The sequence below is a fragment of the Salmonella sp. 2020_1395 genome (assembly GCF_043848115.1).
In the GTDB taxonomy this organism is placed as follows: Bacteria; Pseudomonadota; Gammaproteobacteria; order Enterobacterales; family Enterobacteriaceae; genus Salmonella; species Salmonella enterica.
Genome location: NZ_JBCMFH010000013.1, coordinates 1 through 57,671 on the forward strand (window position 1 = coordinate 1; position 57,671 = coordinate 57,671).

The window sequence follows — 57,671 nt, forward strand, 5'->3', positions numbered from 1 at the left end:
AAGCTACATCGGAAGCTCAGAGTCTTCAGGCCGGATACAAGCTTCTCCCGTTTCAGATAGCTGACAGCTAATCAGCTATCTGTTCAGGATACAAGGCCGGATAAGACGCTCGCGTCGCCATCCGGCAATCCGTTATTGGGCGGTCTTATCAAATTTGCCCAGCACGTCGCGCTCGTAGGCCAGCGCTTTTTTGCGGTCAAACTTGTGTTCCCACTTGGCGATCACCAGCACCGCCAGCGCATTCCCCACCACATTTAGCGCAGTACGCGCCATGTCGAGGATACGGTCGACACCGGCGATAAACGCCAGCCCTTCCAGCGGAATGCCCACGCTGCCCAGCGTCGCCAGTAACACCACGAAGGAAACGCCAGGCACGCCGGCAATCCCTTTCGACGTCACCATCAGCGTCAGCACCAGTACAATTTCCTGCCACAACGACAGGTCGATACCGTATAGCTGCGCGATAAAAATGGCGGCGATGCTCTGGTATAACGTGGAGCCGTCGAGGTTAAATGAGTAACCGGTCGGTACCACGAAACTGGTGATAGAGGCTGGTGCGCCGTAAGCTTCCATCTTCTCGATAATGCGCGGCAGTACGCTCTCGGAGCTGGCGGTCGAGTACGCCAGAATCAATTCATCTTTCAGAATGCGAATCAGAATCCAGATACTTAACCCGCACAGGCGCGCCACGATGCCCAGCACTACAAGCGCAAAGAAGATAATGGCAAAGTGTACCAGCAGCACCAGTTTCGCCAGCGGCCACAGCGACGCGAAACCAAAATTCGCTACCGTGACGGCGATCAGCGCAAAAACGCCCACTGGCGCATAGCGCATCACCATATGGGTGACTTTAAACATGGTTTCAGAGATGGAACGAAATACCGTCACCAGCGGTTCGCGGTGCGTTGCCGGCAGGGACGACAACCCCAGCCCAAACAGGACCGAGAAAAAGATAATTGGCAGCATATCCCCTTTGGCCATCGATGCGATGATATTGGTCGGCACCAGCGACAGTATCGTCCCCATCAGCCCATGCGCATGACTTTGTACTTCCGCCGTGGTGTTCTGGTATTTCGAAATATCGACGGTCGCCAGTTGCGACATATCAATGCCTGAGCCTGGCTGAAAGACATTCGCCAGCGTAATGCCGAGGATAATCGCCACCGTAGTGATCAGTTCAAAATAGAGAATGGTTTTGGCGCCGATACGGCCTAGCTGTTTTGCATCGCCAACGCCGGCGATGCCGACAATCAGAGTCGAGATCACGATCGGCACGACGATCATTTTAATCAGATGGATAAAGATATCGCCAGCAGGCGACAGCAGGTTGGCAATCAGCCATTCACGACTGTCACTGTGATAATGCAGATAGCTGCCCAACAGAATGCCCAGCACCATAGCCAGCAAAATTTGCCAGGCCAGGCTGACTTTCAAATTTTTCATAACAACAGACTTCCTCGATGAAGCGTTGCTCTCCGCCGAAAGCATGAGAGCAATACATACTGAAAGGGTATGATTTGTGTTGCGTTGGTTTGTAGAGTTTTTTAACGCGCATAATCAGTATCATTTGCATAGCGTCTTGCGCAACCCTTTCATAACAGGGCTTTTGGCTGTTTTTATGCATAATAACGCGAGTTTATGGCGTTAATGATGAATAACTATTTGTTATGGAAAGTTTTTTACTTCGTCAAAAACGAATAATACACTGAGGTAATTAATTTTTACTTGTGTCTCATTCGCCGTTTTTTTAAACAGCACACATGACAAAAGTCACAAAAAAGAAAAAATTATTTCTGCCGATTTTGTAACAATTTAGCCAAATTAATGGCCTCTACCAGCTGCGCGCGGTTCACTCGCGGCGAGTTGGCATCCAGTAAGGTTTGCCACAGCGACACGGCTTGCGCATAATCCGCCTGCATAAACGCATCCGCCGCCAGCAGCATCTGCGCGGTCACTTCTGTCGCATCCAGCGCTAACGCTTTATTAATCATTTCACGCGTCGCAGGCGTCATATGTTGTCCGGCCTGGTAATACAGCACCGTTGCCAGCGCGGCGAAAAGCTGCGCGTTATCGCCTCGCAGACGCAACGCCTGACGATATGCCAGCAGCGCATTGTCATACGCATTGCGATAGAGATAATACTCGCCCAGCCGCGCCCATTGCTCGCTATCCTGCGGATTGGCGCGGATTTTTTCTTGCAGCCTGGAAAGCTGCGCCTCTGGCGTTTGCGGGTTCATAAAGTCACGTAGCGGATCGGCCAGACGCTGTTGCTCGCTACGCACAGCCTGCCATTTCGGCGTCAACAGATAGCCGCCGACACAGGCAGCCACCATCAACACCGCCGCAGCCGCCAGACGCTTTACGGGCATGGGACGTAACGGCACAGTGGAGTGTTCAGACTGGCTCATTGTTCCCCCTCTCCTGCGTGCTGACGCTTTCTCACCCGCCAGGCCACCACGCCCACCAGCAATAACAGCAGGTACGGCAGCGCCCACAACAGCAGCGTTTGCTCATTCAACGGCGGGTTGTAGCGTACGAAATCACCATAACGGTCGGTCATCCAGGCGGTGATTTCCGCTTCGCTTTTACCTTCGGCCACCATGCTGTAAACCTGATGGCGCATACTGACCGCCACGGGCGCATTGGATTCCAGCAAATTCTGGTTCTGACACTGCGGACAGCGCAGTTGACTGGCAATAGATAGCGCTTTTTCCTGCTGTTGCGGATTGTCAAAGCGCCAGGTATCCACCACCTGGGCGTGGGTGCTAAAAGGCAGAAAAATCAGAAAAGCCACAAGTAACATCGTCTTGCCGGATGGCGGCGTAAACGCCTTATCCGGCCTACCATCCTTTTCACTCGTAGGCCTGATAAGCGCAGCGCCATCAGGCAATAACTCAGGATGCTTCCTCCCCCGCCATCCGCTCAGCAGCGCGCCACACACCATCAACAATCCCCCACCCCAGATCCAGCGCACGCCGGTCTGCACGTATAAGCGCATGGCGTAACGATCCGGTCCGGTTTTTTCGCCCATCACCGCGTACCAGTCATGTAGCAGGTTCCAGTGAATCCCCGGCTCCATCATCTGTTGGCGCCGCGCGACATAAAAGCGCCTTTCAGGCTGCAGGCTGCCAATGCGTTTTTCATTCCGCCACAACGTGATCAGCGCTTTTTCACTGGTGTAGTTGCCTTTGGCTTCCAGATCCAGACGCTCGAAACAAAAGGTATAGCCCGCCAGTACCACCTGCTGCCCCGGGCTGAGGTTAAGACTGATTTCATGCCGACTGCCGCTGGAAACCATGATCCCGGCGGCGAAGATAAATACGCCCGTATGCGCCAGCAATGCCGGAAGCTGACGATGCACAGAGACTTTGCGGCTTCTGATTGTCGCCAGTACGATAACCACCAGCATCAGCAGGCCAAACGGCAGCGTGACGCGATTAAAATAGGGCGCGCCCACCGAAAGCCTTCCCCAGCCCATCAAACCATAAATCATGGGGTAGAGCGTCCCGACCAGCACGATCAACAAGACGGCGCTAAAGAGCAGCAGCGTCGTCAGAATGAGCGTTTCGCACTTTCCGCCGCCCAAACGCGTCGCCGGATACGGCTCCCGCGCCCGCCAGCCGTACAGAGCAAGCGATGCCAGACTTAACGCGGCAAAAAGGGTAAACAGCGGCACCGCGCGCACGTTATCTAACGCAAAAGCATGTACCGAAACAAGAATGCCGGAACGCACAATCAGCGTTCCCAGCAACGAGAGGATCAGCGTCAGTATCGCCAGCAGCAACGACCAGTGACGGAAGCTCCCGCGCTGGCGGCTGACATACAGACTGTGCAGCAACGCGCTGGCGGCAAGCCACGGCAACAACGAGGCATTTTCCACCGGGTCCCAGAACCACCAGCCGCCCCAGCCCAGTTCGCAATACGCCCACCACGATCCGAGAATAATCCCCAGCGTCAGAGCGCACCAGCCGGGTAACGCCCAGCGCCAGCACACCCAGGCGGTTGCCGCGTTAAAGCCGCCGCACAGTAGCGAGGCCAGCGCTACGCTCGCCGCGGTCATCAGGCCGCCATAACCCAGATAGAGCAGCGGCGGATGTAAGATCAGCCCCAGATGTTGCAGCATGGGATTAAGGTCGCGCCCTTCCATGGCGGGAGGGAAAATACGCAGGAACGGATCGGACCACAGCACAATAAATAGCAGCAGCGAAGCCATAATGAGGGACAAGATGCTCAGGGTCAGCGGAAAAAGCGCGTCAGATTCATGCCGGGAGCGCCAGGCGAATAGCGCCGTCCACCCCGAAAGAAGCAGCGCCCACAGCAGGAGCGAGCCTTCATGACCGCCCCATACCGCCGCCAGTTTCAGTCCCCATGACAACTGACTATGGCTATGCTGCGCAACATAAACGACCGAAAAATCGCTGGTCAGAAAACAGCTAACCAGAATCGCAAACGCCAGTAGCAGCAGCGTGAACGCCGTCCACGCGCCGCAGGTCGTCAGGCGCATGACGCCGCGCCAGTGCAGCCCCATCCCGCACCACGTCGCCAGCGGGGTCAACACGTTGACCCCGAGACTCAACAACAGCGCCAGAAATCCGGCTTCAGGAAGGAAGATGTCCAGATTATGCAACCGTTAGCTGTCCCGCATAAAGAATGAAAAAGCGCAGCAGCAGCACGCCGGTCAAACTGGCGCCGCAAACGGCCAGCACGCCGTGAAACGTGACGCTACGGTTTGCCCAGGGTTTCAGCAGCATCGGGATAATCAATCCCAGCCCTACGACGCCAAGCCAGAACCACCAGCTCCAGAATCCGCCGCCCAGCGCCGCCGCCAGCGCGCGCATTTTGCCGTCATCGCCCAGCGCCAGACCGACGAAGAACGCCGCCAGCAGGAAAATTTCCAGCCATACCACCGGAACCTCCATGCGATGCACAAAGCGCGCTTCAGTGCTGTGCGGGTTGCTACGATGGCGTAACGCCATGGCGATCAGCGCCACCGCCGCGCCGGAGGAAATCCCGGAGAACAGAAACAGCGCCGGCAGGATCGGGTTATTCAGGAACGGATAGGATTTCAGCGCCGACAGCAGAAAGCCGGTGTACGCTCCGAGCAGAACCGCCAGTACCAGCATTAACGTCTCCAGCGCGCGATGAAACGGCGTTATTAGCGCCAACACTTTTTGCACGATCCCTAACCGCGGCAGCCAACGCTGTTGCAGGGCAATCACCTCTTTTTCAAAGATTTTCGCCAGCCACAGCACCAGCACTACCATGTACAACTGGAACAGCATCACCCCCATCGACATCACCGAGGTAAAGCTGTAGTGGAACATCAGCTTCCAGAAGGTCCACGGGCGCGTCAGGTGGAAGACCAGAATCAGCAGACCGAAGATAATCGCCCCCGGCCCTAACACCAGCGTAGTGCGCAGCAGCGTGCTGTCCGAACCGCCCGCCTCCGGATGGAAGCGACGCAGCAGAATCGCCAACGTAACCAGTCCGGCGGAGATGCCAATCAGAAACAGATAGATGGCGATGGGCCAGTCCCACACCAGTGATGCAAAATGAAATGGAGAAGCGGATGTCATTGGCTCACCTCCCCATAGTTAAAGGGAACGCGGTAGACCTTCGGTTTTGTGCCCAGCGCCAGCTTGTAACGATAGGTGGTTTTCTGCCGCAACAAACGGGAAATATCGCTGTTGGGATCGTCCAGATTACCAAACGTCAGCGCCTTCGTCGGGCATGACTCAACGCAGGCGGGCTGTTTGCCCGCTTTCAGGTTGGTTTTCCGGCAGAAATCGCATTTATCCGCCGTCTTACTGACCGGATGGATAAAGCGCACGCGGTAGGGACACGCGGCAATGCAGTACTGGCAGCCGACGCAAAGGTCCGGGTTCACGTCGACAATACCGCTGGCGGCATCGCGGAATGATGCGCCGGTCGGGCAGACGTCAACGCAGGGGGCATGGTCGCAATGCTGGCACGAGTGGCGGAAGAAGCGATATTTCACATCAGGAAACGTCCCCTGCGGCTCGCTGCGAATAATCGTCAGGCGCGATACGCTGTCCGGCACGTTGTTGACTTCCCGACAGGCATCCATGCAGGCCGTGCAGCCGATGCATAATGACTCATCGTGTACCATGCCATAACGCACGCCATTAATATTCAACGTGTTCGCTACAACGCGTCCTGCCATCCCACTGACCGCCGCCAGCGCGCCGACGCGGGTAATAAATTGACGTCGGGTGCAACTCATGGCTGCTCCTTAAGCAACGGAACGGACGCCGGATTAAAGTGCGGGTTAGTACGCTGATCGCTGTGGCAATCCACGCATATTTTGATCCGCCCTTTCTCGCTTAGCGTCTGCATCGTGTCTTGCTGCGGATGCAGGGAATGGCAACTGGCGCAGGTCACTTTAGTAACATGAACATCGTGCGGCCAGAACGCTTTTTGCAGTTGTTCAGGCAAGTGGCAGGACATACAGACGCTGTTCTGCTGCTCTACCGTATACATCGGGTCGTTAAAACGCATCACATCTTTCACCCCTTCACGGTGGTGAAGCGACGGTTGACCGTGGCAGTTGGTACAGGTTATCGGCAATTTATTGTTCGGGTTGATAGCGCCCGTATGTTTACCGTGCATACCTTCGGTGTCCGGCTTGTGACAGTCCAGACAGGCAGCATCCGGATTACGCTGCTGGGTGACCGTCCAGCGTTGATCCGACTCCTGCGGCGTTGGCGTGGCAGTGATTCCACTCAGGCTCCAGAACAGGCCTGACGCCAGCACCCCAGCAGTTAATAACGAACGTAATACGCTCATATTCACTCCGTTGAGTTATCCGCCCCTTATGGGGCGGAATGGGGTTATTGGCTTAACAGACCGTTTTTACGCGCCTGATCTTCCCACTGCGGTACGACCGTTTTCAGGAAGTCCTGCTTCTCCGCGTTGATTTGTTGCATATTCAAACCAATCGCTTTCTGCGCCTTCTCTTTCGTTGAAATATCCGGCAGCGGAATTTCATGGGTAATACCTTTGGTCGCCAGCAGTCGCGCCAGTTTAGTACGGGCATCCGCGGCTTTATCCATCGCGCTACCTAACATCCGTAGACCTTCTTCCGGGGCATGCATATGAATACCGTGTGACGCAATCGCCAGATCCCAACGCCACTGCGCGTGGCGAATATCGTTCAGAATCGGTTTCATTTCCGCGTCTGTCGCCCCCGCATCCCATGCGGCTTTCGCTTCGAAGTGCGCATGTACCAGCTGATCTTCAACCTTGATTTTCAGGTCATGAATCGCCTGTTTACGCTCGGCGACCACTTTTTGCAGGGACGCTTTGTCCTGGGTGTGGCAGTTGGCGCAGGTTTGCGCGAAATTGTCGAACGGGTTGCCGATTTTATGGTCGGTGTAGAGCTTGCCTTCGGCGTTCTGTACTTTCGGCATGTGGCAGTCGATACAGGTCACGTTGTTCCTACCGTGAATGCCCGCGCTCCAGGTTTCATATTCCGGGTGCTGCGCTTTGAGCATCGGGGTTTTCGACAGAGAGTTAGTCCAGTCAGAGAAGGCGATAGTGTCGTAGTATTGCTCCATATTTTCGACCTTCATGCCCTCATCCCACGGGAACTTAACGGCTTTGTTTTTACCGTCAAAGTAGTACTCCACGTGGCACTGACCGCAGACCATCGATTGCTGATCAAATCGTCCCGCTTTATCAAACGGTTTGCCGATAGCCTCCATCGCCCGTTCGGCATAGGGGCGCGACAACGTTAACGCTGGCTTCCCCTGGGCGAAATCGTCCGACGCGGTGTTATGACAGTCGGCACAGCCCAAATCGTTGACAATTTCCGGGCCGCCGCGCGCCCATTTGCCATGGAAGTAGCCGTCTTCGCCTTCTTGTTGGATAAGGCGCGCGACATCGGGGCTTTTACAGCTCCAGCAGGCCATCGGCAGCGGGCCGTCTTCCGCCGTTTTTGGCGCGCCGGTACGCAGCGTTTCGCGCACGTCGGTTACCGCATACGCGTGGCCGCGTGGTTTGTTGTAATCACGGGAGAAGGGATAGCCCGCCCACAGGATCACCAGACGAGGGTCTTCCGCCAGCGCATCTTCACGGGCAGACTGTTCTGACGTCGCTTTCCATGACTGATATTGGTCGGGGTGTTGAGGCGCGAACGTTTCATTTTTCGCTTCAACAGTAACGGTTTTTGCGGATTCAGGCGTTTGCTCAGCGTAAACAGAGGTAATGAAGAAAAAAGGAAATATAAGGCTGAAGAAACGGCGTGCGCGTAGTGTTTTCCTTGCCATAGAGGTCTCATCCAGATTGCGCCATTATCTTTAATGGCGATTTTTTATCGTTTTCCATAACAGCAACCGCACAAATACTGTTATTACATTGATCTCCTCTATGTGTAACAAATAACCACACTTAAAATGTTGTCTTTAATCAATTGTAAGTGTATGTAAAATACCACTTTAGAGTTAGTAACCTGGACAAAACTCCCTCTCTTTTCTGATTTCCGGACACGGATCACTTTTTTAAAAAATTTCATATAACGTCATGTTATCCCGAAAATTTATCTAATTTTGCGGGACACAATCAAAAAATAGATTGCTGCTTATTTGCACAGTTCCCTTTTTGCGTGATCTGTCGCCCAAATACTAAACAAAACTTATTAAGACCCTACATTTAACGTTTATGCGACATATTATTAACATCCTACAAGGAGAACAACAGCATGAGCCAAACACATAAACACGCCATTCCCGCCAACATTGCGGATCGTTGCCTGATAAATCCAGAGCAGTATGAGACTAAATATAAACAGTCTATTAACGACCCCGATACGTTTTGGGGCGAACAGGGAAAAATTCTCGATTGGATCACGCCGTACCAAAAAGTGAAAAACACCTCCTTTGCGCCAGGCAATGTGTCGATTAAATGGTACGAGGACGGCACGCTGAATCTGGCGGCGAACTGTCTTGACCGCCATTTGCAGGAAAATGGCGATCGCACCGCCATTATCTGGGAAGGCGATGACGCGTCGCAGAGTAAACATATCTCTTATCGCGAACTGCATCGCGATGTCTGCCGTTTCGCGAATACGCTGCTGGATCTGGGCATTAAAAAAGGCGATGTGGTAGCGATTTATATGCCGATGGTGCCGGAAGCGGCGGTGGCAATGTTGGCCTGCGCCCGCATCGGTGCGGTGCATTCGGTGATCTTCGGGGGCTTCTCGCCGGAAGCCGTCGCCGGACGCATTATCGACTCCAGTTCGCGGCTGGTGATCACCGCTGACGAAGGTGTACGTGCCGGACGCAGTATCCCGCTGAAAAAGAATGTCGATGACGCGCTGAAAAACCCGAATGTCACTAGCGTTGAGCATGTGATCGTCCTGAAGCGCACCGGCAGCGACATTGACTGGCAAGAAGGCCGCGACCTGTGGTGGCGCGATTTGATTGAAAAAGCCAGCCCTGAGCACCAGCCTGAAGCGATGAATGCCGAAGATCCGCTGTTTATCCTTTATACCTCCGGCTCCACCGGCAAGCCGAAAGGCGTGCTGCACACCACCGGCGGTTATCTGGTCTACGCCGCGACCACCTTTAAGTATGTCTTTGATTATCACCCTGGCGATATTTACTGGTGTACCGCCGATGTGGGTTGGGTGACGGGGCACAGCTATCTGTTGTATGGCCCGCTGGCCTGCGGCGCGACCACCTTAATGTTTGAAGGCGTGCCGAATTGGCCAACGCCCGCTCGCATGTGCCAGGTGGTCGACAAACACCAGGTCAACATTCTCTATACCGCCCCGACGGCCATCCGCGCGCTGATGGCGGAAGGCGATAAAGCCATTGAAGGCACCGACCGTTCTTCACTACGCATTCTGGGTTCCGTCGGCGAGCCGATCAATCCCGAAGCGTGGGAATGGTACTGGAAGAAGATCGGCAAGGAAAAATGTCCGGTCGTCGACACCTGGTGGCAGACTGAAACAGGCGGTTTTATGATCACGCCGCTACCGGGCGCTATCGAACTGAAAGCCGGTTCCGCCACCCGTCCTTTCTTTGGCGTACAGCCTGCGCTGGTGGATAACGAAGGCCATCCGCAAGAAGGCGCGACGGAAGGCAATCTGGTCATCACCGATTCCTGGCCGGGCCAGGCGCGCACTCTGTTCGGCGATCATGAACGTTTTGAGCAGACCTATTTCTCTACCTTTAAGAATATGTATTTCAGCGGCGACGGCGCGCGTCGCGATGAAGACGGCTATTACTGGATCACCGGTCGCGTGGATGACGTGTTAAACGTCTCCGGCCACCGTCTGGGTACGGCGGAAATCGAGTCAGCGCTGGTGGCGCATCCGAAGATCGCCGAAGCGGCGGTGGTGGGTATTCCACACGCTATCAAAGGCCAGGCGATTTACGCTTATGTGACGCTCAACCACGGCGAGGAGCCGTCGCCAGAACTGTACGCGGAGGTGCGCAACTGGGTACGTAAAGAGATTGGCCCACTGGCGACGCCGGACGTTCTGCACTGGACCGACTCACTGCCAAAAACCCGTTCCGGCAAAATTATGCGCCGCATTTTGCGCAAAATCGCGGCGGGCGATACCAGCAATCTGGGCGATACCTCGACTCTCGCCGATCCTGGCGTGGTGGAGAAACTGCTCGAAGAGAAGCAGGCCATCGCGATGCCGTCATAACCATAAATGCCGGATGGCAACGCGAACGCGTTTTATCCGGCCTACGACCCTACCCCTGCCCTCTCTCAAACCGGGAGAGGGAAATATAAAAAACCCTCCCCCAAAGGATTTCGTGTTACAGGAAGGCGGCAAGCGAGCACACCCTCAGCAGCATAGTTCACTATGTGGCTGGGGCGCGCGAGTGCGGCCAGCGCGCCTGTAGCGCGAAAGACGCAGGGGGACCTCTGGAGAGCTCTGTGATGAATGACCAAATTTATCAGCGGATAGAAGACAGTGCGCGTTTCAGGGAATTAGTTGAAAAACGGCAACGGTTTGCCACCATTCTGTCGGTTATCATGCTGGCGGTTTATATCAGCTTTATTTTACTGATCGCCTTCGCGCCTGGCTGGCTGGGCACGCCTCTACATGCGGGAACCAGCGTCACCCGAGGAATTCCCATTGGCGTCGGGGTGATTGTGATTTCTTTTGTGTTGACCGGAATTTATATCTGGCGGGCGAACGGCGAATTCGATCGTCTTAATAACGCCGTACTGCATGAGGTGAAAGCATTATGAAGAGAGTTCTGACGGCGCTCGCCGCCGCACTCCCCTTCGCCGCTCATGCGGCGGATGCCATTAGCGGCGCGGTTGAACGCCAGCCCACCAACTGGCAGGCGATTATCATGTTTTTGATTTTCGTCGTGTTTACGCTCGGTATTACCTACTGGGCCTCTAAACGCGTACGTTCCCGTAGCGACTACTACACGGCTGGCGGCAATATCACCGGATTCCAGAACGGGCTGGCGATTGCCGGCGACTATATGTCCGCCGCGTCATTTCTCGGCATTTCCGCGCTGGTGTTTACCTCCGGTTATGACGGGCTGATCTATTCGCTGGGCTTTCTTGTCGGCTGGCCAATCATCCTGTTTTTGATTGCCGAGCGCCTGCGTAATCTGGGACGTTATACTTTTGCTGACGTTGCCTCTTATCGCCTGAAACAGGGGCCAATCCGTATTCTTTCGGCCTGTGGCTCCCTGGTAGTGGTGGCGCTTTATCTCATCGCCCAAATGGTCGGCGCCGGTAAACTGATTGAACTGCTGTTCGGCCTCAACTATCACATCGCCGTAGTGCTGGTCGGCGTGCTGATGATGATGTACGTGCTGTTCGGCGGGATGCTGGCGACAACGTGGGTGCAAATTATCAAAGCCGTCCTGTTGCTGTTTGGCGCCAGTTTTATGGCCTTTATGGTGATGAAACACGTCGGCTTTAGCTTCAATAATCTGTTTACCGAAGCGATGGCGGTACACCCGAAAGGCACAGCGATTATGAGCCCAGGAGGGTTGGTGCAAGATCCGATTTCGGCGTTGTCGTTGGGTCTGGGACTGATGTTCGGCACCGCCGGCTTGCCGCATATTCTGATGCGTTTCTTTACGGTCAGCGATGCCCGCGAAGCGCGCAAGAGCGTGTTCTACGCCACCGGTTTTATGGGCTATTTCTACATTCTGACCTTTATTATCGGCTTCGGCGCTATCATGCTGGTGGGGGCGAATCCCGCCTATAAAGATGCGGCGGGCGCGCTGATTGGCGGCAATAACATGGCGGCGGTGCATCTGGCCAACGCGGTAGGCGGTAACCTGTTCCTCGGCTTTATTTCGGCAGTGGCGTTTGCCACCATTCTGGCGGTGGTCGCCGGTCTGACGCTGGCGGGCGCATCGGCGGTGTCGCATGATTTGTACGCTAACGTGTTCCGCAAAGGCGCAACCGAACGTGAAGAGCTGAAGGTGTCGAAAATCACCGTCCTGGTGCTGGGCGTGATCGCCATTATCCTCGGCGTCCTGTTTGAAAATCAGAACATCGCCTTTATGGTGGGCCTGGCGTTTGCTATCGCCGCGAGCTGCAACTTCCCCATCATTCTGCTTTCCATGTACTGGTCAAAACTGACCACGCGCGGCGCTATGCTGGGCGGCTGGTTAGGTTTACTGACAGCGGTGGTGCTGATGATTCTTGGCCCTACCATTTGGGTGCAGATCCTCGGTCACGAAAAAGCGATCTTCCCGTATGAGTATCCGGCGCTGTTCTCTATCAGCGTGGCGTTCCTGGGGATCTGGTTCTTCTCGGCCACCGATAACTCGGCAGAAGGCAACCGTGAACGTGAGCAGTTCCGCGCTCAGTTTATCCGCTCCCAAACGGGATTCGGCGTACAACAAGGGCGTGCGCATTAATCTTACCGTTTCCTCCGGCCCCGTGGGTCGGAGGAAAATCAGAACATCACCCTCGCCACCAGCGGGGCAGCCAGTACCATCACCACGCCGGACAGCATCATGACCAGACTGGCGACGACGCCCTCCTGCTGACCAAGTTCATAGGAACGCGCCGTGCCTGCCCCATGTGACGCCGCGCCGAATCCTGCCCCTTTTGCCATGCCTTCCCGGATAGAGAGACGCAAAAATAGCGCGTCGCCGACCGCCATGCCAAACACGCCAGTGACGACCACGAACAGCGCCACCAGATCCGGCTGCCCGCCCAGGGGTTCTGCCGCCGCCAGCGCAAATGGCGTGGTAACGGAACGTACCGCCAGACTACGCTGAATCTCATCCGATAACGTGAACAGACGCGCCAGCCAAACGGAACTGGTGACCGCCACCACCGTCGCCGTCACTACGCCCGCGGTGAGCGACATCCAGTGACGTTTGATAATAGCGAGGTTATCGTACACCGGCACCGCAAAGGCAATAGTCGCCGGGCCGAGCAGCCACAATAGCCAGTGCGATTCACCAATGTAGTTTTGCCAGGAGATATGACCGAACACCAGCATTAACACCAGCAGTGCCGGCGTCAACACTAATGGCATCAACGGCAATTTGCGAAAACGGCGATACAGACGCTTATTGGCGAAGTAAATCCCCAGTGTAATCACCAGACACAGTACGCTTAACTGAACGTTATTCACGGTTTAGCCTGCTCATCTCATAGCGATACACTTTATCCACCACCCACGCCGTCGCGCCGAGTACCATTAAGGTACTGATCGCTATCACCGAGAAAATGCGCCAGCCGTCCACCAGTAACAGATGGGCATAGTTCACTACCGCCACGACGGCGGGAACAAAGAATAACAGCATCTCCGCCAGCAGCCAGCGTGCGCCTGCGCGTACCCAGCTAAGCGGAATAATCCGGCAAACGATCAGCGCCAACATAAGCACCATGCCGACCAGATTCGCGGGCAACGGCAGGTGCAGCCAGGAGACAAGATATTGGGAAAAAATGAATAAACCTGCATAGAGCAGTACCTGAACCGGTACCTGGAGTCGTTGCACAACGGCAGGCGTAACGCGGCTTATCGCCACAGCCATGAGGGAATGTCCTGAAAAATAATACGGAGCGCCAGTATAGAGAACCTCCGCCACGGGCAGAAATGAATTAAAATCATTGCAGGCATAGTCGGAAGGAATAATCATGGATATCAGAACGCTGCGTTATTTTGTCGAGGTGGTGCGCCAGCAAAGTTTCACCCGCGCAGCGGAGAAGTTATTTGTCACCCAGCCCACCATTAGCAAGATGCTGAAAAATCTTGAAGATGAGCTTAACTGTACGCTACTGATCCGCGACGGACGTAAGTTATTGCTGACCGATACCGGACGCGTGGTGTTTGAACGCGGTCTGGCGATCCTCGCTGAGTTTCGCCAGTTAGAGGCCGAGTTGAGCGATATTAACCATCTCAATAAGGGCGTGCTGCGGCTGGGTATCCCCCCGATGGTCGGCATGTTGATGGCCGGGCCAATCAGTTTGTTTCGACAACGCTACCCTGGCGTTGAACTCAAAATTTCGGAGTTTGGCGGCCTGACGGTACAGCAGGCGGTAATGAATGGCGAGCTGGATGTTGCGATGACCGCGCTCCCGGTGGAAGAAGCGAGCGGGCTGACGACGTTATCGCTGTTCAGTCATCCGCTGTGCGTACTGGTTCCCCGTTCCGGTCAGTGGACAACCTGCGACTCCATCGCGCCTGAAGCTCTGGCGGAGCATCCTCTTCTTATCTATAACGAAGACTTTGCCCTGAGCCGCCAGTTGATGACCTTATTTAGCCAGCATGACGTAAAACCACGGATTGCCGTGCGCAGCGGGCAATGGGATTTTCTCGCCGCCATGGTGCAAGCGGGCGTCGGTATCGCCATTTTGCCGGAGCCGATTTGTCAGCGTCTGGATAAGGCCACGCTGCGCTGGCTACCGCTGGAAAGCGATCTCCGCTGGCAGTTGGGCATGATTTGGCGCGAGGGCGTGTATCTGTCTCACAGCGCCCGGGCATGGTTAACCTGTTGCGAAGGGTTTTGGCTGAAACAACCGTAAGCCATGGGTTAAAACCCTTGCCGGATGGCGGCGCAAGCACCTTATCCGGCCTACTTGTAGGCCCGGTAAGCATGGCGCCACCGGGCCACAAGGGCTACTGATTTTCTATCAGTAGCGCTTCCATCAAATCCAGGTCGTGCAGCAGCTTTTGCAATGTTTCATTGCTGATTTCTCGCGTGGCGCGCAGATGATACAACTCGGCGCGTTCGGAACGCAGCGCCGCCAGACGGAAACGTCGCTCCAGGTTTTCTTCCTGTATGGAGCTTTCGACATCGTTTCGCCCATCGGCACGGCGACGCAAGTTACCAATGACACGCGAGCTTACTTCAGTAAGCAACTGATTATCGATGTTCTCTTCGGTATCCGCCGCCAGACGCTCTTCCATTTTCTGAATGGCGACAATCGCCACTTCCGCCGTCGCCGCGCGGGCGATACGCTCCTCTTTCAACTGTTGCGCATGATCGGCGACTTCCAGATGTTGCAACAGCAGCGGCAGCATGATCACGCCGACAAATAACGAGAACAGAATGACGCCAGCCGCCAGGAATACCAGTTCATAACGCGCCGGAAATCCGCTGCCATCCGGCAAAAGTAACGGTATAGAGAGCACACCAGCCAGGGTGATCGCCCCACGAACGCCAGCGAAGGAAGCAATCAGAATTTCACGCGACGTCCAGCTGGCGAACTCCATCGGTTTCTTCTTCAAAAAGCGCAGGCTGAACTTTTTCATGGTCCACAGCCAGCCGAAGCGAACCAGCATCAATGCCGCATAAATCAGCACGATATCGGTAAAGAGCATCCAGGTTTCGACATTCGGGTCAGCTTCCGCCGCCGCCAGCGAAGATTCCAGAATACCCGGCAATTGCAGTCCCAACAGCAGAAAGACCATACCGTTAAAGACAAATTCCAGCATCGCCCAGGTACTGTTCGCGCGCAAACGCATTGCCAGCGGCGCGCGGCGCATTACGCCAGAACGGGTGATGGTCATCCCGGCAGCAACCGCGGCCAGGATGCCTGAGACGCCAATATGCTCGGCAATCAGGTAAGACGCGAAGGGCAGCAGAAACAGCAAGACAATTTGCGTCGCGGGCTCATCGCCGCCCCAGCGGCTCAAAAAACGCAGCGAGCGGCCATACAGCCAACTGACCACAAAACCCGCCAGAATACCGCCGATAGCGACCTTAAAAAATTCCAGCGTCGCGCCGCCGACGGTAAAGACCATCGTCCCCATCGCCACCGCGACGGCGAATTTCAGCGATACCAGACCGGAGGCGTCGTTCATTAACGCCTCTCCCTGCAGAATGCCCATGATTTTTTTCGGGATGCGCCCCTCGCCCACAATTCCGGAGAGCGCTACCGCATCGGTCGGCGACAACACGGCGGCCAGTGCAAAGGCGGGGATCAGCGGAATGCCGGGCACCAGCCAATAAATCAGGAAGCCGATTCCCACGACCGTTACCAGGACCAGCGCCAGCGCCAGCCCGAAAATCTCTCGTCCATGCTCAAGAAATTCACGGGTCGGCGTCTTCCAGCCATCCGCAAACAGCAGCGGCGGAATAAACAGCACCAGGAAGAGTTCCGGGTCGAATTCCACATGCAAACCAAACGTCGGCCACGCCAACAGCGCGCCAATGGCGATCTGCATAAGGGGTAAAGGAAGCTGGAAGGGTAATACACGCGTAAATACCCCCGACAGCGAGACCACAAGGGTCATGATGAGTATTGTGAAGAAAATTTCCATGCGTTCCCTGTTTGCGATGTTTTTTATGATGGAGAGAGGCATCATGCCTCGGTTTCACCTTCTTCAGATTAACGCAAAAGGTAACGTGATGTGTCCTGAAAATGAAAACGGGCGACCAACGCCGCCCGTTTTTCAGAATGAAGGCAGAGCTAGATAGCCCAACCGCCGGCATAAAAAGCGACCAGCGCGACCGCAATGACGACAGTTCCGATATTCAGCTTACGCCATTCGCCGGAAACCAGACGCCCGACGACCAGCGTGGCAAAGCCGATCATAATCCCGGTGACAATGTTACAGGTCAGTACAATAAATACAGCCGTTACCAGCCCCGCCATCGCATCGACGAAATCAGCAAAATCGATTTTCGCCACGTTACTCAGCATCAGCAGACCGACATACATGAGCGCCGGGGCAGTTGCGTAGACGGGAACGAGATAAGAGAGCGGCGAAAGAAACAGGATCAGCAAAAACAGCACGCCCACGGTAATCGCCGTCAGGCCCGTTTTACCGCCCGCCGCCGTACCGGCCGCAGACTCGATATACACTGCGGCTGGCGCCGCCCCGACCAGGCCGGAGAAAACGCTACTCAGGGAGTCGGTGGTTAGCGCTTTGCCGCCATCGATAATTTGTCCGTCTTTGTCCAGCAGATTAGCCTGCCCTGCGACCGCACGGATCGTGCCGGTCGCATCAAACACCGCCGTCATCACCAGCGCCAGTACGCTTGGCAGAACGACAGGGTTTAACGCGCCCATAATATCCAGGCTGCCGATCAGTGAGTTGCCGTTTTCATCGCTCAACGAAGGCATGGCGAAAATGCCGGAAAAATGGACGTTAGGATCGAAGAGCAAACCCACAATAGAAATGCCAATAATGGTCAACAGAATGCCGCCGGGGACTTTCAGCTTTTCCAGACCGAGAATAACAGCCAGCCCTACAAGCGACATAATCACCGGGAAGGTGTCGAAATCGCCCAGCGCGACCGGCAGGCCATCCAGCGGGTTTTTAATGACCAGGCCGACGCCGTTGGCGGCAATCAGCAACAAAAACAGGCCAATACCGATACCGGTTCCGTGGGCCACGCCCTGTGGCAAGTTACGCAAAATCCAGCTACGAATGCCGGTGGCGGAGATAACGGTAAACAGTACGCCCATCAGGAATACGGCGCCAAGCGCGACCGGGACGCTAATATGCTGCCCCAGGACCAGGCTAAACGCGGTAAACGCCGTCAACGAGATAGCGCAACCGATAGCCAGCGGCAGATTCGCCCAAAGCCCCATAACGATAGAGCCGACGCCTGCGACCAGGCAGGTCGCTACAAAGACGGCAGCAGGCGGGAACCCGGCTTTACCCAGCATCCCTGGCACCACGATGACGGAGTAAACCATCGCAAGAAACGTGGTTAAGCCAGCAACGACTTCCTGGCGAACGGTGCTCCCGCGTTGTGAAATTTTAAACCAGGCGTCGAGTGAACCGCCGGTACGCGCTGAAGGCGTAGACATAGAAAACATCCCCTGAGAATTTATTATTCGTCGGTATACGTGGGAGGTAATCCACTAACAGCGCAACGTTATCTCCTTGTGCTACATTTACGACAGCCGGGGCGCCGCAAAAAAGCAAACGTTTAGCTCCACGTATACAAAACGGGTGGCAAAAAAAAGCAAACGATTATCCAGCGATCATAAACGCTTTTTCAACTGAACTTTGCCGCTTTTTATGCTTTTCTGCTTAGTATGCTCAATAAATCGCCAGACGATGCGCAAACGTTATCGTCCCTGCGCAATCCAGCAACAATTTTTCGCATCGCTGTTAGCAAATACGTTGCGCAATCTGCTCACAAAAACGCCATTATCCGCCGGGAATGGTAAACGGACCGCCCTGCTGAATCGCTCGCTGCCAGGCTGGACGCATTTCTACCCGCGCTTTCCATGCGTTGATATGGTCGAGATGAGCGATCCCGCCTCGGGCAAGCAGCGCAAATAGCGGGAAGCTCATCTGGATATCCGCCATACTTAACTGCTCTCCGGCAAACCAGGGGTGATTTGCCAGATGCCCGTCAATAAAGCGCGCATGGGTTTCCAGTTGCGGATTGAGGTACGCTTTTTGCGCGCCCTTACCGATAACGCCGCCCAACGTTCGCAGGCCCAATGGTACCGGCGGTTTACCCAGAGAGGTAAAGAGCAGCCTCATCAATAGCAAGGGCATGAGCGAACCTTCAGCGTAATGTAGCCAGAATCGATAGTGTTGTTTCCCCTGCGCATCCGCAGGTTTAAAGCGTCCGATACTGTCGTAAGTGTCCTGCAAATATTCCAGGATGGCGCCCGATTCCGCAATAACCATACCGTAATCTTCGATAACCGGAGACTTGCCCAGCGGATGCACTTTTTTCAATGCCGGCGGCGCCAGCATGGTCTTTTCACGCTGGTAACGCACAATCTGGTAAGGCAACGCCAGCTCTTCCAGCGCCCAGAGGATGCGCTGCGAACGAGACTGATTTAAATGGTGCACCGTCAGCATGGCTGTCTCCTGTAAGGTATGCCAACTAACTATAGAAAATTATGGCAGTTGCCGTAAAAATTTCGGCTAAAAAATCAGCATTTCGCTGGCGAACAGGGCGTCGTCGCTTACACTTACAGTATCAACACAAACCGGAACCTCCACCACGTGCTCGATATGAGGGGTGTTGACGTCGGGGGAAACCCTCCTGTAATCAGCGGGATAGAGCGAAAGACAAAGACCGGAAACAAACTAAAGCGCCCTTAGCGGCGCTTTAGTTTTAGGTGAACTCAGCCCGATGGCCGAGTGCATGTTAATCATCTTCAAGCAGCCGGGCGCCCGTCCCGTGTTCGCCAAGCCTGTCGCCTGGATTTCGCAGCGGACAGTCGCTACGCGATAAACAGCCGCAGCCGATACAACCGTCCAGCTCATCGCGCAACGCCACCAGCGTATGAATACGTCGGTCTAACTCTTCGCGCCACTGCGATGAGAGCTGCTTCCACTCTTTCGCGCTTAACGTATGTCCTTCCGGCAAGATACCAAACGCGTCGCCGATAGTTGCCAGCGGGATGCCAATACGTTGGGCGATCTTGATAATCGCGACATAACGCAACACGTCACGCTTGTATCGCCGTTGGTTACCGCTATTACGGATACTGGTAATTAGCCCTTTGCTTTCATAGAAGTGCAGGGCGGACACAGCAACACCGCTACGTTTCGCAACTTCCCCCGGCGTCAGTAAGGCTTTTAAACGGGGAGATTTTTTTTCCATAAATCGCTTTACCTCAAGTTAACTTGAGGAATTATACTCGCCCGCAGACAAAACGACGAATCGAATACTGTTTAAGAGGCAACAATATGTCGCATCAGCAGATAATTCAGACCCTTATCGAATGGATTGATGAACATATCGACCAACCGCTAAACATTGATGTGGTGGCAAAAAAATCGGGCTACTCCAAGTGGTATTTGCAGCGGATGTTTCGTACGGTAACGCATCAAACATTAGGCGAGTATATTCGCCAGCGCCGTCTCCTGTTGGCGGCCGTTGAGCTACGAACGACCGAGCGCCCGATTTTTGATATCGCGATGGACCTGGGCTATGTATCGCAGCAAACCTTCTCGCGTGTATTCCGCCGCGAGTTCGATCGCACTCCCAGCGATTACCGTCACCGCCTGTAGGGCGTCTGCCCGCGTATCGTCAGAGGCGCGGGCGTTTGTTGTAACCAGGCGATGAATTCCTGCGGTGGCAACGCCTTCGCAAAGTGCCATCCCTGACAATACTGAACGCCGCGTTTTAGCAACCAGCTAACCTGTTCAGCCGTTTCAACCCCCTCAGCAATGATTTTTAGCCGCAAACTTTGCGCCATTTCAATAATATGTTCCACAATCAAATGGCTGGCGCTATTAGTGGTTAGCGTGTCGACAAAAGATTTATCAATTTTTAAAAGGTCGACATTTAATGAGTACAGGTTATGCAAGTTCGAATAGCCGGTACCAAAGTCATCAATTGCCACCTCGTATCCCGCCTGGCGAAACGCCTGAATAATCGGCGTCATTTTAGGCACATCAATAAATCCGCGCTCAGTCACTTCAACCTTTATCTGTTGCGCAAGCACTGAATGCTGACGCGTTTTTTCATGAATCATCACAATTAGTCGGGAAGAGAGAAAATCGGCGGCAGAGAGATTGATAGAGACATAAAGATGCGGGTGCGCGGCCAGAAAACCACCTAAATCATTAAATACCTCTTCGACGACATAATCGGTGATCTGCTCAATCATCCCCTCTTTTTCCGCCAGCGGAATAAATTCGCACGGGCTCATCACCGGACCGTGATAGCCCGGCCAACGCAATAGCGCTTCGGCACCTACACATGTCCCGTTTCGGATATCAATGATCGGCTGATAATGAAGGCAAAGCTGGTGCCTGGTAATGGCCCGTTGCAGCAATCGACGCGGTGAGTAATATGCCTGCCGGGATCGTGACCACATAAATAAGACGATAATGCTACAGATGATCCCTAACGGTAGCGTTAACGTAAGCTGATGAAAGAGGTTCTGGTAAAAGCGTTGCTTTGAGGTTGACACAATCGCGGCAACCGGTCGTTTTGCTGATTTAACCAGAGTATAAAAACGCTCACCCTGTTGGAACACAGGTTCACTCCGTCGTACCAAAGGTAATAGCTGATCAGCCTGCGCCTGTTCACTCAGGGAGAAAAAGGTGTTGGTCACCGTATCATACATTCCCCAGGCCAACGCCGGATCGTCTGACATCACCTCGCTATAAGATAAGGGATTGATAACCGCGACATAGTTTCCCCGCTGCATATATGTCATTTTATAACCGTTGAAAAAAGGCGTATCACGATAGTAATAAATAGCGATGTCAGGCTTTCGTTTATAGTCAGCGCGGGGAATAAAATAAGGACTTGTTGGCGTCATAACCGTAGAGCATAGAAAACGCTGGCCCTTAGCATAAATCAACTCATTAATGTACAAACGACCGCGGATAATATTCAGCATTCGCTGTTGATGGGCTGGCGTACAGGCTTGCCCCTGATATTGTTCAGCGGCATCGCGGGCTAAATCTGCTTGCAGGATAACCCGCTCCGTTTTATCTAATACCAACTGCGCAAATGAATGTAACTGATTTCTGGTTTCAGAGACTGCCCGGATATGAGCAAACCAGATCGCCAGCAATACAGGAAGTAACACCACAATGATCGTTCCGAGAAATCTCAACACCTTGCGTCGTGTGCTTTGACTCATTTTCAGCCTATTTCCCTGCATTATTTGTGACTATTGTTGGCAAAATAAGACGTGAACCAAACGGAGGTTTACGGTGCATGAATTTATCAATATTAGCAACAGACTTTTACCGATCAACATTTACCATTAATAACTACGCGCAATCTCTTTCGCATACCAGGCAGGACGCTAAATATTTTTGATAATATCAGATTTATACTCAAGTAAACGATGGGGTATACATCTTTACTCCTTTCTTTTGATAAATAACTTGATATTTTTATCAGGTCTGAATTTCACGAAAAAAAATAAAAGAGTAGTAATAATACATCTTTGCTTTCCGGCAGTTTCTCTACGGACGCGTAGAAGTCACACAAAAAATACGGTTATAAAACGCACAAAAAATACATTGCCGATCTGGCGAATAAGCTGGTTTTTGTGATATAGTTCACAAAAACAATGAAATAGAAACAATGTTTCATTCGATGTTGATGTGACGTCCGTTGATAGCCAGAATGTCCCACGTTTCCCGGGAACAACGCCGAGCTGTCCTGGACAAAGGTCTATTCAGAGGAAATGTTTCATGGCTGCCATAACCACTGGTGTCGTTCTTCTCCGCTGGCAACTGCTGAGCGCCGTGCTCATGTTTTTAGCCAGCACGCTCAATATCCGTTTCCGTAAATCAGATTATATTGGTCTGGCGGTGATCAGTAGCGGTCTGGGCGTGGTATCCGCCTGCTGGTTTGCCACCGGCTTACTCGGTATTACCATGATGGATCTCGCTGCGATCTGGCATAACATTGAAGCCGTGATGGTCGAAACGATGAGCCAGACCCCGCCAGAATGGCCGATGGTGCTGACCTGATACGCTATCGCTGCCGCTGAAGCCGCCCACCGGTTATCTCAACGCGGAATCGCGCGCCAGGGGTAGCCTTGCGAACCATCACGTCCTTCGCATTGCCGTTGATGAGGGCCGCCAGGTGTGGTTATCCAAAAATGGCAAGTGGAATAGCCCTAACAGAATCGAGCTAAACTTATTGAAGACGTTGCCGACTCGTTAAATGACAAAAAAAGACCCGTTTGTGCAACGGGTCTTTTTTATTAAGCAGTACCGCCTGATAACAGCGACAAGCGCTGCTTATTTTACATTAATAATTTATCCGGAGAACAATCACGGATTATTTTTCCACCTTTCATTACCAGGACCCGGTCAAAATACTTTATCAGGTATCGACGATGCGTCACCATGATCAACGTCTTCCCATGAATAAACTCATCTAAGTTATCAAAAATTTGCTTCTCGGTATTTTCATCCAGATTTGATGTTGGTTCATCCCATAAAAAGACGCTGGCGTTACTGCTCAGACTACGTGCTAATAATAGTTGCTGCTGCTGTCCGGATGACAGGTTTTTAGCCATAAAATTCACCGGAAACTTCAGCCCCATAGGATGTTGCAAGATAAAACCACAGTTCGCCAGATGGAGCGCCTTGAGTACCCGGCCCCTGTCGTTTTGCGGTTTTAACGCGAAATTACTTTCAATGGTTCCGGTGAATAAAACATCATGTGTCGTCACCACGCTTAAATGCTGAGAAAAAAAGTTCTGCGATAAATGTCCTAAGTTATATCCATCATATAAGATGGCGCCGTCTGTTGGTGAAAGGTAGCCAGATAGCATTCCCAGCAATGAGCTTTTTCCTGCACCGCATTCGCCTACCACCGCGACACGCTGCCCCGCAGGTATGTCTATAGACAGTCGGTTAATAATCATCGGAGATTGAGCATCATACTGATAACTCACGCCCCGAATAGAGATATCGCCATTGCACTTTGATATTGACTGTAATGCCGGTGTTTTTTCTGCCTGATCTTCATCAAAAAAAGAAAGCAGATCCTTACCGGTTTTTTCTGCTGATAAAATAGAGATTAATGTAGAAGAAAAATTCGAAATGATCCCGGAAATACGACCAGAGACAATGACAGATGAAACAATTGCGCCAGTAGTAACATCACCCTTGATTACCATAAAAAAGGCTATTACCATAATAGTTATTTGGGTAATAGATGACATACTACCCAATATAGATTGATAGATAAGATTTAATTTCCTTATCTTCAGGTTAAGATACGACTGTTCATTTGATGTATTAACCCAATCAAAAAGTAAACCTTGATTATTTAAGGTATGGATCATTTTAATAGATAAGAAAACTTCTGAGATAAAAATATTCCTGTTCTTCTGTCCTTCTTTTTGTTTGTTCATTAACTCATTAGTATAATGGTGGTTAACGAGGGAAATAATAATAGAGACGATAAACATGGTAACAGGTACAATAACGACCAGACCTAAATTTACATATATAACAATGAGAAATATAATAAATATTGGAATATCGGCTATACGTTGAAAGATCGAGTTTAATAAAACGGGTTTAATTTTCTGAAACTCATTCCATAGCACAAATGCTGATGACATGGATCTGCCATTTTTCTTTTTACTATAAAGTACCGCTTCAAGAAATGCGATATCAATATCGACGTCATCCTGCCTTGCTGTGATAGACTGATAAATATCTTTCGAAGTACGAAGGATAAACTCAAAAACAATAAATACAGCAACAATTATAGCCACGCCAAATAAAGATGAAACCGAAGCACTTGGAACAAGCTTATCATAGAACAGATTACTAAATACTGGGATAGTTAACGCAAAAATTGCCATAAAAAGAGATGAAAAGAAGTATTTAGTATAAAAAATCTTGTTCATCGATAAAGAGTTTTTTATGATATTTTTTACTCTTATACTATCAACAACTTTATTTAAAGGTAGTATACTAAATGCAGATAACTCTTTTAAATATTCTTCTTCAATTTCAACATAACAGAGTTCACCGCGCGCGTTTACCAACTTTATTTTTTGCCCGCCACTCACACACACCATCCACTTCATTTCTGGTGTTAATAGTAAAATCGGCATAGGCTCATTTAGTAAATCTTCACCATTATTAAATAATATATCCTGTAGAGAAAGCCCTAACGACAAAAAGAAATTCTTCATTTGTATAGAGTCGTCAGTGTTATTTCTGTCGTACTTTTTAAATCTTAAATTTATATCATCCTCTTTGATGTCAATTTTTATGTTGAATTTTTTAGACACTATAGATAATGCCGTTTCCGCACTTAAATAATAAGGTTCTAGTTTTTTATCCATAAGTAAACCCCCTCACCCAAAGGTGAGGGGCCTCCGTTATTATGCGTGTTCTTCTTGATTATCTACAGGTAGCGTAACTTCATTAACGGCGAAAACATCAATAGCGCCGTTATTGTTGTGCCCTACAGAACTCGTGGAAGGGGAATCATTAATATCATCCTCGGTCTTTCCTCTTGCATTCATTGCGTTCACAATATCCGCCGAGGAGTGATCGACTGAGAATGTTTTCTCCTTAATCAGGAAATCATCGTCCTTATCAATGAATTTCACGTCCATAGTATATTCACCATCTTCCAAAGATAGCGGAACTTCGAATATTGCTTTCTGGTTAGTTATCGGCAGAGTAAACTCTTCTCCTTCAAACATAACACTGACATTAACAATATTCTCAGGTACTGATATTTCAAAAGAAGGTGTCTGACTAATTGAACGATCTATTTCATCCCCAGAGTCAGCGTTTAACAATGTAATACTATAGGCTGTCTCCTTCACCACGCTTTCTTCCGCCGCAGACGGCACTGTACGAAGATGCGTAGCGCTTTCGGCATTCACTGTTTCAGACTCCGGTGGAGTAACCGCTGTTGCCGTGGCGTCATCGCTCGCATCGTCATGCTGGCTATCCGCTGTTACCGTCACCGTTGAGTCAACCGTCACCTCCAGCGAAGCAGATTGCAGTGAGTTCCCCGCGCGATCCACCACCGTCACGCTCAGCGTGTAGGTACCATCATTCCAGGCGGCTGGCGGCGTGAAGGTCCAGCCATCCGCGCCTTGCGTCGCCTGATAGATGTCTGTCACGCCATTATGCGTCACGTTTACAGTCACCCCGGTCACATCAGCATCAATATGCTGCAGCGTGAACTTAGGCTGGGTGTGATTGTGATTCGTCACGTTATCGCTGTCTGAAGCGCCATTGTCTTCACCTGCTGCCAGCGCAATCTCCGGCACGGTCAGCGTACTGTCGATCGTAACGGTAATGGGTAACGAGTTTTTCTGATTACCCGCGGCATCGCTTGCGATTACCGATATCGTATAGGAACCATCAGCTAACGGTGTACCTGGCGTAAAGAACCAAACGCCATCGGCATTTTTTTCAGCATTATATACGGTCCCATTGATATCGACCTGGACGATCACAACATCGCTTTCCAGATTCCCGATAATAAAGGTAGGCTGATTATCTCGCGTAATATTATCGCCCACCGTACCACTGTCTGAGTCTGGAGATAATGAAATAACGGGAACCTCTTTCATGATATCGAGAGGGACATCATCACTCCGGTTGCCAATCGCATCCACACTCGTAATGGTAAACTTCCCTTCCGATGGATACGGGATCGCCATACTCCATTTACCATTATCAGGAACGGTTAACGTATAAGTATTCCCATTACTATCGGTTATTATTAGCTGAGATTTGGCTTCCGCCGTCCCCTGCATAATAATTAGATCGTTGACAATATCTGAATAAGTTACGACCGGAGCGTTTGGCGGCGTTCGATCAATAAATATTTCATGTACCTCTTCCTTACGGTTGCCTGCGTTATCCTCAATACTCAAAGTGATATCGTATTTCCCTTCCGGAAGCTGATCGGTCGATAACTCCCACTGCCCATTAGCCGCAACGACAGCGGTTGCCAGCGTGACCCCTGCCACGATTAATGATACCGTAGCGCCAATTTCCCCCATACCTCTCATGGTAATAGTGGAGCTATTACTCCACCAGTCCGTTTTCGATGATGATTTATTGTCATCAAGCTCGCTGGTAAATACCTGGATATGCGTATCGACCCAAATGGAATACTTTTCCTGATTGACGTTACCAGCACGGTCCGTAGATTTAACAGTGATATCCAACTGGCCTTCTGTGAAATAAAGCGGGTTCACCGGCATCTGCCAGTGGCCTTTGTCATTAACCCAAACTTCCCCCACATTTAAGCCATTAATGATGATTTCTATTTTGCTATTGGGCTCGGCACTGCCACTAAACAATAAGTTACGTGTCGTGTCCGTTATATATATTTTGCCATCACTACCGGTCATCTCTGCTAACGTTTGTCCGCCGATAGAATCAATAGCGACAGGCGTCGTATTTAAGGTATCGATAGTAAAGTTTAGCGTTTTCGAGGTAGCCGTGTTGCCTGCTTTATCGGTGATAACATAATAAATGCTATGGGAACCATCGCCCAACGGTGACTCAGGTCGATAAACTTGATTTCTGTCCGTCACCGTGATCGTATCGACTAACACCCCATCAATGAAAATCTGAACACTCTGGTTCATTTCTCCATAAATACTAAACGCAGGCCGGGTTTGACTCGTTATACTATCATTACTGAAAATACCGTTATCAGATCCTGCCATCATAACAGGATTATCGATAAACGTACTGGTATCTATCGTGACGAGTAAGCGAGGCGATTCTGCCGTATTACCTGCCGGGTCTTCGGCAACCACTCGGATAGAATATTCACCATCTTTTAACGCATTATCAAACTGATAGGACCAGGTTCCATCTTCAAGCACAAGAACATTTGCCACGATCTTTTCATCCACATAAATATGGATTGTGGCTCCCGCTTCTGCGGTGCCAACTAACACAGGCTTGTTGTGATTAGTAATCAGATCGTCAAGTGAACCAGAGTTGCTCGCATCTTCAAGGTTGAGCGTTGGGAAGTCGGTTGATGAATCGACATCCACGCTATAATCCTTGCTCACTTCTGTGTTGCCAGCAACGTCAGTAATGCTGAAATGAATATTAAACGTACCATCATCTTGCAGCAGTATCGGCGCGCGCCATGTGCCATCAGCCTCAACCATAACAACGTTGACTAATTTACCATCGACAAAGATGCTGACCTGAGAACCAGCCTCCCCGACACCTGAGACTGACAACGCTCGGTTATTAGAGAGGGCCGGTAATGAATCTTCATCAATATCAAAGACAGCAATTTGAGAATCGATTGTCACGGTTGTAATCGCAGACTCAACCCGGTTACCAGCAGTATCCGTAGCAACAAATTGCACCTGATACTCGCCGTCGGCGCTATTTGCCGGCATGGTATAGCTAATATTACCTGACGAACTCGCCTCTACTGTGCCTTGTAACACACCATTAATATAAACCTGTACCGTCGCGCCGGGATCGGTCATGGCAACCAGTACCGGAGACTTATTATTGGTAATCAGATCATATTTATCACCGCTATTAGTATCCCGACTTAATGAAATATCGCTGATTTCAATCTGCGTATCATGTTCTATCAGAATCTCTTTTTGTTGGCTGTTGCCCGCTTTATCTTCCGATACCACGACAAAGGCATTACTACCTTCACGCAGATCTAATTCTGCGCTCCATCGACCATCATTGCCTACCACCAGGGTAGCAATAACCACCCCCTGCGGATTCCTGATGGTTAAAGTACTTCCGGCTTCGGCAGTACCATCGATGGTGACATGAGATTTATTGGTGATCCAGTCGCCAACTTTGCCACTGTCATCAGCTTCGCGTAATACCACGGTTAACGGCGAAATTACCGTATCCAGTATTACATTCTGCGGACCAAACTCTCTGATATTGCCGGCAACGTCTTCAACTTTAAACGTTAATTCATAATTACCGTCATTACCCAAAGCGGGTAATACTACGCCCCAGTGTCCTGCGCCTGTCGTATAAGCAATCGCTTTTTCAACGCCATTCACAAAGATAGTGATTTTGCTGTTTGGCTCACTGGTGCCGCCAATCTCCGGCGTCACCGTATTGATATATCCGCCCTCATGCATTCCAGATATATTCCATACCAGTTCAGCAACCTCGGTATCGATAGTGACATCAACGGCGGTAGAACGCAGTTCGCTATTATCGCGAGGGTTGACGATACCCACCTGGACGACATAATGACCATCTTTCATTTCCGATAACTGGAAAGTATATCGACCCGCTGTATCCGCTGTCGCCTCGCCGACCTTCACGCCATCTACATAAATACTCACAATCGCATTAGGTAACGTGTTCCCAACCAGGGTCGGCGTTTTATTATTCGTGGTAAAGTCTCCTAAGGCACCACTATCGCTCTCCTCGCTGAGCTTTATGGTTGGAGGCGTGACATCAATAACAGGTATTACGACAGGAAAGTCGACCTGCGACGATTCATTACCCGCTTTATCTTTGGCAACAATGCTCACAACATAGGAGCCTGGCGCTAATACTGATGGCGGCGTCCAGCTCCATTCGCCATTCGCATTGGCGTTTGCCGAGCCGACCACTTTCCCATCCCACTGAATCATAATCGTCGAGAACGCTTCGGCGAGCCCTTTGAACTCAGGACGCAGGCTGGTTGCCTCATACTGATCATCAATAGATGGATCCGAAAGGCGAATGGTAGGATCGATCGTAACCGTATCGATAGTGAATCTTTCCTGCGTTTGCGCAGTATTTCCCGCGACATCTGTTGCGACGACGTTGATGGTATACATGCCATCCGGCAGTATATTCGGCGTCACACTCCAGTTGCCATCGGCGCCAACCGTAATCGTGTGTTTTAAAACCTCCCGACCTGACTTATCGTCAACAATGGTAATCACCAGTTTCGCATTAGGCTCCGCAGTACCTTCGAATTTGGGATTTTGCTTATTCGTAAGGTTATCGCTATTGGAGCTGCCGGTATCAGACGCTGGCTCCATTCTGACACTGACGCTTGTCGTGGTATCAATGGTAAAGGGCAGCTTAGTTTCAGAAGTATTTCCGGCAATATCTCTGAAGACAACAACGGCTTCGTATACGCCATCGTTTAGCGCAACGGGAACCTGAAATTCCCAGAGGTTATTGCCATTTGCCGTAACCGGATAAGAAACGCCGTTAATTCTGATTACAACAGTATCAATATCGGCGGGTACATTGCCAATAACGAAACGTGGTTTAGTGACACTCGTAATATTATCAACAGCGCTTTCGCCAGTATCATCCGCATCCAGCAAATCAATACGGGGATCAGAAACAACAGTGTCTATTGTGAATGATACCTCTTTGCTAATTCTATTACCTGCGATATCTTCAGCCACTATTTCTATTTTGTAAGTTCCATCCACTAACGGTGTATCAGGGGTAAATAGCCATTTATTACCTGCCCCCTGAGTCAGTGTGCTGGATTTCCCGTTTAAAATTACCGTCACGCTCTGCAGCGGTTCTCTGGCTGAAATTTCAAAACGTGGAGAGGTAATATTCGTAATACCATCCGTAGAATCCTTTCCGGCGTCGTCCAGCATCACGACGCTCAGGCCGTCAATCTGCGTATCCACGGTAAAGCCCAGCGTGGAATTTGCCGTATTCCCTGCCCGATCCGTCGCCTGGACATGGAGAGTATAATGACCATCAGACAATGCGCTACCTGCAGTAAATTGCCACTGCCCGGCCGCATTTTTACTGACAGGCGTCCAGTTTACGCCATCGAAAGAAACCAGCACCGATGTCACATCATCAGGCGTTGCAATTTCAAAAGAGGGACGGGTAGCATTGGTGACATTATCGTGATCGTTGACGCCGCTATCTGTTGTTAACGTAACACTGTCAATCTGAACCTGCGTGTCGATTTCAATCTTCAGTTCGGCCGATGTTTTGGTATTACCAGCAATATCCGTTACGGTAACAGAGATCGTATGCTGACCGTCAGACAGTGGTTGATCCGGCGTAAAGGTTAAATTCCCCCCTGTGTTTTCAATGGTGTAATCCCGACCATCAATATGAACCACAATGTGTGATACATCATTATCGACATTACCGATAATAAACACCGGTTTGTTAATCCTGGTAAGATTATCATTAGTATCATCACCAGTATCATGGGTGGGATCGAGTACAATTGTCGGCTCTCGCAGAGTCGTATCAATCGTAAACTGCAGCGTTTCTTGCGCAACGTTGCCGGCGATATCAGTCACATCAACCAAGAGAGTGTGTTGCCCATCAGGTAATGCCGAACCGACATTAAATATCCAGCGACCATCCCCTCCTTTTGTGAGTTCAATCCAATTAGCGGCGTTATCGATTTTAACGCGCACATGGGTAATATCATCAGCGGTAACAATACTAAACTGCGGCTTGTCGACTTTGGTAATGTTATCTACATCGCTATCACCGCTATCTGTAACCAACGTGACGCTTTCAATTTCAGCCGTCGTATCTATCACAACAGGTAATGGTTTCGATGTCGCGGTATTTCCGGCCTTATCTTCAACCGTAACGGTAATATTATAAGAACCATCCGGAATGGCATTGCCTGGTGTAAATTGCCAACCAGCCCCAACCTTAGTCGCGTTATAATCATGACCATCAATCGTCACCACGACTTTGATAACATCGGGGTCAACATTACCAATCGTAAAGGTGGGTCGTGAAATATTAGTGATATTATCGGCGGTATTCGCTCCGGTATCTTGTCCTGCGTCTAAAGCAATAGTCGGAACCTGTATATTAGTATCGATATTAAATACTAAATCTTTATTCGCAATATTACCTGCCTGATCCGTGGCCTCTACGCGAAGGGTATATGTGCCGTCAACCAGAGTATTCGGGGTGTCAAAAATCCACTGTCCGTCGGCATTTTTGCGTATCACATTCCAGTTAGCGCCACCATCCAGGGTTACGCGTACCTGGATGACATCACCGGGAACGTCAATTCTGAATGACGGTTTAGCAACATTCGTTAATTGATCATTCTGCACGCCAGTATCATTAAGCAATACGATATTGTTAATGGTTGTCGTGGTATCAATACGCACCTCTAACGGTGCAGATTCTTTTACATTCCCCGCCAGATCTTCCACCACAACGGCTAACTGATATGAGCCATCAGCCCAGCTCGCAGAAGGCGTAAAGCGCCATTGACCATTGGTGAATACCGCCGCTTCCTCGTGCGTTTTACCGTTGTAAGTTACTTTGACCATCACGCGCGTAACGTCAGAATCAACCTGGCGTATGTCGAACACAGGCCGATCGTGTTTGGTGAGGCGATCGCCAACAGTACCGCTATCTTCGCCGGCCGCCAGCTCAATCACCGGCGTAGTCAACGAACCGTCTATCGTCACCTTTAAAGGCGCGGATGTTTGCTGGTTGCCTGCCACATCTGTTACCGTCACGGTGAATGTGTAGCTACCGTCCGCCAAAGCAGAATCCGGTCGATAGCGCCAGCCGTCGGCTGATTCGGTGAGTACCACCGTTTTAAACGTGCCGTTATGCTCAATACTCAATTCCACGTGTCGAACATCTTTATCGATACTCCCCAACACAAATACTGGTTGAGTGACGCTGGTCAGATTATCGTTCTTATTCTGTCCGGTATCCTGATCGGGCGCCAGCTCAATGGTTGGCGTCAACAACGTGATGTCGATAGTGAAATTGAGCGTCTCCGTCATCTTATTACCCGCACCGTCAGTCACTTCCACGGTCAGGGTATGCTGTCCCTCTGGCATATCCGTCGGCCAGGTGTAATCCCAAATGCCAGCCGTCGAACTCTTGATTGCAGTAACCCAGGTCGTGCCGCCGTCAATACTCAGAAGAACCTTTTCCACATCATCCGGTACCGAGATCTGGAACTGCGGACGCACATGTTTTGTCACATTATCGCCAGGGACGCCGCTATCGTTGACTAATTCAATACGATCAATGGCTATTTGCGTATCCACTGTCACCGTCAGCGGCGTAGACGGACGCGTATTTCCCGCCCGATCCTCCACTGTCACCGTCAGCGTATAATCACCGTCGCCCCACGGCGCTGGCGGTGTAAAGCTCCATCCTCCAGCCCCCTGTGTCGCGGTAAACGAGGTTGTCGTTCCATTATGCGTGACGCTGACTGTAACGTTGATAACATCCGAATCGATATTCTGCAGAATAAAGGTCGGTCGGGTGCGATTGGTCATATCATCGCCAGGCGTACCGGTATCATCCGTGCTATCCAGCGCAATGGTCGGCGTCGACAACCGGGTGTCGATGAAAAATTCAAGCGTTTGCGTCGCCGTATTGCCCGCTCTGTCGGTGACCATGACGGTTAGGGTGTGTTTTCCATCGCCCATATCCGTTGGCCAGGTATAGCCCCAGACGCCTTCGATACCCTGCGCCGCGCTCACCCAGTTTGCGCCCCCATCAATGCTCAGTTGCACAGAATTCACATCCGCCGGCACCGTGATCTCAAACTGCGGACGGGTACTGTTAGTTAGATTGTCATCAGGCACGCCATGATCATTGACCAATGTAATATCAGTAATGCTGGTTTGCGTATCTACCGTCACTATCAGCGGCGTGGACTGGCGGACATTCCCCGCGTTATCCTGGACTTCTACCGTTAGCGTATAGCTACCGTCCGCCCAGTCAGCATCTGGCGTAAAGCGCCACTGTCCTCCAACCTGGGTTAGTGTCACTTCCTGGCTATTGCCGCCCTGTGTGATCCGCAAAATGACCGAGTGCGCATCGGCGTCAATATTGCCAATGGTAAAGCCCGGTCTTTTGACGCTCGTAATATGATCGCCAATGGCGCCTGTATCGTCCCTGCTATCCATAGCGATGGTAGGCGTTGACAGCCGGGTATCAATGGTAAAATCGAGCGTCTGCGTCGTCTGGTTTCCCGCCTTATCGGTCGCTTCTACCGTCAGGGTATGTAGCCCGTCGGTCACATCTTTCGGCCAGGTGTAATCCCAGATCCCTGCCGTGCCCTGTGTTGCACGAACCCACGTATTACCGCCGTCGATACTCAGACGTACCTCGTTGACATCCCCTGGCACCGTGACGCGGAAGTGTGGACGAACGTCATTGGTCAGGTTGTCGCCGGGAATACCGTTATCATTAACCAGTTCAATATCATCAATGGCAATATGGGTATCGACCGTAACCGTCAGCGGCGCTGAGTATTTTACGTTACCCGCATCATCCTCCACCCTCACCGTCAGCGTATGACTGCCATCCGCCCACATACCGGTCGGTGTCACGCTCCAGATGCCGGTCGCGCCTTTGGTGGCCGTCAGCACCTCTTTCGTGCCGCCATGCTGTACCTCAACCGTGACATACCGTGCGTCCGCGTCAATATTGCCCAGTATAAACGTCGGCTTATTCACGCTGGTCAGGTTATCGCCTTTTGTTCCGCTGTCGTCCGTGCTGTCCAGAGCGATAGTCGGTTCTGACAGTAGGGTATCGATGATGAAGTCCAGTTTCTGCGTCGTCTGGTTTCCCGCCTTGTCGGTCGCCTCCACTGTCAGGGTATGCTTACCCTCTCCCACATCAGCCAGCCAGGTATAATCCCAGACGCCCGGCGTCGCGCTCTGGGTAGCGTTGAACCACGTCTTGCCGCCGTCAATGCTCAGGCGTACCTCGTTAACATCCGTCGGTACCTTCACCTGGAACTGCGGACGCACGTTATTAGTCAGATTATCGTCGGGAATACCGCTGTCATTGACCAGTTCAATGTTATTAATGGCGATTTGCGTGTCCACCGTCACCGTCAGCGATGCAGAATGGCTGGTGTTCCCCGCTTTATCTTCGACTGACACACTCAGGGTATAATCACCCGCCCCCCATGATGTCGGCGGCGTAAAGGTCCATCCTCCTGCGTCTTTAGTCACGTCAAATGTGGTGGTGACGCCGCCATGCTCCACGCTGACCGTAACGCGAACGGCATCATCATCAATATGTTGCAGGTTAAATGTCGGCTGGGTGCGATTGGTCATGTTATCGCCCTGGACACCGGTATCGTCCGCACTATCCAGTACAATAACCGGCGTCGACAGCGTGGTATCAATAGTGAAGTCGAGCGTCCTGGTCACCGTATTGCCTGCGTTATCAGTCGCTTTCACCGTTAACGTGTAGTCATCATCTGCCAATGTCTTTGGCCAGGTATAATTCCAGACGCCCGACGTCGAGCTTTGCATCGCCTTAACCCAGGTTACACCGCCGTCAATACTCAGACTGACTTCGTTGACATCCCCTGGCACCGTGATGCGGAAATGTGGATTGGCGTCGTTAGTTAGATTGTCGCCCTTAGTACCGCTGTCATTAACCAGTTCAATATCATCAATGGTGATTTGGGTATCGACCGTAATCGTCAGCGGCGCTGAGTATTTTACGTTACCCGCATCATCCTCCACCCTCACCGTCAGCGTATGACTGCCATCCGCCCACATACCGGTCGGTGTCACGCTCCAGATGCCGGTCGCGCCTTTGGTGGCCGTCAGCACCTCTTTCGTGCCGCCATGCTGCACCTCAACCGTGACATACCGTGCGTCCGCGTCAATATTGCCCAGTATAAATGTCGGCTTATTCACGTTGGTCAGGTTATCGCCTTTTGTTCCGCTGTCGTCCGTGCTGTCCAGAGCGATAGTCGGCTCTGACAGTAGGGTATCGATGTTGAACTCCAGGTTCTGTGTTGCCTTGTTTCCCGCCGCGTCGGTCGCTTCCACCGTCAGAGTGTGAGAACCGTTAGCCACATCGGTCAGCCAGGTGTAATCCCAGACGCCCGGCGTCGCGCTCTGTGTGGCGTTAAACCACGTTTTGCCGCCGTCAATGCTCAGGCGCACCACGTTGACATCCGTCGGTACCGTCACCTGGAACTGCGGACGCACGTTATTAGTCAGATTATCGTCGGGAATACCGCTGTCATTGACCAGTTCAATATGGTCAATGGCGATTTGCGTATCGATGGTGACCGTCAACGGCGCTGAGTGGCGAATATTACCCGCCTCATCTTTCACCGTTACCGTCAGCGTATAGTCGCCATCAGTCCACGCGCTGCCAGGTACAAAACGCCACTGCCCGTTAGTCTGCGTCAGCTCCACCTCCTCGCTGTGACCATCGCGCATCACCTGCACGACGACCTGAGTCACGTCAGAATCAATACCGCCGATAATAAAACCCGGCGTTTTAACGTTAGTCTTATTATCGTTGGCGGTGCCGCTATCATCTGCGCTATCCAGCGTGATGGTCGGTGTCGACAATGTGGTATCAATGATAAAATTGAGCGTTTCCGTCGCCGTGTTGCCTGCAACATCGGTTGCTTTCACTGTCAGGGTATACGTATTTTCGACCAGATCTGTCGGCCATATATACTCCCAAACGCCGTCAGACGTCAGCGTTGCGTTAACCCAGTTGATGCCGCCATCAAGACTCAGTTGCACAGAGTTCACGTCCGTCGGTACCGTAATATGAAACTGTGGACGTGCTTCATTGGTCAGGTTATCCCCGACAATACCCGTGTCATTAAGAAGCTCAATGCGATCAATAGACGTTTGCGTATCGATAGTCACCGTCAGCGGCGCAGAATAATTTGTATTACCCGCCTTATCTTCTACCTTTACCGTCAACGTATAGTCGCCATCGGTCCAGGCTGCGCCCGGCGTAAAGCGCCACACACCGCCGTTCTTAATCAACTCTATCTGTTGGTTCTTACCATCATGCGCCACCGTCACCACCACTTTGGTCACGTCGGCGTCGATATTACCGAGGGTAAAGCCTGGCATCTTAACGTTGGTGATGTTATCGCCAGCGGCGCTATCATCCGCACTGTCCAGGGTAATCGTCGGTTCTGACAGCAGGGTATCGATGATGAAGTCCAGTTTCTGCGTCGTCTGGTTTCCCGCCTTGTCGGTCGCTTCCACCATCAGGGTGTGAGGGCCGTTAGCCACATTCGTCAGCCAGGTGTAATCCCAGACGCCCGACGTCGCGCTCTGCGTGGCGTCAAACCACGTTTTGCCGCCATCAATACTCAGTCTTACACCGTTAACATCCGCCGGTACTGTCACCTGAAAGTGCGGGCGCGCTTCATTGGTCAGATTATCGCCGGGGATACCGCTGTCGTTAACCAGTTCAATACGGTCAATGGCGATATGCGTGTCCACTGTCACCGTCAACGGCGCGGACTGCTTCACATTTCCGGCCCTATCTTCTACCTTCACCGTCAGGATATAGTCGCCGTCCCCCCAGTCGCTGGTCGGCGCAAAGCGCCACTGTCCGCCGGTCTGAACCAGTGGTACCTCCTGTTTAATACCATTGTGCATTACCTCCACTATCACCCTGCTGACATCGGTATCAATATTGTTGAGGGTAAAGCCCGGCGTTTTAACATTGGTGATATTATCGCCCGCGATGCCGCTGTCATCTGCGCTGTCCAGCGAGAGGGTCGGCACAGACAGAGTGGTATCGATAGTGAAATCAAGTTCCTGCGTCGTCTGGTTTCCCGCCTTGTCGGTCGCTTCTACCGTCAGGGTATAGCCTCCGTCGGCCACATCATCCGGCCAGATATAATCCCAGGCGCCCGGCGTCGCGCCCTGAGTAGCGTTGAACCACGTCTTGCCGCCGTCAATGCTCAGGCGCACCACGTTGACATCCGTCGGTACCGTCACCTGGAAGTGCGGACGCACGTTATTAGTCAGATTATCGTCGGGAATACCGCTGTCATTGACCAGTTCAATGTTATTAATGGCGATTTGCGTGTCCACCGTCACCGTCAGCGATGCAGAATGGCTGGTGTTCCCCGCTTTATCTTCGACTGACACACTCAGGGTATAATCACCATCCGCCCATAATGCCGGCGGCGTAAAGGTCCATCCGCCTGTGCCTTTCGTGGCGTCAAATGTAGTGGTGACGCCGCCATGCTCCACGCTGACCGTAACGCGAACGGCATCATCATCAATTTGCTGCAGGGCAAATGTCGGCTGGGTGCGATTCGTCAGATTATCGCCCTGGATGCCGGTGTCGTCCGCGTTATTCAGTACGATGACCGGCACTGACAGCGTGGAATCCACCGCGAAATCGATGGTCTTCGTCACTGTATTGCCTGCTTTATCAGTCGCTTCCACCGTTAGCGTGTATTGACCATCTGCCAGGTCTGTCGGCCAGATATACTCCCAGCTTCCTGCTACGCCCGGAGTTGCCTGAACCCACGAATGACCACCGTCAATGCTCAGACGGACTTCATTGACATCCGTAGGTACCGTCACACGAAAGTGGGGACGGTCGTCGTTGGTCATATTATCGCCTTTCACGCCGCTATCGTTGACCAGTTCCACCCCATCAATGGCGATTTGGGTATCGATAACGACCGTCAGCGGCGTTGAGTAGTTGGTATTTCCTGCCTTATCTTCTACTTTCACCGTTAACGTGTAGCTGCCATCCGCCCACGTATTCCCTGGTGTAAATAACCAACTACCATTGAGGTGGGAAAGTTCGATCTCTTCGCTCACGCCATTGTGCATCACCTGTACGACGACCCGATGCGCATCAGCATCAACACCGGAAATAGCAAAACCTGGCTTATTGATATTGGTCAGGTTATCGCCTGTAACCCCCGTATCATCCTTAGAAAGCAGGGAAATCACCGGCGTTGATACTGTGGTATCGATAGTAAAATCGAATACCGCGCTGTTCGCTTTATTACCCGCAATGTCCTCAACCTTGACATAAACCTGATGCAAGCCTTCCGTTAAATCTGAAGTAAAGGTATAGGCCCATGAACCATCAGGTTGTTGCGTGGCAACACCGATCTGCGTATCAGACGCGGCATCCCATACCTGAACACTGATAATGTCCGGATCAATATCTTTTAGGTGCAAGGTAGGTTTAACGATATTCGTTAAATTATCATCTGAAATTCCCGAATCTGAATCCGGGCTCAATGAAACTATCGGTATTGAAATAGCAGTATCGACGCTAATTAAGAAAGGATCCGAATGAGCAATGTTGCCAGCGATATCTTCAACTGAAGCGGTTATTCTATGATCGCCATCAACCAAACCTTGATCGGCTTTCAGGGTATACTCCCATCTGCCATCTTTATTTGTTCTGACCTCAGCGATCAGTGCGCCATCAATATAGAGTTTAACCGTTGAATAGGGTGCAGCGGTTCCTGTCAGTGCAGGATTCTTTTCATTAATAATATGGTCTGTATTATCAACCCCCGTATCGTTGACTAACTCTATTGTTGGTTTTTGCGTTTGCGTTACGATTTGGAAATTATACGCTGATGAGGAGGCAGTATTACCGGCAATATCTTCTACCTTTACCGTTACGTCATGCGAGCCATCGGATAACGCTGTGGTAAATTGAAAATTCCATACACCATCATCGCCAGCAATAGCCTCGCCACTTAACACACCGTCAACATAGATGGAAACCTTAGCATTAGCTTCAGCCATCCCGGTAAACAACGGCGTATTAATTTTAGTAATCATATCGCCTTTAACGCCAGAGTCAGCGCTATCATGCAACATAACAGTAGGGATCGGCGTAAAGCTATCAATGGTAAGCTGATAATCTACAGATGACGTTCTTCCTAAAGGATCGATGGATTCAACCGTAATCTTATAAACATTGTCAGACAGATTTCGGGAAATATCAAAATTCCAGTTACCGTCTGCATCCGCAGTCGTCACGCCTATCGTTTTACCATCGATAAGGATATTTACGGTAGCAAACCTATCCGCTGTTCCCAGTAATGTCAGAGCATTATGTTTATTGGTAATCCAGTCGCCTTTTGCACCGGAATCATCACTGGCATCGAGTTCCGCTTTTGGAGGTACAACTTCAGTTTGAATAGTAAAAGAATATTTAACAATAGAGGATTTATTGCCGGCGGCATCCTGAGAAATGATTTCAATATCATAGGCGCCCTGAAGAAATTTATTACTAAACTGATAATTCCAGGTCCCGTTTGAATCAACCTCAATGCTGTCATATAATTTACCATCTCGCATCAATAAGATGGTAGACTTTGGCTCTGCCGTACCGACTAAAGCCGGTAAATCATTCCCTGATAAAATTATACCATTCGGCAAAACAACATAATCCTCCAAAGAAACCGTCGGAGGTACAGGGGCAATAGTATCAATAACGTAACTAAAGGAAAAATCCTTTTTGTTGCCAGCGACATCTTCAACAGTGAACGTAAGATTGTTAATCCCTTCCACTGAGTCGGAAGTGAAATTGAACGTCCATTCGCCCTTGTCATTCGCTTTAAAAATAACCTCTTCGCCAGTCTCACTATTTATGACACTGATAATAGCATTTGGCTCAGTTTTACCTGTAAAGGTTGGGCGAGTATTGTTAGTAACGTTATCTCCGACAATACCGCTATCATTCGTCGTTTCAATCTCAGCGCTGAAATAGCTGATACGTGTATCAATAGTAAAAGGCAGATTTGCCGTCGCTGAGGTATGCCCGGCAATATCAGTAGCTGTTGCTGTTATATTGTATTCGCCATCCTTGAGCGGCGTAGTAAGCGTATAGCTCCATGTCCCATCTTTAGCAACAATGACCTCACCAAGATGTTTAAGTCCAAGATAAATAGAGACTGTAGAACCAGGTTCCGCCACACCAATAAATGTTGGCAGGGTGCTATTAGTAATGTTGTCATTTTTAATGCCGGAATCACTACTATCATCCAGCTCAATCGTCGGCTTTTCCGGAGGAATGGTGTCGGTTATGATACTATCCGTCGTTTCGTTTTTATTACCTGCTTTATCTACGGCAACGACTTTTATACTATTTTCGCCCTCAGATAGTTCATTATCTTTAAATTCATAACTCCAGTTTCCATCTTTATCGACATCAACGCTGGCAACCAGTTTATTATCTACATAAATGTCAACCTTAGCATTCTCTTCCGCCGTACCAACAATTGAAGGCGTCAAGGTCGGCGTTAAGCCCTTATGACCGGACACACTACTTTCAGGCGAAAGTTCAAATGTTGGCTTATCGGTAACGGAATCGATAGTAATGACAAGTTTGGCGCTACCGCTTCCATCAGCAGTCTTGGCCTCTGCCTCCAGATTGTATGTTCCATCAGTCAATGTTTCAGGCGCAGTGAAGGTGAAGTTACCCAAACTATCCGCTACAGCCTGACCGACAGCAATACCATTAATTTTAATAATGACCGTGGCATTGGGGGCAGTGCTACCTACAAACTGAGGTTTGGTAAAATTAGTTATACTATCATCTTTGCTACCACTGTTACTTTCGGCCGCAAGCGCTAATGTGACTTTAAGCGGCTCTTTAACAGACTCGGCATCGAGCTTATTTTCCTCATTTTTACTGCTATTACTTTTGCCAGTGCTGGTATTTTTATTAATAGGTTGAGGAAGAACTTTTTCAGCATCGTTCTGTTTAGAAGCCTGCGTTGCTTTAGCCTGTGTATTTTGCTGGGAAGCATCGCTTTGCTGAGCCAGATTGTCTTTTGCTACATTGTCAGCCAAAAATTCCTGCAGCATTTCTTCCATTTGCTTTGACGAGTTCTGTACTTCAAACGCTTCATTGAGCGCTTTTTCTGCAGCCTCCTTAGCTTTCTCTGCTTCTTCCTTCGCCTTATCAGCTTCTTTCTTTGCGTTTTCAGCATCGTCAAGCTGCTTTTTTAATTCCTCTTCTTCCTTCTTATTTCGTCGTTTGCCATTACCTTTCTTTTCTACCTGAGCAGAATCAACCAATGAGCTGTCAATTCTCTCCAGTTGAATATCTTTTAAATCTACGCTGCCCAGAATTTTAGCGCCGGTAATAGTCTTATCTTTAAATTTAACAGCGAGGTTATTGCCTTTGATACTTGAATAAAGAGCGCCATTGACAATGATCACTGAACCACGCGGCGTGGTAATGTTCATGTCTGGCCCGGAAAGAGAAACTTTTGCGCCTTTGGCATTACCCAAAGAAGATAAATCAATTACAGAATTTTGATCGGCAAAAAACTTTTGTATGCTTTTATTTCCCATAATATTATATTCACTCTCAAGGTGTATCTAATCGTTTAGTATTAACGGGTTCTGAAAAGGCTTTGTCCACGCCTTTCATCAAGGGAGATAACAGGTATTCCATAATGCTGTGTTTTCCGGTAATTACACTAGCGTCAACAGTCATACCTGGTTTTAACCACCGTAAATCATCTTCATTAACATCGAATGCAATAATTACTTTATAATAACGCTGAATTGTTCCTCCGGTATTTTCCTCATAGGAATCAGGGCTAATATTATCGATAGTCGCATTATACGATTTTATCTTTGGTTGGATAATTGACTGCACATCCAGTTTAACGGCTTCATCTACATATATTTGGTCACGGTATTTGGGTAATATTTTCACATCGGCCAGCATAGTCCTTACTTTTGGTTTTATTTCAAAAAGTAAGTCTGCCGCCTGAATCACACCACCATGAGTAGTGGCACTTTTATTGATTTTATAAATTACACCGTCAACCGGTGAATAGATATCCTCCTCATTTATCTGCTTCTCTATTACTTTTAATGTAGAGTTAACAACCTCAAGTTCCTGAAGATTTTTAGATATTATTTTAGATAAAGATAAGCGCAATTCATTATTAAGCGCCTCAATATCATTAACAACCAGCTCAATATCATCTTTTTTTAAAGTGATGCTACTTTCAATATCATTAATTTCAGACTTAACTTTTATATACGCCTGTTTCTTGTTAAGAAAATTGGTATATGGGCTAATTCCTTTTTTTACCAGTGGAGAAAGAATATTTATTTCTTCGGCAAGCAATGCAAGTTCTTTTTCTTTCGAACTCAGCTTCTCTTGTAATCCGCTAATCTCAGAATCAAGAGAGGTTTTTTTTAACTCTTTAGCTCTTATCTGACTATGCACTAATTCAATATTCGCTTTTACCTCTTTATTGCTTAAAGAACGGGTACCATCCAGGGTAATCAACCCACTCTCATTTTCTTTATCAAGAATGAAAGATATTTCGTTAACATCTTTATCCAGATACCCTTTTTGAGTTCTATACCTTTGATATTCTTTTTGCAGATCAAGGTTAACGATCTTTGCAAGGAGTTCTCCTTTTTTTACAGTATCACCCTCGGCCACATAAATATCTTGTATCGTCCCTCCTTTAGAAAGAGATATTAACTGAGCATTATCTTTAGTAGTGATAACGCCCTGACCATGAACCACTGAATTAATTTCTATAAAGTAGGTAAGGATAATAATTAAGATCGTCAAAGAAATAATTATCATCATGAGATGATCGCTTTGTCTTCTATTCATTTCATTACATTTAACTCACTTTCAGTATTTCCTTTTAAATAATCCATTAAATGAAAAATCAATGAGAGTTGCTGTAACTTTAAAATATACAGGCTATATTTGCTGTCGATCATGCTTACATATGCCTGAAATGCTTCATTACGGCTTGAAATTAAATCAAGCAAACTTTTTTGCCCTAACTGAAACTCCTGCTCATATAATTTAGTAAGCTGTAACGCGTTTGTATGTGAACGTTCCGCCACTGAGTAAGTCTCTTTTGCAGCGGCGTATCTTGAAAGTTGTGAATCAATGTTATAACGCGTTTTAATCAAAAAATCGTCAATTTGCAGCTTAGCCTGCGAGTAACTTGCCACCATTTTTCTTTCCTGGGCTGAATTTCTGAACCCATTAAAAATGTTGAAACTGACATTGATACCCGTTTTAAATTCATCTTCATAATCACTTTTTTTGGCACTACCGCTCGGGTTATTCTGTACATAGCTGGAAACAAGATCTACAGTCGGAAAATAGGATGATTTTGCGGCATTAATATCTTCGGTCGCGGCTTTTCGGGTATTGACAAGCATCTTATAGTCATCGTTGTATTTCATCACCATGTCCATAAGTTTTTCAGGGCTTTCGACAAAGATATATTTTTTGAAGAGGTTGAATTTTTCATCGCTTTGAATCTGATCTGGTGACAAATTCAGACCAGTCATATTCTGCATTTTATACATTTCATCATCCAACATCGACTGATACATAATGCTTCTGGTATTTAATGCATCGATAGATACTTGTACTTTACGCATATCAGATTGCATAGCTACACCGGAAGATACCAGCAGCGAAAAAGTTTCCAGCATCTTTTTATAAAACTCTTTCTCCAGATTTACGCCATCAATCATTTCACGATATTTACTGATGTTATAATAGGTTGTCACAACCTCCTGAGACACTATATTCTTTGTTTTTTCATAATCAGTTTTACTATTATCTCTTTCATATTCAGATTTCCTGATATTAGCCCCCCTCACTCCAAAATCCGTTATTCGGTATGATAAGGACACCTTATTTTCAACGTTTCTCTCGGTACCTGACGACTCCTTTCTGTTATTATTAAGGCCAGATGTTAGATCCAGGGTAGGATAAAGTGCTGCCCGTGAAAGATCTAAGTCACTGTTTTTCTTTTCAGTCTCATAATATGAAACAGCAACAGAGGGCTGATGAGTTAATGCAGCATTAACTAAATCTCTTAGAGGAATGACCGGAAGCTCGCTGGCGTATGTGCTTTGTGTAATAAAAGCAGTCGTCAGAAAAAACATCTTAATCTTCATTTTTTTCCTCCTTGTTTAACAAACGTTGCTTTACTATTTCCTGATGCATAGAAGTTATTTTTTCCATTAATGGCATATAGGTATCACGGTAGCTAACCATTTCAGCACTAATCTCTTTAGTATTGGTAATAATCTTTTTATCAGTAGCCGATAGATCGGATAGCGCTAAATGAACATTGTTCATATCCTCATCCATTTCTTTTCTCAGCCCATCGAGAGTATGAGAAATATCGGCACTGCCAGCGGCAATATCGTTTATGGTCTTACCATGTGAAAGAGATTCCTGATAACATTTATCAACTGATGTCATTATTGAATCATTCTTTTTATCTATAATATTTTGTATTGTACTCATTGCCTCCAGTCGTGCATTATTATCAGCAAGCAGGATATTACCTTCAGATAAACGAGAGGTAATTGTTATTACACCGTCAGATAATTTTTTGAGATTTTCGTTACTGCTTACCAGATAACCATCAATCAACGTAGAAATTTGTTCCAGTTTTGCTGAGTTATCCAATAGTCGGTTTTGCAAAGTGACAAAGCTATCTGATAGCATCTCTCGTTTCTTTTCTTCATCCTGCGTCCGTAAGTTTTCAACTGTCAGGTAGTTATCAAAAAACGCTTTAAACAACTCTTTAAATTCTACAAGCGTCTCTGATTCAACCCGCAGGCTTCGCTGTTTATTATTGGATCTGTTGCTTATGATTTTTAATTTTTTGATTTCCGTAGAAACAAGGGAATAGGAGCTGCGAACAAAAACACTTTGTGAGGTCAGGAGTATGGCGCAAACAACACCATAGATAGAAGATACAAATGCGGTATTCATCCCTTTCAATGGTTCAGAAAGCGACGCTACCATTGTCACGATCATATTGAGTGTATTACTTGCATTATCACCGCCAACATCTGATGGCGAGCTCAATAAGTTCCCGATTGAACCAATCGTAATAGACAGACCCGCAAACGTCCCCAACAGGCCAACAAGCGTCGACACATTGCTACAGCTCATAATAAATGACAATCGTTGGTTACGGGCGGTAGACACATTGTCATCTAATTCCATCAGTAAATTGAAATCACACTGTTTGGGCTCCCCGGCAAACAAAACCTGATTGAGGTTAGAAAGAATGCTATTTTTTCTACTGGCGTCCTGAGCTATTAATATGTCTTTTGCTGAAATATTTTTAAGAATAGTGAATAATGCACACAAAGAACCTGTAATATAAATGGCAATAATGACTCCATTGTAAATTGCAGAAACCATGAAGTTATCAAAAACATACTCTCTTATACCGGGAAAAGATAAAGCGAAAAAAGGGAGGATGGCAAGGAAAAAACAGACAAACAAATAGCGGTAATGATTTATATATTTCACTCTGACACCTTTTTATTAATAGTCGTGATAATAGCTTTACTCGTTGTACTTGATGCTGCGGAGTTAACACTCATGTCAATAACTACATCAGGATATATTTTCTTAATCTCTTTCATCAAAATAATTCCCCGTTCATATCCCAGTCGTAGAGAGTCAGAGAAAGAGATGTCTGCCTGAGGAATAACCATTTCTATCAATAAATTACTATTGATTTTGTCTTCTAACCAAGCCTTTATTTTATGAGTGTCCTCTTCTGAAAAGCTTCTCAGCCTGCCATGATACGTAATAACAAGCTCATTTTTTGTAGACGTTATATCAGTTTTCTGACCATCGGCGATATCGTATACTCCAACCTCCTTACCTGACATTGTAGTCATTCCGTCCGACATATCTTGGGTATTCACTTCCTTATTAATTATTTCATTAGCATTTGAATTGTCATTGGCTCCGCTATTTTGAGCAGTAGATTTAGTCTTACTCTCTATATTTGCTTTATAAACTTTAATTGAGTTGTCATACATAATAATCATATTATTAAGTGCAAACACCAACATAAGAAATATAAAAATGCACAATACCGTAGAGAATGTGTCAACAAAACTAGGCCACGGATTACTTTCGTCTTCCATGTTGTCTCCTGATATTACATTGTGAATAAAATGTTTTTGTGGATTAGAAAGGATAATGGATGCTCAACTTATTCAGAAAGTGAACGCTACCGCCCTTGGCTTCCTGCTACCAATACGCTTTATAGAGTTCAGTTTTCTTACATCTCGTAATCAGAAAAATAAAAACAACGACGCCATTTTTATGCGCCCACAACAAAGATGAGTGCTTTAATTAAAACACTCTTCATTTTTTAATTAGGTAGACATCAATTATTGCACTAACTATATCTTCCCCAATAATAGGTATCGCATAAGCTCTCAACTCATAAATAAAAAATAGTCATCAGCAAATTAAAACCACCCGCCGATAAATAGATTTGTTAGCTAATCATTGAAACTCTAAATCATTTTAAGGACATATTTCTTTTTAATACGCGTTATAACCATACGTATTTAATAAATTTGCCTCCAGAGGATAAAATTAATTTTCACAATTAAAACATAGGGTCATAGGGACTTCAATATAACTTAAATCATTAAAAATATAATAAGTGGGGAGTAAAAAATCAGAATTGCGTAAAAACACACACAAATAAAACCATTTTTTATATAAAGCCAGCTATAAGTAACAACTTTATCTTCAGCAATTAAAAATAAAGCAAGATGCACATATCATATTTGAGATCATCACAAGCTAAAGCAAACATTTAATTAACTATTGATAATACCGACCATTCTCTACCGTTATTTTATAATATCTTTTTGTTGTCAAAAAATGGCTATAAATTATATATTTTGCAGATGAGATTTCTCTTTCATATTTAAGACAATCCGGGTTATTGCAGTACATTTATGAACTTCGGCTGGATAATGATGTGCCGAGGCGAGTCGGCCAGAGGCGATAAGCGACATTTTTCCGTAAGATATGCGCTTCTCTTTTTTGAAAGGGATACAAAGACAATAATACCAGGTAAGAAAATGCCTGGTTTACACCAGGCATTTCAGCAGACGAGAACTATAGCGAAAATGCAAATAACGCTTTGAGTTTTTTACCAAAAATCAGAACGGAATGTCGTCGTCAAAATCCATTGGCGGTTCGTTAGACGGCGCTGGCGCGGATTGCTGTGGACGCGACTGCGCGCCGCCGCTGAACTGGTTGCCGCCCTGCGGCTGCTGAGGTTGTTGTGGCTGACCCCAACCCCCCTGCTGCTGACCGCCTGCCGGCGCGCCGCCGCCCTGGCGACCACCCAGCATCTGCATCACGCCGCCGATCTGCGGAACGTTAATCTCAGTCGTATAGCGTTCCTGGCCACTCTGATCGGTCCACTTGCGGGTACGCAATTGACCTTCGATATACACCTGAGAACCTTTACGCAGATATTCGCCGGCCACTTCCGCCAGTTTGCCGAACATCACCACCCGGTGCCATTCAGTCTGCTCTTTCATTTCGCCGGTCTGCTTATCGCGCCAGGATTCAGAAGTAGCCAGCGTTAAGTTGGCGACAGCGCCGCCACTCGGCATATAGCGTACTTCCGGGTCCTGGCCCAGATTACCAACGAGAATCACCTTGTTTACGCCTCTGCTGGCCATAATTGAGTCTCCTGAATACGTTTCATAAATAGTGTAAACGCGTGAGTGTACCATTTCCACGTAGCATTTTAATAGCTGCGATGCAGGTTCCAGGTCACTCGCGCGAACCTCATATTGTTGCATACTTTAGCTGAAGATGCATTCCAATACTGTATATTCAAACAGGTTAAATTGTGTCATAATTAGCCGTTTCTGCCGTTTGTCCTTCAAACAAACCAGGCATCCGAGTCTCTACCGGGAAAGGTGAATGGATAAGATCGAAGTTCGGGGCGCCCGCACCCATAATCTCAAAAATATTAACCTCGTCATCCCCCGCGACAAACTGATTGTCGTGACCGGGCTTTCGGGTTCAGGCAAATCCTCACTGGCTTTCGACACTCTGTATGCCGAAGGGCAGCGTCGTTACGTTGAATCGCTCTCCGCTTACGCGCGGCAGTTTTTGTCGCTCATGGAAAAACCGGATGTCGACCATATTGAGGGGCTATCGCCCGCGATCTCAATTGAACAGAAATCGACATCTCACAACCCGCGCTCTACGGTGGGTACTATTACCGAGATCCACGACTACCTGCGCCTGCTGTTTGCCCGCGTGGGCGAGCCGCGTTGTCCGGACCATGACGTGCCGCTGGCGGCGCAAACCGTTAGCCAGATGGTCGATAACGTACTGTCACAGCCGGAAGGCAAACGTCTGATGCTGCTGGCGCCGATTATTAAAGAGCGTAAAGGCGAACACACCAAAACGCTGGAAAATCTGGCAAGCCAGGGTTACATTCGCGCCCGTATTGACGGCGAAGTCTGCGATCTCTCCGATCCGCCGAAGCTGGAGCTGCAAAAGAAACATACCATTGAGGTGGTGATCGATCGCTTCAAAGTTCGCAACGATCTTTCCCAACGCCTGGCGGAGTCGTTCGAAACGGCGCTGGAATTATCCGGCGGCACAGCGGTTGTTGCCGATATGGACGATGAGAAAGCGGAGGAGCTTCTGTTCTCCGCTAATTTTGCTTGTCCGATTTGCGGCTACAGTATGCGCGAGCTGGAACCGCGTCTGTTCTCGTTCAACAACCCGGCAGGCGCCTGCCCGACCTGTGACGGCCTCGGCGTTCAGCAATATTTCGATCCGGACCGCGTGATCCAGAATCCCGACCTGTCGCTGGCAGGCGGCGCGATTCGTGGTTGGGATCGTCGCAATTTTTACTACTTTCAAATGCTCAAGTCGCTGGCGGAACACTATAAGTTCGACGTAGATGCGCCGTGGGCAAGCCTCAGCGCCAACGTACATAAAGTCGTGCTGTACGGTTCCGGCAAAGAGAACATTGAATTTAAATATATGAACGATCGCGGCGATACCTCCGTGCGCCGCCATCCGTTCGAAGGCGTGCTGCATAATATGGAGCGCCGTTATAAAGAGACGGAATCCAGCGCGGTGCGCGAAGAGCTGGCGAAGTTCATCAGTAATCGCCCCTGCGCCAGCTGTGAAGGAACGCGACTGAATCGCGAAGCGCGCCATGTATTTGTGGAAAATACGCCGCTGCCTGCTATTTCCGATATGAGCATTGGCCATGCGATGGATTTTTTCACTAATCTCAAGCTTTCCGGGCAACGGGCGAAAATCGCCGAAAAAGTGCTAAAAGAGATCGGCGATCGCCTCAAGTTTCTGGTGAACGTCGGCCTGAACTATCTCACGCTCTCCCGCTCGGCAGAGACGCTTTCCGGCGGCGAAGCCCAGCGTATTCGTCTGGCGAGCCAGATAGGCGCCGGGTTAGTCGGCGTGATGTATGTGCTGGATGAACCGTCCATCGGTCTGCACCAGCGCGATAACGAACGGCTGCTGGGTACGCTGATTCATCTGCGCAATCTTGGCAATACTGTGATTGTGGTGGAACACGATGAAGACGCCATCCGCGCCGCCGACCATGTGATTGATATTGGCCCCGGCGCGGGCGTTCACGGCGGCGAGGTGGTGGCGGAAGGCCCGCTGGAAGCCATTATGGCGGTACCGGAATCACTGACCGGCCAGTACATGAGCGGTAAACGCAAAATTGAAGTGCCGAAACAACGCGTGCCGGCAAATCCAGAAAAAGTGCTCAAACTCACCGGCGCACGCGGCAACAACCTGAAAGATGTGACCCTTACGCTACCGGTAGGGCTGTTTACTTGTATCACCGGCGTCTCGGGCTCCGGTAAATCGACGCTGATTAACGACACGCTGTTCCCCATCGCCCAGCGTCAGTTAAACGGGGCGACTATCGCCGAACCGGCGCCGTATCGGGATATTCAGGGGCTGGAACATTTCGATAAAGTGATCGATATCGACCAGAGCCCGATCGGGCGCACCCCGCGTTCCAACCCGGCGACCTATACGGGCGTCTTTACCCCGGTTCGCGAGCTTTTTGCTGGCGTGCCGGAGTCTCGCTCGCGCGGCTATACGCCAGGGCGATTCAGCTTCAACGTGCGCGGCGGTCGCTGCGAAGCGTGCCAGGGCGATGGCGTCATTAAAGTCGAAATGCACTTTCTGCCGGATATTTACGTGCCGTGCGACCAGTGCAAAGGCAAGCGCTATAACCGGGAAACGCTGGAGATTAAGTACAAAGGCAAGACCATCCACGAAGTGCTGGATATGACCATTGAAGAAGCGCGTGAGTTCTTTGATGCGGTTCCGGCGCTGGCACGTAAGCTGCAGACGCTGATGGACGTGGGGCTGACCTATATCCGTCTTGGTCAGTCGGCGACGACGCTTTCCGGCGGCGAGGCCCAGCGCGTGAAGCTGGCGCGCGAACTGTCGAAGCGCGGCACCGGGCAGACGCTGTATATTCTCGACGAGCCGACCACCGGCCTGCACTTTGCCGATATTCAGCAGTTGCTTGACGTTCTGCATCAGTTGCGCGATCAGGGCAACACCATCGTGGTGATCGAACACAACCTGGACGTCATTAAAACGGCGGACTGGATTGTCGACCTCGGCCCGGAAGGCGGCAGCGGCGGCGGCGAAATTCTCGTCTCCGGTACGCCGGAAACCGTGGCGGAGTGCGAGGCGTCGCATACCGCCCGCTTCCTTAAACCTATGCTCAAATAACCTTCACGCCGCTTTCCGATTCGCCGGGAAGCGGCATCATTTTTCCTCATCCCACCTCATTGTATCCGTGTTGAGCATTTGTGATTTGCGTGCCGCCTCGCTCTGACATGTGATAGCGCAAACGGTCTGTTATGGAAAACACCATGAAGTTGCCCTACGCAATCACACTACTGCTGTGCCTGTTTTTATCCGCCTGTACGCTGCCTGACCGCTTTAGCGTCGTGGCTTTTCAACAACTGACGCTATTACAAGCGCGCTCAACCCGCTTCCTGCAGGACGCGGCGCGAATACCGTGGCAAAAAGAGACACTGCTCAAGGATGACCGCGATATCCGCCAGACATTTTTTCAGGCTGAGCGGGTCGCCCGTCAAGGTGGGGATAAACACCGACTCGATAATCTGGCGCTGCTGAAAAATCACTATTTGCGTCTTTATGCGCGGGTTATACAACGTAAGCAACCACTTACTTACATCCAGGCTGAGAGATACCAACAGCAAAATAATCAGGTCTGGAAATTAGCCATACAGGGTGAGTGTCTGCATTGGGGCGCCCGCTGTACTCAGGGAGAAGAAAATGGCGTCTATTAACGAAATACATTACCTGATGACCACCGCCCGGGCCGAACACCCTGTAGTCTCTTCGGCGATTGCCGAGTTTATCCAGACGTATAAGCAGGCAAGAGAAGACAGCGACGACGCTATCCGCGAGTCCGCCGCGTTTATCGCCCGCGCGCTTCAGGAACATGCTCGCGGCTGGCTGGACGACGATGATATGATTATTCTGCTGGAAGGACAGCGGGACCTCGCCAGGCTACGCGCCAATAATGCGCAAATCGCCCTCGGCAGCCGTATCCGGTCTACGGTTATCCGCCTCATTGATATCGCCCTGGCGTTGTTGGTCGGCGCGCTATAATCAGGACTGCGGCAACTGCTTGCGTTTATCTTCCGGCAGCGCATTTACCGCCTGTTGATAAGAGGCATCGACCAGATAATAGAGTTGTGAATCCGGCAGCGATCCGTCCAGATAGACCGTGCTCCAGTGCGCTTTATTAAGGTGCCGACTCGGTCGTACATCGCTGTGCTGCTGGCGTAACAACTCTGCCAGTTCCGGGCTGGTTTTGAGAGAGGCTGCCGGGCGTCCTTCAACTTCTTTTACCATCGCGAAAAGTACATCTTCCACTTTAATTTGCGTCGCTTTCCAGTCGCTGTGGACGCTCTGCTCTGCGCCAGGTTTTGCCATGCAGTATTGCAGTAATTCCGAAATGGTCATTATCATTCCCCTTGTAGTGTCGCGATGATTTTACGTGGACCGCCGTGAATACGGTGCTCTCCCAACCAGATACCTTGCCATGTTCCTAACTGTAAATGCCCCTGGCGTACAGGCAGCAGCAACGAGACGCCCAATACTGACGACTTAATATGCGAAGGCATGTCATCCGCCCCTTCGTAATCATGTTCATACGCCGCATTATCGGGAACGGTTTTCAGGAAATGGCGCTCCATATCAGCGCGCACGGTGGGATCGCAGTTTTCGTTTAACGTCAGCGAGGCCGAGGTGTGTAGCAACAACAGATGCAGCAAACCCGTTTCGACAGGCGGTAAGCCAGACAATTTATCGATAATTTCATCTGTTATCAGATGAAACCCGCGCGGCTTCTCGCTCAGTGTAATGGTGCGCTGATACCACATAGGCTGCTCCTTCCTAAAAACAAACGTCTCCTGAATAGTGTGCAGCAAGTCTGGAAAAGGTAAAAGCCAGCGGGGCAAGTTTGTGTAAAAATCATGCAAAAAAGGAGAGCCTGTCGCTCTCCTGATTTTTAGTACTCCGAGTTGACAATGACTTCCTCGCCAAACGCTCCTGCCTGCGGCAGCGGTTTGTAGGTGGAGTTAGCCGCGCGCAGGATGCGAATACCGCGGATACCACAATCACGGGCCGCGGTAATATCGTTATCCGAATCGCCGTAGAAGATACGCATGTTCTTCTCCTGCAGCCACTGTACTTTCGTATTTTGTTCCGGTTTATCGCCGGCGAAAATCACCGGATTCATATTCGCCGCCGGAATATGGAAGTTATCCGCCAGCGTTTTCGACACGGTTTCCGTTTTCGTCTGACTACGACCAGTGACAAAGTAAATACTGTCGCCACGACGAACATGCATATCAATGAGCTGTCGGGCCACTTCTTTTGGAATACTGAACTCATCCCAGCCGTTGTTCATTTTTTCCCAAAAGGCCGGATTTTTCAGATAATCGTCGCTGTCCGGGGAGTAGGTTTTCTTTCCGCGCCAGAATCCGGGGCTGGAAAATAACACGGTGTCGTCAATATCAAAGCCGACCGCCATCGGCGGGCGTCCGGTGAGGCTGTTTTCAATCTGGGCGACAGAGACCCAATGGACAGGCGCTTGTTCCGCGAGTTTTGCAACATTAGTGCCCGGATTGAGCGTCGAAGGGGAAGATACTAACGCATTCGCGGAATGGTTTAGCGTAAACAACAAACAGACGGCACTCAGCGCCAGGGTTATTTTTTTCATGCTTTTCCCTTAAAATTCAAAAAATTATAATTATTAAGATGAGTCTTTGCTCAAAAAACTATCTGACCATAACGCCAGTAACGGTCAAAAGGAAGGATTATCTGCGGTTTTGTTACGAAAAAAGAGGATGATCACAACAGCTATTGTCAGGCCGGAGGGCACTGTTATCGCCGTCCGGCCTGAATATTACATGACAGCGGCAAATGCCTTCGCCACGCGGTGTACATTTGAAGTATTAAGCCCGGCGACACACATGCGGCCACTGGCAATCAGGTAAACGCCAAACTCATCGCGCAACCGCTCGACCTGCTCCTCGCTTAACCCGGTATAGCTGAACATACCGCGCTGCTGTAACAAGTAATCAAAGTTGCGGTCAGGCATCTCCGCCTTCAGCTCCTTCACCAGCGTCTGGCGCATCGATATAATGCGGTTACGCATCGCGTCGACTTCCGCCAGCCAGCCCGCTTTTAACGCCTCATCGCCCAGGACCGTAGCGACCACCTGAGCGCCGAAACACGGCGGACTGGAGTAAATTCGGCGCACCGTCGCTTTTAGCTGTCCCAGAACCCGCGCGGCAATTTCAGCATCTTCACACACCACGGACAGGCCGCCGACGCGCTCGCCGTACAGCGAGAAAATCTTCGAAAAAGAATTACTGACTAACGCAGGTAACCCGGCGCTGGCAATGGCGCGAATAGCGTAAGCATCCTCGTCCATGCCTGCGCCAAACCCCTGATAGGCAATATCAAGGAACGGAATCAGATCGCGCGCTTTCACTATTTCAATCACCGCATCCCATTGCGAAGGCGTTAAATCCGCCCCGGTCGGGTTGTGACAACAGGGGTGCAGCAGCACGATACTGCGCGCAGGTAACGTATTCAGCGTGGCCAGTAGATCGTTAAAACGGATGCCGTTAGTCGCGTCGTCATACCAGGGGTAAGTACTCACTTCGAATCCTGCCCCGGCAAATATCGCAATATGGTTTTCCCAGGTGGGGTCGCTCACCCATACGCCTGCGTCGGGGAAATAACGCTTCAGGAAATCCGCGCCTACTTTCAGCGCGCCGGAGCCGCCTAATGTCTGGATAGTGGCCACGCGCTGTTGCTGAAGAACCGGGTGATCGGCGCCAAAGAGCAAAGGCGCGATAGTATGGCGATAAGTATTGAGTCCCTCCATCGGCAGGTACAGCGAAGCGCCATGCGGCTGCGCGTTAAGCCGGGCTTCGGCTTCGGCCACCGTTTTAAGCTGTGGGATAATCCCGTCTTCGTTGTAATACAGGCCAATGCTCAGATTTACTTTGTCGTGACGGGAGTCGTCTTTAAAACGCTCCATCAGTGAAAGAATCGGATCGCCGGCATAGGCGTCAACTTTTTGAAACACGCGATGGTTCTCCAGGTTTACAGAGGGCAGGAAATAACACAATAAACCGGAAGGACGAGAAGATCGAGAGGATGTTGTGGTGGATGCGCATATTACCGGATTGCGGCGTGAACGTCTTATCCGGCCTACAGCCAATGCGCGATACAAGCCGGATAAGCGCAAGCGCCACCCGGCCCGCCGCGTATTTAATCAATATACTTCATCGCCACCCTTGAGGTCAGGCGCGTGATAAGTTCGTAAGCACTTACTTTTGTTATTTCAGCGATACGTTCAACCGGCAGACCTTCACCCCATAAGACCACCGGATCGCCCGCGTTATCCTGCGCGTTTGGCCCCAAATCCACGCAAATCATATCCATCGCCACCCGCCCGACAATCGGAACTTCACGACCATTGACCAGTACTGGCGTACCGGAAGGCGCCGCTCGTGGGTAGCCATCGCCATAACCCATCGCCACCACGCCCAGGCGCGTGTCGCGCTCACTCACCCATGTCCCGCCGTAGCCCACCGGTTCTCCCGCTTTGTGGTCACGCACCGCGATCAAACTGGAGGTTAAGGACATCACCGGCTGAAAACCAAAATCCGGCCCCCAGGGTTTGTGCTCCAGCGGCGATACGCCATACAAAATGATGCCCGGACGCGCCCAGTCAAAGTGAGACTGCGGCCACAGCAGAATACCGCCAGACGCGGCAATAGAGCGCTGACCGGGTTTACCCTGACAGAAGGCATTAAAAATGTCGAGCTGATGTTCGGTAGCGCCGCATTCCGGCTCATCCGCACGGGCAAAATGGCTGACGATATTCACCGGCTGGCGTACATTTTTACAGTGCGTCAGACGCTGGTAGAACGCCTCCGCCTCTTCGGGACGCACGCCGAGACGATGCATACCGGTATCCAGTTTCATCCAGACCGTTACCGGCTCCGCCAGCTCCACCGCCTCCAGGGCGGCAAGCTGCTCCTGATTATGTACGGCGGTATGCAGACATTGCGCGGAAATGGTAGGCAAATCGGCGGCGTCGAAAAAACCCTCCAGCAGCAGGATAGGCTGCGTGATCCCGCCCGCTCGCAGACGTAGAGCCTCTTCAAGACGCGCCACGCCAAAAGCGTCAGCATCAGGGAGCGTTCGCGCGGTCTCCAGAAGACCGTGTCCATAAGCGTTCGCTTTCACCACCGCAACCAGCTTACTGGCAGGCGCCAGTTCACGCAGACGTTGCAGGTTGTGTCGCAGAGCGCGGCGGTTAATGACGACTGTTGCCGCTTGCATTTGAATTCCTTGTTAAAAGAATGACGGAGAGTTACTCATCATCGTATTGCGGTCCCGCATAGTTATCGAAGCGCGACCACTGACCATTGAACGTCAGACGAACCGTACCGATAGGACCGTTACGTTGCTTACCAATAATAATTTCAGCAATGCCTTTTAAGTCGCTGTTCTCGTGATAAACCTCATCACGGTAGATAAACATAATTAAGTCGGCATCCTGTTCAATAGAGCCGGATTCACGCAGGTCGGAGTTCACCGGACGTTTATCCGCGCGTTGTTCCAGGGAGCGGTTAAGCTGCGATAGCGCCACGACCGGCACCTGGAGTTCCTTCGCCAACGCTTTCAACGAGCGAGAAATTTCGGCGATTTCCAGAGTACGGTTATCAGAAAGCGACGGCACACGCATCAATTGCAGGTAGTCGATCATAATCAGACTTAACCCGCCATGTTCGCGGAAAATACGCCGCGCGCGCGAACGGACTTCTGTCGGCGTAAGACCTGAGGAGTCGTCAATATACATATTGCGTTTCTCCAGCAGAATGCCCATCGTGCCGGAGATTCGCGCCCAGTCTTCATCATCAAGTTGACCGGTACGAATACGTGTCTGATCGACGCGGGACAGCGAGGCCAGCATACGCATCATGATCTGTTCGCCGGGCATCTCCAGACTAAAGATCAGTACCGGTTTATCCTGCAACATCGCCGCATTTTCGCAGAGGTTCATCGCAAAAGTGGTTTTACCCATGGAGGGGCGCGCCGCGACGATAATCAAATCCGAACGCTGTAACCCTGCCGTCTTTTTATTGAGGTCCTGATAGCCGGTATCCACGCCTGTAACGCCATCGTGCGGTTGCTGGAACAACTGCTCAATACGCGCCACGGTGGCGTCGAGAATCTGGTCGATGCTTTTCGGACCTTCGTCTTTGTTGGCCCGGTTTTCCGCGATCTGGAAGACGCGCGACTCCGCCAGATCCAGCAGTTCGTCGCTATTGCGCCCCTGTGGATCGTAACCGGCGTCCGCAATTTCATGCGCCACCGCGATCATATCGCGGACCACGGCGCGTTCGCGCACAATGTCCGCATAAGCACTGATATTCGCCGCGCTTGGCGTGTTTTTAGACAACTCCGCCAGATAGGCGAAACCGCCGACGCTGTCCAGTTGGCCCTGCCGCTCCAGCGATTCCGCGAGCGTAATCAGGTCGATAGGACTGCCGCTTTCCTGCAAGCGCCCCATCTCTGTAAAGATATGGCGATGCGGGCGGGTATAGAAATCTTCCGCCACCACGCGCTCGGCCACATCGTCCCAGCGCTCGTTATC

36 protein-coding genes (1 of these 36 running past the window's edge) are annotated in these 57,671 nt (G+C 50.0%); 9 read left to right on the plus strand and 27 right to left on the minus strand.

Annotation, left to right across the window (positions count from 1 at the left end):
- Window positions 1–132: 132 nt before the first annotated feature.
- From gltP to nrfA, 7 genes are all read right to left on the minus strand, one after another.
- Window positions 133–1,443 (minus strand): glutamate/aspartate:proton symporter GltP, encoded by a 1,311-nt coding sequence (gene gltP, locus ACH0WD_RS18440; RefSeq protein ID WP_000793278.1) that lies wholly within the window; start codon window positions 1,441–1,443, stop codon window positions 133–135.
- A 344-nt stretch (window positions 1,444–1,787) separates the two neighbouring features.
- The gene (gene nrfG, locus ACH0WD_RS18445; RefSeq protein ID WP_000083241.1) at window positions 1,788–2,408 is read right to left on the minus strand and encodes a heme lyase NrfEFG subunit NrfG; all 621 of its coding nucleotides are present in this window, start codon (window positions 2,406–2,408) and stop codon (window positions 1,788–1,790) included.
- Window positions 2,405–4,627 carry a heme lyase NrfEFG subunit NrfEF gene (nrfEF, locus tag ACH0WD_RS18450; protein ID WP_000551694.1) on the minus strand — a complete coding sequence of 741 codons (2,223 nt, stop codon included), beginning with the start codon at window positions 4,625–4,627 and terminating at the stop codon, window positions 2,405–2,407. The genes nrfG and nrfEF overlap by 4 nt, the downstream gene beginning before the upstream one ends.
- Window positions 4,620–5,576: a cytochrome c nitrite reductase subunit NrfD gene (gene nrfD / locus ACH0WD_RS18455; protein ID WP_000199680.1), complete on the minus strand. Its 957-nt coding sequence runs from the start codon at window positions 5,574–5,576 to the stop codon at window positions 4,620–4,622. The genes nrfEF and nrfD overlap by 8 nt, the downstream gene beginning before the upstream one ends.
- Window positions 5,573–6,244 (minus strand): cytochrome c nitrite reductase Fe-S protein, encoded by a 672-nt coding sequence (nrfC, locus tag ACH0WD_RS18460; protein WP_001278020.1) that lies wholly within the window; start codon window positions 6,242–6,244, stop codon window positions 5,573–5,575. The genes nrfD and nrfC overlap by 4 nt, the downstream gene beginning before the upstream one ends.
- Entirely contained in the window at window positions 6,241–6,807 is a 567-nt protein-coding gene (gene nrfB, locus ACH0WD_RS18465) for a cytochrome c nitrite reductase pentaheme subunit (protein ID WP_000115065.1), read from the minus strand. Before nrfB ends, nrfC begins: the two co-directional genes overlap by 4 nt.
- Before the next feature lie 44 nt (window positions 6,808–6,851).
- Window positions 6,852–8,288 carry an ammonia-forming nitrite reductase cytochrome c552 subunit gene (gene nrfA / locus ACH0WD_RS18470; protein WP_000101777.1) on the minus strand — a complete coding sequence of 479 codons (1,437 nt, stop codon included), beginning with the start codon at window positions 8,286–8,288 and terminating at the stop codon, window positions 6,852–6,854.
- A gap of 431 nt (window positions 8,289–8,719) precedes the next feature.
- On the opposite strand from nrfA, the gene acs reads away from it, so the two are divergent.
- From acs to actP, 3 genes are all read left to right on the plus strand, one after another.
- A complete protein-coding gene (acs, locus tag ACH0WD_RS18475) occupies window positions 8,720–10,678 on the plus strand; it encodes an acetate--CoA ligase (RefSeq protein ID WP_000083877.1) in 1,959 nt (652 codons plus the stop codon).
- A 239-nt stretch (window positions 10,679–10,917) separates the two neighbouring features.
- Window positions 10,918–11,232 (plus strand): DUF485 domain-containing protein, encoded by a 315-nt coding sequence (locus tag ACH0WD_RS18480; protein ID WP_000999620.1) that lies wholly within the window; start codon window positions 10,918–10,920, stop codon window positions 11,230–11,232.
- Window positions 11,229–12,878 carry a cation/acetate symporter ActP gene (gene actP / locus ACH0WD_RS18485; RefSeq protein ID WP_000832536.1) on the plus strand — a complete coding sequence of 550 codons (1,650 nt, stop codon included), beginning with the start codon at window positions 11,229–11,231 and terminating at the stop codon, window positions 12,876–12,878. The genes ACH0WD_RS18480 and actP overlap by 4 nt, the downstream gene beginning before the upstream one ends.
- 38 nt (window positions 12,879–12,916) lie before the next feature.
- On the opposite strand, the gene ACH0WD_RS18490 is transcribed toward actP, so the two are convergent.
- Together ACH0WD_RS18490 and ACH0WD_RS18495 are read right to left on the minus strand one after the other, a co-directional pair.
- Window positions 12,917–13,606, minus strand: a complete 690-nt coding sequence (locus ACH0WD_RS18490) for an LrgB family protein (RefSeq protein WP_001067096.1) — start codon at window positions 13,604–13,606, stop codon at window positions 12,917–12,919.
- On the minus strand, window positions 13,599–14,009 hold the full coding sequence (locus ACH0WD_RS18495; protein WP_000257347.1) for a CidA/LrgA family protein: 411 nt from the start codon (window positions 14,007–14,009) through the stop codon (window positions 13,599–13,601). Before ACH0WD_RS18495 ends, ACH0WD_RS18490 begins: the two co-directional genes overlap by 8 nt.
- Before the next feature lie 103 nt (window positions 14,010–14,112).
- Here ACH0WD_RS18495 and ACH0WD_RS18500 point away from each other — a divergent pair, with 103 nt between their 5' ends.
- Window positions 14,113–15,000 carry a LysR family transcriptional regulator gene (locus ACH0WD_RS18500; protein ID WP_000354962.1) on the plus strand — a complete coding sequence of 296 codons (888 nt, stop codon included), beginning with the start codon at window positions 14,113–14,115 and terminating at the stop codon, window positions 14,998–15,000.
- 94 nt (window positions 15,001–15,094) lie between these two features.
- On the opposite strand, the gene ACH0WD_RS18505 is transcribed toward ACH0WD_RS18500, so the two are convergent.
- From ACH0WD_RS18505 to soxR, 4 genes are all read right to left on the minus strand, one after another.
- Complete coding sequence (locus ACH0WD_RS18505; RefSeq protein ID WP_000402189.1) at window positions 15,095–16,741, minus strand: Na+/H+ antiporter; 1,647 nt, start codon at window positions 16,739–16,741, stop codon at window positions 15,095–15,097.
- Window positions 16,742–16,890: 149 nt separating this feature from the next.
- Complete coding sequence (ghxP, locus tag ACH0WD_RS18510; RefSeq protein WP_000106907.1) at window positions 16,891–18,240, minus strand: guanine/hypoxanthine transporter GhxP; 1,350 nt, start codon at window positions 18,238–18,240, stop codon at window positions 16,891–16,893.
- Window positions 18,241–18,586: 346 nt separating this feature from the next.
- Window positions 18,587–19,255 (minus strand): glutathione S-transferase family protein, encoded by a 669-nt coding sequence (locus ACH0WD_RS18515; protein WP_000958581.1) that lies wholly within the window; start codon window positions 19,253–19,255, stop codon window positions 18,587–18,589.
- A gap of 292 nt (window positions 19,256–19,547) precedes the next feature.
- Window positions 19,548–20,006 (minus strand): redox-sensitive transcriptional activator SoxR, encoded by a 459-nt coding sequence (soxR, locus tag ACH0WD_RS18520; protein WP_000412686.1) that lies wholly within the window; start codon window positions 20,004–20,006, stop codon window positions 19,548–19,550.
- Between the two features lie 86 nt (window positions 20,007–20,092).
- Here soxR and soxS point away from each other — a divergent pair, with 86 nt between their 5' ends.
- A complete protein-coding gene (gene soxS, locus ACH0WD_RS18525) occupies window positions 20,093–20,416 on the plus strand; it encodes a superoxide response transcriptional regulator SoxS (RefSeq protein WP_000019483.1) in 324 nt (107 codons plus the stop codon).
- Here the strand turns inward: soxS and ACH0WD_RS18530 are convergent.
- A complete protein-coding gene (locus ACH0WD_RS18530) occupies window positions 20,404–22,005 on the minus strand; it encodes an EAL domain-containing protein (protein WP_000083651.1) in 1,602 nt (533 codons plus the stop codon). The two genes, soxS and ACH0WD_RS18530, sit on opposite strands and share 13 nt — an antisense overlap.
- A gap of 562 nt (window positions 22,006–22,567) precedes the next feature.
- Between ACH0WD_RS18530 and ACH0WD_RS18535 the strand changes: the two genes are divergently transcribed.
- A complete protein-coding gene (locus ACH0WD_RS18535) occupies window positions 22,568–22,849 on the plus strand; it encodes a YjcB family protein (protein WP_000719058.1) in 282 nt (93 codons plus the stop codon).
- A gap of 278 nt (window positions 22,850–23,127) precedes the next feature.
- On the opposite strand, the gene siiF is transcribed toward ACH0WD_RS18535, so the two are convergent.
- The 7 genes from siiF to ssb1 all read right to left on the minus strand — a co-directional run bounded on the left by siiF (window position 23,128) and on the right by ssb1 (window position 48,105).
- Window positions 23,128–25,194, minus strand: coding sequence for an SPI-4 type I secretion system protein SiiF (gene siiF / locus ACH0WD_RS18540; protein WP_000358582.1), 2,067 nt, complete (start codon window positions 25,192–25,194; stop codon window positions 23,128–23,130).
- A 39-nt stretch (window positions 25,195–25,233) separates the two neighbouring features.
- Window positions 25,234–41,919 (minus strand): non-fimbrial adhesin SiiE, encoded by a 16,686-nt coding sequence (siiE, locus tag ACH0WD_RS18545; protein WP_000527237.1) that lies wholly within the window; start codon window positions 41,917–41,919, stop codon window positions 25,234–25,236.
- 16 nt (window positions 41,920–41,935) lie between these two features.
- Complete coding sequence (gene siiD, locus ACH0WD_RS18550; RefSeq protein ID WP_024140547.1) at window positions 41,936–43,213, minus strand: SPI-4 type I secretion system protein SiiD; 1,278 nt, start codon at window positions 43,211–43,213, stop codon at window positions 41,936–41,938.
- The gene (siiC, locus tag ACH0WD_RS18555) at window positions 43,210–44,529 is read right to left on the minus strand and encodes an SPI-4 type I secretion system protein SiiC (protein WP_001747443.1); all 1,320 of its coding nucleotides are present in this window, start codon (window positions 44,527–44,529) and stop codon (window positions 43,210–43,212) included. Before siiC ends, siiD begins: the two co-directional genes overlap by 4 nt.
- Window positions 44,519–45,907: a MotA/TolQ/ExbB proton channel family protein gene (locus ACH0WD_RS18560; RefSeq protein WP_000875183.1), complete on the minus strand. Its 1,389-nt coding sequence runs from the start codon at window positions 45,905–45,907 to the stop codon at window positions 44,519–44,521. The genes siiC and ACH0WD_RS18560 overlap by 11 nt, the downstream gene beginning before the upstream one ends.
- On the minus strand, window positions 45,904–46,536 hold the full coding sequence (siiA, locus tag ACH0WD_RS18565; protein WP_000389245.1) for an SPI-4 type I secretion system auxiliary protein SiiA: 633 nt from the start codon (window positions 46,534–46,536) through the stop codon (window positions 45,904–45,906). The genes ACH0WD_RS18560 and siiA overlap by 4 nt, the downstream gene beginning before the upstream one ends.
- Window positions 46,537–47,574: 1,038 nt before the next feature.
- Entirely contained in the window at window positions 47,575–48,105 is a 531-nt protein-coding gene (gene ssb1 / locus ACH0WD_RS18570; RefSeq protein WP_000168322.1) for a single-stranded DNA-binding protein SSB1, read from the minus strand.
- Window positions 48,106–48,352: 247 nt separating this feature from the next.
- Here ssb1 and uvrA point away from each other — a divergent pair, with 247 nt between their 5' ends.
- The 3 genes from uvrA to ACH0WD_RS18585 all read left to right on the plus strand — a co-directional run bounded on the left by uvrA (window position 48,353) and on the right by ACH0WD_RS18585 (window position 52,090).
- Window positions 48,353–51,178, plus strand: a complete 2,826-nt coding sequence (gene uvrA / locus ACH0WD_RS18575; RefSeq protein ID WP_000357725.1) for an excinuclease ABC subunit UvrA — start codon at window positions 48,353–48,355, stop codon at window positions 51,176–51,178.
- A gap of 131 nt (window positions 51,179–51,309) precedes the next feature.
- Window positions 51,310–51,765 (plus strand): hypothetical protein, encoded by a 456-nt coding sequence (locus ACH0WD_RS18580; RefSeq protein WP_000432216.1) that lies wholly within the window; start codon window positions 51,310–51,312, stop codon window positions 51,763–51,765.
- On the plus strand, window positions 51,752–52,090 hold the full coding sequence (locus ACH0WD_RS18585; protein ID WP_000146602.1) for a hypothetical protein: 339 nt from the start codon (window positions 51,752–51,754) through the stop codon (window positions 52,088–52,090). Before ACH0WD_RS18580 ends, ACH0WD_RS18585 begins: the two co-directional genes overlap by 14 nt.
- Here the strand turns inward: ACH0WD_RS18585 and ACH0WD_RS18590 are convergent, their stop codons facing one another.
- The 6 genes from ACH0WD_RS18590 to dnaB form a co-directional block, all read right to left on the minus strand.
- Complete coding sequence (locus tag ACH0WD_RS18590) at window positions 52,091–52,447, minus strand: MmcQ/YjbR family DNA-binding protein (RefSeq protein ID WP_000155665.1); 357 nt, start codon at window positions 52,445–52,447, stop codon at window positions 52,091–52,093.
- Window positions 52,448–52,449: 2 nt separating this feature from the next.
- Window positions 52,450–52,866 (minus strand): secondary thiamine-phosphate synthase enzyme YjbQ, encoded by a 417-nt coding sequence (locus tag ACH0WD_RS18595; protein ID WP_000270391.1) that lies wholly within the window; start codon window positions 52,864–52,866, stop codon window positions 52,450–52,452.
- A 128-nt stretch (window positions 52,867–52,994) separates the two neighbouring features.
- Window positions 52,995–53,708, minus strand: coding sequence for an acid phosphatase AphA (gene aphA / locus ACH0WD_RS18600; RefSeq protein ID WP_000724435.1), 714 nt, complete (start codon window positions 53,706–53,708; stop codon window positions 52,995–52,997).
- A 186-nt stretch (window positions 53,709–53,894) separates the two neighbouring features.
- Entirely contained in the window at window positions 53,895–55,088 is a 1,194-nt protein-coding gene (tyrB, locus tag ACH0WD_RS18605) for an aromatic amino acid transaminase (RefSeq protein WP_000486911.1), read from the minus strand.
- Between the two features lie 185 nt (window positions 55,089–55,273).
- Window positions 55,274–56,353: an alanine racemase gene (alr, locus tag ACH0WD_RS18610; RefSeq protein ID WP_001147296.1), complete on the minus strand. Its 1,080-nt coding sequence runs from the start codon at window positions 56,351–56,353 to the stop codon at window positions 55,274–55,276.
- Between the two features lie 31 nt (window positions 56,354–56,384).
- Window positions 56,385–57,671: the 3' portion of a replicative DNA helicase gene (dnaB, locus tag ACH0WD_RS18615; protein ID WP_000918353.1), read on the minus strand. 129 nt of this gene lie beyond the right edge of the window; only the last 1,287 of its 1,416 coding nucleotides appear in the window; its start codon lies beyond the right edge, outside the window — the gene reads right to left on this strand; the stop codon is at window positions 56,385–56,387.

Coding starts and splice junctions, on each gene's coding strand:
- gltP (WP_000793278.1), bottom strand. CDS start 1,443: ATGAAAAATTTGAAAGTCAGCCTGGCCTGGCAAATTTTGCTGGCTATG.
- nrfG (WP_000083241.1), bottom strand. CDS start 2,408: ATGAGCCAGTCTGAACACTCCACTGTGCCGTTACGTCCCATGCCCGTA.
- nrfD (WP_000199680.1), bottom strand. CDS start 5,576: ATGACATCCGCTTCTCCATTTCATTTTGCATCACTGGTGTGGGACTGG.
- nrfC (WP_001278020.1), bottom strand. CDS start 6,244: ATGAGTTGCACCCGACGTCAATTTATTACCCGCGTCGGCGCGCTGGCG.
- nrfB (WP_000115065.1), bottom strand. CDS start 6,807: ATGAGCGTATTACGTTCGTTATTAACTGCTGGGGTGCTGGCGTCAGGC.
- nrfA (WP_000101777.1), bottom strand. CDS start 8,288: ATGGCAAGGAAAACACTACGCGCACGCCGTTTCTTCAGCCTTATATTT.
- acs (WP_000083877.1), top strand. CDS start 8,720: ATGAGCCAAACACATAAACACGCCATTCCCGCCAACATTGCGGATCGT.
- ACH0WD_RS18480 (WP_000999620.1), top strand. CDS start 10,918: ATGAATGACCAAATTTATCAGCGGATAGAAGACAGTGCGCGTTTCAGG.
- actP (WP_000832536.1), top strand. CDS start 11,229: ATGAAGAGAGTTCTGACGGCGCTCGCCGCCGCACTCCCCTTCGCCGCT.
- ACH0WD_RS18495 (WP_000257347.1), bottom strand. CDS start 14,009: ATGGCTGTGGCGATAAGCCGCGTTACGCCTGCCGTTGTGCAACGACTC.
- ACH0WD_RS18500 (WP_000354962.1), top strand. CDS start 14,113: ATGGATATCAGAACGCTGCGTTATTTTGTCGAGGTGGTGCGCCAGCAA.
- ACH0WD_RS18505 (WP_000402189.1), bottom strand. CDS start 16,741: ATGGAAATTTTCTTCACAATACTCATCATGACCCTTGTGGTCTCGCTG.
- ghxP (WP_000106907.1), bottom strand. CDS start 18,240: ATGTCTACGCCTTCAGCGCGTACCGGCGGTTCACTCGACGCCTGGTTT.
- ACH0WD_RS18515 (WP_000958581.1), bottom strand. CDS start 19,255: ATGCTGACGGTGCACCATTTAAATCAGTCTCGTTCGCAGCGCATCCTC.
- soxR (WP_000412686.1), bottom strand. CDS start 20,006: ATGGAAAAAAAATCTCCCCGTTTAAAAGCCTTACTGACGCCGGGGGAA.
- soxS (WP_000019483.1), top strand. CDS start 20,093: ATGTCGCATCAGCAGATAATTCAGACCCTTATCGAATGGATTGATGAA.
- ACH0WD_RS18530 (WP_000083651.1), bottom strand. CDS start 22,005: ATGAGTCAAAGCACACGACGCAAGGTGTTGAGATTTCTCGGAACGATC.
- ACH0WD_RS18535 (WP_000719058.1), top strand. CDS start 22,568: ATGGCTGCCATAACCACTGGTGTCGTTCTTCTCCGCTGGCAACTGCTG.
- siiF (WP_000358582.1), bottom strand. CDS start 25,194: ATGGATAAAAAACTAGAACCTTATTATTTAAGTGCGGAAACGGCATTA.
- siiE (WP_000527237.1), bottom strand. CDS start 41,919: ATGGGAAATAAAAGCATACAAAAGTTTTTTGCCGATCAAAATTCTGTA.
- siiD (WP_024140547.1), bottom strand. CDS start 43,213: ATGAATAGAAGACAAAGCGATCATCTCATGATGATAATTATTTCTTTG.
- siiC (WP_001747443.1), bottom strand. CDS start 44,529: ATGAAGATTAAGATGTTTTTTCTGACGACTGCTTTTATTACACAAAGC.
- siiA (WP_000389245.1), bottom strand. CDS start 46,536: ATGGAAGACGAAAGTAATCCGTGGCCTAGTTTTGTTGACACATTCTCT.
- ssb1 (WP_000168322.1), bottom strand. CDS start 48,105: ATGGCCAGCAGAGGCGTAAACAAGGTGATTCTCGTTGGTAATCTGGGC.
- uvrA (WP_000357725.1), top strand. CDS start 48,353: ATGGATAAGATCGAAGTTCGGGGCGCCCGCACCCATAATCTCAAAAAT.
- ACH0WD_RS18580 (WP_000432216.1), top strand. CDS start 51,310: ATGGAAAACACCATGAAGTTGCCCTACGCAATCACACTACTGCTGTGC.
- ACH0WD_RS18585 (WP_000146602.1), top strand. CDS start 51,752: ATGGCGTCTATTAACGAAATACATTACCTGATGACCACCGCCCGGGCC.
- ACH0WD_RS18590 (WP_000155665.1), bottom strand. CDS start 52,447: ATGACCATTTCGGAATTACTGCAATACTGCATGGCAAAACCTGGCGCA.
- ACH0WD_RS18595 (WP_000270391.1), bottom strand. CDS start 52,866: ATGTGGTATCAGCGCACCATTACACTGAGCGAGAAGCCGCGCGGGTTT.
- aphA (WP_000724435.1), bottom strand. CDS start 53,708: ATGAAAAAAATAACCCTGGCGCTGAGTGCCGTCTGTTTGTTGTTTACG.
- alr (WP_001147296.1), bottom strand. CDS start 56,353: ATGCAAGCGGCAACAGTCGTCATTAACCGCCGCGCTCTGCGACACAAC.